Here is a 53959-nt window from a genome sequence, read left to right on the forward strand (position 1 = left end):
GTACGCGTTTTTCGTAAGGCATGCGGCGCAGTCCACCAATCAGTGCGCGCAGCATACGGTCCGCGACCCAGTCTGCGGTGGAGCCTGTCGGGACGTCTTTGTCGGTCACGCGGATTCAGGTGTTTTCGCCAAACCCGTGCCGATCATGCTGTCGCGGGTGACAAGCTTGGCCAGATCATCCTCGGCCCAGCCATCCGTACCAGCAGGACGTGCCGGGATCACGATATAGCGCATATCTGCGGTGCTGTCGTGAACGCGAACTTTAGTGGTTTCGGGCAGGTTCACGCCAAATTCTGACAATACTCTGCGTGGCTCCTTCACCGTGCGGGACCGGTAGGCGCGCGATTTGTACCAGTCAGGCGGCAGACCAAGCAGGTTTCGTGGGTAGCAGGAGCACAAGGTGCAGACGATGATATTGTGAATGTCCGCCGTATTTTCCACCGCGATCAGGTGCATCGGGCCGATATCAAAGCCCATGTCGCGGGTTGCCGCACTCGCATCCGTTAGCAGGGCCTGGTGAAAGGTCGGATTGGTCCAGGCGCGGGCAACGACTGCAGCGCCATTGGCGGGCGACCGGCTATCCATCAGGTCGATCTGCGCGGCGATCTCGGCGGGCGTTGTCACGCCCTTCTCAATCAGCAATTCGCGGATCGCGATTTCCATCTGCTGCCAATAGGTTAGCGGGTGGTCGTTGTCAGCCCGGTATGGGTGGCCGGACGGCGACAGGTGCTCATGATGATCATGGGGCATGCGGGCTCTCCACCGGTTCCAGCCAATGGCCATATATTTCCGCGTCAATTGTATCGTCAGGTTGTGCCGTGTCCGGCCCCCAGATCTCTGCCATGGTGAAGCGTACGCGTAAAAGCGGCGCGGGCTTCGCGCTGATGCCATAGGCAAGCTGTTCCGGATTCTTGAAGTCGCCCAAGCGGCGCTCGACCCAACCCGTTTTACCGCGCAAATAAGCGGGCGTCCGGACATGGCCGGGAGGCATGTCGGCGCGGACCCGCATGAATTCTCGCTCAGCCATGCGCGGCATCGCCATATGTGGCACCACGCTTTGCCACCTCGGACATGCGTGCGCCAAGTTCAGCCGTGGTATAGATCCCGGCCTCGATCAGGTTCTGGTTCACCGACGCGATCCAGCGCTCGTAATATGTCATGGTCTCAAAGGCCTCTGGCCCCATATCTTCCAGCACGCGGCGCAGCCCATCGACGGTGAAATGGCCCTTGGAAGAGCAGATGACCATCAACGCATCCACTCGTTTTTCCCATAGCGCAAAATCGTGCTGTTCTTTGTCGATGGGGCCGGCAGACTGTCCGCCCATATCGTGCCATCGACGGCCGTCGTAAGGATGCAAATCGTCGCTCATGGCCCGAACGTAACAGATGGGCCAGCACTGTCTACGCGGTTTTAACCGTCATCCTCGGCCGCGTCGGGGTCGCGGAAGACGATCTTTCCGGCGTCGGCGAGGCTGCGGATTGTCGTTGTAACCTCTGACATCGCCGCCTCTGCATCCGCCTTTTTAACGGTGCCGGCGTCTTCTGCGTCGTCGCGCATTTGCGCCGCGATCCGTTGCGATACATTCGCAAGGATGAACTCTGCTGCGGCGCGCACATCCTCTTCGCCCGCCAACGCGCCGGACATCGCCCTGCCGAGAACGTCTGCCGGTACTTCGCGAATGCAATTGGGTATATCAATCGGTTTGATGCGGTGGGCGATGTCCTTGAAGGTAAAGATTGCCTTGCGGACATGGCCCGCAAATTCCGGATCGTCGTCGTTCAACCCCTCAAGCACGTCATCGCGCCTATCCGCGCGGGTCGCGTTCAAGATGTCGCCCAACCGCTGAACCGGTGCTTTCTCAAAAGCGCCGACGGCAATCTGCCCGTATTCGTCGGCGAGCGCCGCCCCGATCGTGCGTACCGCCTCAGACGAGGTGTGTTCGGTGCGCGACATGGCCAGGCTGATCCGTCGCGCGCGCTCGCCAGGGGTCTGGGTCAGCACATCTGCTGCTTTCGCGACGGTCAGCTTTGAGAGGGTGATCGCGCAAACCTCAATGCTTTCGGCCATCATGATCGTGACGAGCTTGTCGACCGGCAAGGCAGTGATGATGGGCCAGTGATCGCCGTTGCGTACATCCGCCGTCTGTTTGCGCAGCTTGTCGGCCAATTCGGGTGAAAGATGATCGGCCAAGGCGAGGATCGCACCGTCCCGGGTGCCGGGTGCGGTGAGCCCGATGGCCTCAACCTCCCCCAAAAACTCCTCCGCCACAGCGGCGACTGTGTCGCGGTCGACAAGGCGAAGCGCGCCCAGTTCTTGCGTTAACAGTTCTTGAAGATGGACAGGCAGTTGCGACAAAGACAATTGGCTGCCATCACCCACAATCATCTGAACGATCATAGCAGCCTTGCGACGGCGCGACAACTGCGTGTGTGCATCAAGAGGAGCATGAATATTCATGCCCCATTCTTATGGTGGTTTGCGTAAATGAAGGGTTAGCCTGGACCCGTCAGGATCCTGGATGTGTCACCAGAATCGACATTTTTCTCAGCTGCGCAACAGTCTCATCCGAAAGGTGTGCTTGGCTCTGCGTCGATTCGTGTAAGGCGTTGAAACGCTTCGAGATATTTGTCACTTCGTCGTCTGTAAAGTCACGGTCACCCCGCGCGAAGCTGCCGACGCTCCTGATTCCATCCGTGACCCCGGTGGTTTCGTGTGCGCATGTTATACCGAATTTGATCCCATGCTGGTCGGCCAGATCCAGAACACCAGCCGGGTCATTGGCGCTCAGTTCGTTCCAGCGGATCGCCCCTGTGTTCTCAAAACCCCATGCCAAGGTGGGGTCGCTCATCAGAAGCCCTTTTTCCGCATAAAGGTCCAGCCATGTCTTGCTGTAGGTCTGGAACATGAACTTTGGCGTTGTGTATTCAATCTGTAAACCAATCGCATAGCCCGCAGGTGCCAGGTCGTTGAGCTCACCCAAGACCTCGCTTATCTCAATCTGGGTCGACGACATCACTACTACTCGCTTTCCGGTTGCCAAACTGGACGCTCTGCAAATAGAGTTCAGTTTAGCGTTGTCTATCGGCATAGTAGATATAAGAGTCAGGCCGAAACAAGAGCTATGTGCAGACGACGGCTCTTTGAGGGATATCAATGACGGCACTTCTTGGTCCAGATGACATCGCGCAGCTTGCGCCATCGGGCTATTACATCGCGTTGCGCATAGGTTTTGCGTTCCCGATGGAAGAGGTGAATGCTTTCCCCGAGGAGTGGATCAGCCACTATACCAAACAGCGATTTATGCTTTTTGATCCGATTGTTAGGTGGGCGTACAGTACAACAGGTACGATCCGATGGAGCGAACTTCCGCTTGACGATCCTAAGCGGATAATCGCGCAGGCCCAAACCTTCGGTATGCGTTATGGCGTCACCGTGTCACTGTTTGACAGTGGGGCGGATGCGCAGCGTTCATTCGCATCGTTCACGCGGTCTGATCGCGAGTATACCGACCTCGAAGTGAAACTTTTGAAGGCTTTTTTAACGCGACGTCATAGTGAGACGGCGCCGCCGACCAACCTCACTAAAGCCGAGCTGGAGGCTTTGGGCATGGTCAAGGATGGCAAGCGGTTGAAGGAGATCGCCTTTGAGTTGAGCGTCAGCGAGGGGGCTGTGAAACAGCGTCTCAAGAACGCCAAGCTGAAACTGGGCGCAAAAACAGGTAGTCAGGCTGCGGCACTCGCCAACCAATATGGCCTGATCTGAAACTTTACCTGATTTTTTTTCTCACATAGGAACAATTCGCGTTAATTTGTCGTTGTCTTGGTTAAGAAGACAATGAAACGGATGGACGGCGGACGCGTTTTCGTCTTTGGGTAGAAAGAAAATCGGTATGGAAAATATCACGTTTAATCTTGCGCAGCTGCACCGGTATGGCACTGCTTTTTATGAGTTTTTGGGTCTAAGAAAGCGATTCTTTGTCGATCAGTTGGGGTGGAGTATCCCACATGACGACGATGTCGAAATGGATCAATATGATAATCCGATGGCGTATTATTCGCTCGTGTTGCGCGATGGAGTTGTGGTCGGTGGCACACGTGCAATGGCGACAACGGCACAATGGGGCTCGCATACTTACATGCTGCGTGACGCGGTGGCAGGCAAGCTGATCGGCATTCCTCCTCATATCCTGCCGCGGGCGGAGGCCACCACTAATGTGTGGGAAATCACCCGCACTGTGATTTCGGATGAAGTGACAACGCATGCCGAACGGTCAGAGTGTCTGGCGCTCATGCTTGATGGTGCTGTCGATGTTGCACAAGAACAGGGCGCCACAGAACTGATGTCTTTGTCGCCGGTTGCGATGGTGCGGACGCTACGTAAACTTGGCTATGAAACACAGCGTATCGGTGAACCCTATCGCAACGCTGAGGATGGTCGGCTTTATGCTTGCATGAACATGCCGGCAAAGCGTCGTAAAGCTGCACCTGCTCTTGCCGCTGCCGCGCCAAAGCCAACCCATGCGATGGATCAGCGCGCTGTACATTCCCCATCCGCGATTTGATCGCGGTGTTCATGCCGGACTGCCCTCAAGCGTTTCGTCGATCGCTGTATTTTCGACGATGGCGAAACGCATTGCCTTGAGAGTTGCAAGTTGACGTAACGGAAAGCTGCCGTGGTGTGGGGCAAGTTTTCTGTTAGTGATCGCCAAAAACACGTGCGAATATCGTATCGACATGCTTGGTATGATAGCCGAGATCGAACTTCTCGGCGATTTCATCGGCTGACAAGGCGGCGCGGACATCCTCATCGGCCATCAACTCCGTCTGAAAGTCCGCCCCTTCTTCCCAGACCTTCATCGCGTTGCGCTGCACAAGGCGGTAGGCGTCTTCGCGGCTTACGCCCGCTTGGGTGAGCGCCAGAAGAACGCGTTGTGACATGATCAGCCCCCGGAACTTGTTCATATTCGCCAGCATGCTGTCGGGGTAGATCACCAGTTTTTCAATCACGCCAGCCAAGCGGTTCAGCGCAAAGTCCAGCGTCACAGTCGTATCCGGCCCAATCGCCCGTTCCACCGATGAATGGCTGATATCGCGCTCGTGCCAAAGCGTGACATTCTCCAATGCAGGTACGACCGACATCCGCACGAGGCGCGCCAGCCCGGTCAGGTTTTCGGTCAGGACCGGGTTGCGCTTATGCGGCATGGCCGAACTGCCCTTTTGCCCTTTGGAAAAGAACTCCTCGGCCTCAAGCACCTCGGTCCGCTGCATGTGGCGGATTTCGGTGGCGATGTTTTCGATGCTACTGGCAATCACGCCAAGCGTTGCAAAGAACATCGCATGCCGGTCGCGCGGGATGACTTGTGTGCTGATCGGTTCGGGTGTCAGGCCCATTTGCTTGCAGATATGTTCCTCAACCGACGGGTCGATGTTGGCAAATGTCCCAACCGCACCCGAGATGGCGCCGGTTGCGATCTCGGCGCGGGCATTGACCAGCCGCGCCCGGCCCCGGTCCATTTCGGCGTAGAACCGAGCAAAGGTCAGGCCCATCGTGGTTGGTTCCGCATGGATGCCATGGCTGCGCCCGATGCGGACGGTATCCTTATGCTCATAGGCACGCGTCTTGAGCGCTGCCAGCACCCGATCCATATCGGCGATGAGGATATCGGCGGCACGGACCAGTTGGACATTCAGCGTGGTGTCGAGCACATCCGAGGACGTCATGCCCTGATGGACAAAGCGGGCCTCATCATTACCAATGATCTCGGCTAGGTGGGTGAGAAAGGCGATCACATCATGCTTTGTGACGGCCTCAATCTCATCAATCCGGGCAACGTCGAATTCCACATCCTTGGCCTTCCAAACCGCTTCCGCATTTTCCTTCGGGATCACACCCAAAGCGGCCTGCGCGTCACAAGCATGCGCCTCGATCTCGTACCAGATCCGGAATTTCGTGGCGGGCTCCCAAATCGCGGTCATTTCGGGGCGGGAATAGCGTGGGATCATGAAAGGCACCTTTATCCGGGCTGGGCAGCAATTGCAGGTCGCGTCATAAGGGGGCGGGCCGGAACCCTCAAGGGAGAGATGACATGTTGGGCGCTGTCGATTTCATCGGCCAATGGCAGGTGCAGCGCGTGATCGATGATCGGTATGGCAGACAGCAAGGCGTGTTTGAGGGGATCTGTGTATTCTCTGAGAATGGCGCATCGCGGCTGGACTACGCAGAAGAGGGCCGGATCAGGATGGGGGCGGGGCCTGCGCTGACAGCGAACCGCCGCTATCTCTGGGCTTTTGGCTCCGAGAGGGTTGATGTGTTCTTCACCGATGGCGGTGCGTTTCACAGTTTCGTGCCAGCCAGGCAGGCGGATGGGACGGATCACCCCTGCGGTGACGACTATTATCGGGTCCAGTATGACTTCCGCCATTGGCCCGACTGGCAGGCGACTTGGCACGTGATGGGGCCGCGCAAGGACTATACCTCAACATCCCATTACAGCCGTGAGGCGCGATAGAACGCATCGCGGCGTTGGCGCTAACGCGCTTGCGCCGCGTTGCGGCATCGGGCAATAACCATGCAACGGAACACAACAGGGGAAGGCGACAGATGGCGCTTGCATTGAATGACAAAGTCCTGACAGAGGCATTTGGCCCATCCGAAGGCACCGCGCTTTGGATCAAGCAGGCGCTGATGGTGGCCTTCGGCATCGTGGCGCTTGCCATTCTGGCCAAAATCAAGGTTCCCGTGCCGGGAAGCCCGGTTGAGATCAGCATGGGGACCTTTGCCGTTCTTTCCATTGGGGCGGCATATGGTCCGCGGCTCGGGTTGACGACAATCCTGGGCTACATGATTATCGGCATGCTGGGCTTTGATATCTTTCAGAATTCAACGGCTGAACTGAATGGGCTGACCTACATGATGGGCAGCACCGGCGGATATCTGGTGGGTTATGTGCTTGCGACGCTGGCCCTTGGTTTTGCGGCCCGCGCGGGCTGGGACCGGTCGGTGGTGCTGATGGTTGTAGCGCTTCTGATCGCGAATGCGCTGATATACGTGCCCGGCGTGGCATGGCTGACGGTGCTGTACCCTGACAACGGCCTGACCTGGGCGGTTGATGTGGGTCTGACACCCTTCATCGTGGCAGACGCCATCAAGCTTGGATTGGTCGCACTTCTGATCCCGGCGTTCTGGAAGCTGGTTGGCAGCGCTCGTCAGTAAACGGCCACGACCTGAAGTTTCGAAAGGCGCTGCAATCCGCAGCGCCTTTTTTCATGCAAGCTGTGTGCTGACCTCTGAACTCCGCTCGAGCGTCTTGTGCACAGGGCACTTGTCGGCAATCTCCAAAAGTCGTTCCCGTTGCTCGTCGGACAGGTCACCCGTTAGGTGGATCATCCGCTGAAAGCGGTCGACCTTTGCGCCCGGATCCGCCGCGTCTGCGCCATGTTCCTTGGCGTGGGTGATGTCGACACTGACGCCTGTCAGTGGCCAGCCTTTGCGGCGGGCATACATGCGGATCGTCATCGCTGTGCAGGCACCCAACCCGGCAGAGACAAAGCCATAAGGGGTGAGCCCCCTGTTCGTCCCACCGAATTTCGCGGGCTCATCAGCGAAGACATGATGCGGGCCGGACTGGATGTCTTGCAGAAAGCCATTTGCATCAGCCTCTGTTACGCGCAGCACACCTTCGGGCACATCCGTGGGCTTGGGTGGTTCGGGCAGCTTGAGATACCGTTTCGACCAGGCGGCGATCACATCGGCGGCATATTCCGCATCTGCGGGGCGTGACACCAGATGATCGGCGTCGTCGAGTGTCACAAAGCTCTTGGGATGTTTGGCGGCTAGAAAGATGTCGGAGGCGTTTTCGACGCCCACTGTCGCATCGCGCGGCGCATGCAGGACGAGCAGAGCTGCTTTCAATTTGGCAATTGAGGATGTCAACGCCGCCTCAGACACGTCATCCACGAAACCCTTGCCGATGCGGAAGGGGCGACCGCCAAGGCTGACCTCGGCCACGCCTTTGTCGACAATCTCTGGCAGCGCTTCGGAGAAATTGTGCGTCACGTGACCGGGGTCGAAGGGGGCGCCTATGGTGACGACGGCCTTTATGCTCTCCATCATCGGTGCGGCCTTCAGAACCGCGGCACCACCCAGCGAATGACCGATGATCAGCGATGGTGCCATGCCGCGATCTTCCAGCGCCCGACACGCGGCGATGAGGTCATCCACATTGGATGTGAAGCTGGTATTTTCAAATTCGCCTTCCGAGTGTCCCAGACCGGTGAAGTCGAACCGCAGCACCGCAATACCCATGGCCGAGAGGCGCGCGGCGATGCGGCGCGCTGCGGTGATATCCTTGGAGCAGGTAAAGCAATGGGCAAAAAGTGCGGTGGCCAGATGCGGGCCGTCCGGCATGTCGAGACGCGCGGCGAGGGTGTCGCCCGCGTGGCCCTGAAATGTCAGCTTTTCTGTCGGCATGAGATCGCCTTTCGCGTTGTCTGCACAAATTCTGCGCAAGACATGGGCGAGGGTTGCAAACGAAACAACTCTTCTTGCAGGCAATCGCGGCAAGGTGAGACATGTTACTAGGATGAGATTTTTTCGGATTGGTTTGGGATTGGTGCTTGGATGCGCCGCTTTGGGCGTCTGGCTCGGCTTTGCGGGCGGGCTGCATCCGGTGGGGGACAGCGTGTCGCTTTTCCGGATCGTCCTGGGGCTTGTCTGCCTGCTGGGGTGCCTGTGGCAGATCGGTCTGATCTGGCGGGCCGCAATGGGGCTGACAGCCGCCGCGGCCTTGCTGACAACTCTGCCGCTGTTCTGGGGCAGCGGCGCTGACGGCGAGTTCACGGTCTATTCCAAGAACCTCTGGTATCGCAACGATCAGGTGGCGGCCGTCGCAGCCGATATGCGCGAGAGCGGGGCGGAGGTGATTGCCTTGCAAGAAGTATCGGGTCGCAATCTGCCTTTGCTTGACGCGCTCAGCGACACGCATCCGTATCAGCATCTTTGCCGGTTTTCGGGGTGGAGCGGGGTTGCCGTCCTATCAAAACATCCCATCACCGATCAAAACTGCTCGGATGGGCGTGGTCTTGCAGTTGCCCGCATCGACCGCGCGGGAGAGTATGTTTGGATCGGGTCGGTGCATCTGAAATGGCCGTTTCCTTACGCCAACGCGCATTCGTCGCGCGCGGTCGAAGAGGTCATCAATGGTCTTGACGGTCCGGTGGTGCTGGCCGGTGATTTCAACATTTTCCCATGGGCCAACAGCGTCCGGCAATTGCAACGGAGCGCCAATATGCAGGCCGCGCAACCGATCAGGCCGACCTTCTCGTTGCGGGGCACCCCGCTTTTTCTTGACCACGTTCATGCGCCTGGTGGCGGGTCCGCGACCTACCGTGACCTGCTTGGGTCTGACCACATGGGTGTGCTAGCGCAAGTAAGGCTCAGCCGGTAGTCGCGCTACAATCCCATCAAAGCCGGATCGTGCGGATACTTGGTGAGGTTTTCATACCCATCCTCGGTAATCAGCACCTGATCTTCCAGCTTGATTGAGAAATCACCACCTTCGGGACTGACCAGTGCCTCGACACAGAACACCATCCCGGGCTGCACTTCGTAGTCAAACGCACCTTCGACCCAGTTGTCCGGATAGGCGATCAGCGGCCATTCATCGCAAAGGCCCACGCCATGCATCAGGCAGCCATATTTCAGCTTTTGATACTTGTCGGGCAGGACATGAGTATTGTGGGTCAGGTCGTTGAACGAGACGCCGGGTTTGAGCATTTCCATATTCGCTTCGATATGTTCGACCCCGATTTTCATGGCCTCAATCATATCGGGCCGTGGTTTCTGATCCCCGATCCACCAGGTGCGGCTAATATCCACGCAGATGCCGTAAGAGCCAACAAGATCGGTATCGAAGGCCACGATCTCATTGTTCTGAACGATACGTGGCCCGCATTCCTGAAACCATGGGTTCGTGCGCGGGCCGGAGGTCAGAAGGCGGGTTTCGATCCATTCGCCGCCCCGCTTGATGTTTTCCGCGTGCAGGACGGCCCAGATATCGTTTTCCGACATATTGCCCTGTGGCACGCCGTTGCGCGCGGCATCTTCCATCGCGTAACAGGCAGCTTCGCAGGCATGCGAGGCACAGCGCATGGCGAGGATCTCGTCCGGGCCTTTGATGCTGCGTGCCTTTTCGGTCAGTTCCTCGCCGGGGAAGATCTCAAAGCCCGCAGCCTCCAACGCGCGCAGACCGTGCAGCATGGGTTTGTCGGCCCCAAGCCGCATGATCCCGCCGCCATGTTCGGTGATGAGGTCCCGCACCTCGGCTGCAAAGCGCGCCGCAGCGGCATGTAGCCCGTCGCCCCGGTCGAAATAGAAGAGGTCCGCACCCGTGCGCTGTTCATCGACCAGTGGGTTGAACTTGGTCAGGAACATGCCGTTTTTGTAATCCCAGACGACCATATAGCCGTCCGCACAGACCAGACAGGCGCGGAACGGGTTATGGGTGTTCCAAAGCTGCATATTGGTGCTGTCAGTGGCGTAGCGGATATTGAGCGGATCAAAAAGCAACACGCCCCCGTAGCCGCGTGCATTTACCGCATCCACCAGTCGCCGGTGGCGCCAGGCACGCATCGCAGGCAGGTTCGGCAGCGTCAAACCGGCCTCAGCCCATTCGCGAAAGGCAAGCTGCGTCGGCCCGATCTCGACCCGGTCCTGATTGTTCGGCGTGCCGTCCCCGAGTTCTGCACCACGGGTCGGGTCAATCTTGCGGGTGTCGCGATAATGCGTGTTCATCACTGGCTACCTTTCCCTCATGCGCATTCTGCGTGGGATGCGCCGCTGGTTCTGGCAGGAAAGCGACCTTTGCCTGTCTTGCAGGCGGCATGCGGGCAAGCCTTAGTTCGCCGTGAACAAACCACCACCGGATGTCAGAAAGTCATTGATGCCAAACGCGCCATCGAGCGCAATGACCAGAAAGTACAATCCAAACGCCGCGATGATTTGCAGCGCGATCCGCATCGGGCTATGACCACGTGCGCGTTCGCCGATCAACATCGCGCGTATCCGGTAATAGAGCGCTGCGGGGCCAAAGAGGTTGGCGGTCAAGGGTGTTTCGTTCAGCGCATCGCGTTCCGCCTCGCAGCCGATTTTTTCGCGGGCGCGCCGCTCGATTTCATCACTGTCACGGATTGGCCCTGTTTTCGCACCGGGCGGGACAGGCGGCTCGTAAGGTTGCCGCCAGGGCTTTTGGTCCGTCTTTGGGTCTGTGCGCTTGTTGGCTTTGTGCCGCGTATCGAGCGGGTGGAAATTGGCCATCAGAACAGAACCGTGCCGAGAAGGTAGATCAGCGCAATCGACCAGGCCCAGCCTAGACGGCGAAAGAGGTCCAAAACCAGCTGGAAGGGCCAGGGGACAAGCAGGCGCATTGCCAGCGGCATTTGCTGCGGCTTTCGCGGTTTGGCGTCGACCGTTTTGCGGACAAAGGCCTCAAGCTCGCTCGTGTTGTTGCCTCCCCAAGGATTTGTGGGCCTGCTGGATGCTGCGCGCTGAACGGGCGCGGGCGATTTCTTTGGCGTGGTGATGTCGGATACCGGCCTAGGCTTGCTTTTCAGCTTCTTTTTCGCAGACCCGGTATAGGCGGTCGAAGGGCCTTTGTAGCGGACGTCGATAGGATGATACTTTGGCATGCGTTTCGGCTAGGCGAGAATTGGGGCGTTTTTGCGACCGCTATGGTGGTTCGCGCAACGTAAGGGCGCAAGACGAAAAAAGGCGCCCCCGAAGGGACGCCTTTGACGATTGGTGCAGAGCCGGGTTCAGCAGCTGTAGTAAAGCTTGTATTCCATTGGGTGAGGGGTGTGCTCGTAGGCATAAACCTCTTCCCATTTCAGCTCCATGTAGCCTTCCAACTGGTCTTTGGTGAAGACGTCACCGGCCAGCAGGAATTCATGATCCGCTTCCAACGCTTCCAACGCTTCACGCAGGGATGCGCAGACCGTTGGGATTTCGGCGAGCTCTTCTGGCGGCAGATCGTAGAGGTCCTTGTCCGAAGACGCGCCCGGATCGATCTTGTTCTTGATCCCGTCAAGGCCAGCCATCAGCAGGGCCGAGAAGCAGAGATATGGGTTCGCCGCCGGATCAGGGAAGCGGGCCTCGACACGTTTCGCCTTGGGGCTTTCGGCCCATGGGATCCGGACGCAGCCCGAACGGTTACGGGCAGAGTATGCGCGCAGCACAGGTGCTTCAAAGCCTGGGATCAAACGCTTGTAGCTGTTTGTGGAGGGGTTGGTGAAGGCGTTCAGCGCCTTGGCGTGTTTCAGGACCCCGCCGATATAATACAACGCTTCCTGACTCAGGTCAGCGTATTTGTCGCCTGCGAAAAGCGGCTTGCCGTCTTTCCAGATCGACATGTTCACGTGCATGCCGGTGCCGTTATCGCCTGCGATGGGCTTGGGCATGAAAGTGGCCGATTTGCCGTAAGCCTGTGCTACATTGTGGATCACATACTTATACTTCTGCAGTTCGTCCGCTTGCGTGGTCAGCGTGTTGAAGATCAGACCCAGCTCGTGCTGGCACGACGCCACCTCGTGGTGGTGCTTGTCGACCTTCATGCCCATCCGCTTCATGGTGGAGAGCATTTCAGAGCGCATTTCCTGTGCGTCGTCGATGGGATTGACTGGGAAGTAGCCGCCTTTGACGCCGGGGCGATGGCCTGTGTTGCCCATCTCGTATTCGGTGTCGGTGTTCCAGGCACCGTCAAGCGCGTCCACTTGATAGGACACTTTGTTCATCGACACGCTGTAGCGGACGTCATCAAAGACAAAGAATTCAGCCTCGGGCCCGAAATAGGCGGTGTCGCCGATACCTGTAGACTTCAGATAGGCCTCGGCCTTAACAGCTGTACCGCGCGGGTCGCGCGCATAAGCCTCACCGGTGTCGGGCTCAACGATATTGCAGTGAATGCAGACGGTCTTTTCCGCATAGAAGGGATCGACATATGCGCTTTCAGACTGCGGCATCAGCTTCATGTCGGATTGGTCAATCGATTTCCAACCCGCGATGGACGAGCCGTCAAACATAAAGCCTTCTTCCAGAAAGTCCTCGTCAACCAGATCAGCCATCACCGTCACGTGCTGCAGCTTGCCGCGCGGATCTGTGAAACGAATGTCGACATAATCGACCTCTTCGTCCTTGATCAATTTGAGAACGTCTTTGTTGTCCATATCAGTTACCTTTCCTTCCAGAATTTTGTTGATGTGGGGCGGGGGCCGATGCCCTTGTCACATGTCAGGCGCGCCACGGTTGCGCGCCGGTGTTGGATTACAGCGCGTCGTCGCCGGTTTCGCCTGTGCGGATGCGGATCGCGTGTTCGATAGGCGAGATGAAGATCTTGCCGTCGCCGATCTTGTCGGTTTTTGCAGCACCGATAATGGCGTCAACGGCGCTGTCGACCTGATCATCGGCAAGCACAACTTCGATCTTCACCTTTGGCAGGAAGTCCACCACATATTCAGCGCCGCGATAGAGCTCGGTATGGCCTTTCTGGCGTCCAAACCCTTTCACCTCAACGACGGAGAGCCCTTGCACGCCAACCTCTTGCAGGGCCTCTTTGACCTCGTCGAGTTTGAACGGTTTGATGATCGCTTCGATTTTCTTCATGCGCCTGCGACTCCCCCTCTTTGATGTTTCGCCAGTGGTCAGACCATTTCTCTTGCAAAGGGACAATTCGTCGCCGAACCTTCCTCTGTGCCGGTCTGGGGAAAGGGTAGTGTTTGCCTAATTTTTGCGCAACACGCTTTCGGATCGGGCATTTGGCGAACTTGGGGTGCTGAAACCATGACCGAACTACTGACCGCTGCCCAAATGCGCGCCATTGAACAGGCCGCAATCGAGAGCGGAGAGGTCACCGGACTGGAGCTCATGGAGCGCGCCGGACAGGGGGTTGTGGAGGCGATTTTTGAAGAATGGCCGGAGCTTGCCGAGGGGAGCCACCGGGCAGTTGTTTTGTGCGGACCGGGGAATAATGGCGGCGACGGTTTTGTCGTGGCGCGGCTTTTGAAAGAGGCAGGGTGGGCGGTGGAGGTGTTTCTTTATGGGGATACAGAGAAACTGCCGCCGGATGCGCGGGTGAATTATGACCGGTGGTCGGAGATAGGGGGGATCAAGAAACTAGAGAAAAACTTCCGGCCAACATCCTGCGACATTGTCGTGGATGCGGTCTTTGGAACTGGCTTCTCCAGACCTTTTGACGAAAACCTAGGATTTGCCCTTGCTGGCCTGGCGAAGGTCAATCTTCCATTCAAAGTCGTGGCAATAGACGCTCCTTCCGGTATGTGCCTGGACAGTGGAAGGCCTATTGGCATGTCCTTAAGGGCTGACCTTACTGTAACTTTTCACAGGCAAAAATGCGGCCACTACTTGGGACTAGGGGCGAGAGACTGTGGGCACGTGGAGATAAGGGACATCGGGTTAAACGCCCCGCTGTTTCACAGTGTCGAGGCTTTGATTTCTGCGATTAACGATAAGACCTCGCAAGAGTATCGCGCGATGGATCGGCGAGCATCAGCAAAAGGGGCCAGCGGCAAAACCGTGCATTTGATTGAAGGCTTTGATCCTCGACGCGTTCATAAGACTACCTTTGATACGGTGAGTGCTAAGCAGCCATCGCACCATAAATACTCTCACGGCCATGCGCTCATCCTCTCCGGCGGTGTTGGCAAAGGCGGCGCCGCCCGACTTGCCGCCCAAGGCGGTCTCCGGGTCGGTGCCGGGGCAGTAACTGTAGGGGCGCCGCCCGCTGCAATGATTGAAAATGCGACACAGTTGAATGCGATTATGCTGACGGCTGTGAAAGATGCGGATGATCTGACTGGCATCTTGGAAGATGACCGCGTCAATGCGCTTTGTATCGGTCCTGGTCTGGGCCTGAGCGAAGAAAGCGCGGGCCTCGTAGAGGCGGGCTTGATGAGCGGGCGGGCGGTTGTGTTGGATGCGGATGCGTTGACGCTCATCGGACGCGATGCGTCTCTCTTCGCGGCACTTCATGAGGAATGTGTGCTGACGCCCCATGCGGGGGAGTTTGCGCGGCTGTTTCCTGATATTGCTGAGAAACTGGATGCGCTCGCGACGACAGGCCCGGCTTACTCCAAAGTGGATGCAACGCGCGAGGCGACAAAGCGTGCTGGCTGCGTGGTGCTGTTCAAAGGTCCGGATACTGTTATCGCGGACCTTTCCGGTCGCTGTTCGATTAATGCGTCAGTTTATGAGCGATCTGCGCCTTGGCTTGCCACTGCTGGATCAGGAGATGTCCTCGCCGGTTTCATCACGGGCCTACTTGCTCGCGGGTTACAGCCCATGCAAGCCGCCGAAACAGGGGCGTGGCTGCATACGGAATGCGCGCTCAGCTTCGGGCCGGGGCTGATCGCCGAGGACCTGCCCGAAGAACTCCCCAACGTCTTTCGTAAACTGGGGCTTTGAGCCGCATTTTCCGCTCGCATCGCCCAAAAACCTTTGCTAGAAGCCCCGCAACATCGGGGCAGGCGCAGGCTTGCCCCTTTTAGATCATGCGGGTGTGGCGAAATTGGTAGACGCACCAGATTTAGGTTCTGGCGCCGCGAGGCGTGGGGGTTCAAGTCCCTCCACCCGCACCAAAATAACGAAGGACGGATAGAGAGATGCAGGTCACCGAGACCCTGAACGAAGGCCTCAAGCGCGGTTACGCGATCACGGTCACTGCGGCAGAGCTTGATGCAAAGGTCGAAGAAAAGCTCAAAGAGGCGCAGCCGACTGTCGAAATGAAGGGGTTCCGCAAAGGCAAGGTGCCGATGGCATTGCTGCGCAAGCAATTCGGGCAGCGTCTGATGGGTGAATCGATGCAGGAAAGCATTGATGGCGCCGTTTCCAAGCATCTGGAAGAAAGCGGTGACCGTCCGGCGGCGCAGCCTGAAATGAAGATGACCAACGAGGATTGGAAAGAAGGCGACGACGTAAATGTCGAAGTCTCCTACGAGAAGCTGCCAGACATCGCTGAGGTCGATTTCTCCAAGATCAAGCTTGAGCGGATGGTCGTGAAGGCCGATGAGGATTCCGTAAAGGAGGCGTTGGATAACCTCGCCGAAAGCCCGCAGGCCGTCACATACGAGACCAAGAAAGGTGCCGCCAAGAAAGACGATCAGGTCGTGCTTGATTTCGTTGGCAAGGTTGATGGTGAAGCTTTTGAAGGTGGCTCGGCCGAGGACTACCCGCTTGTTCTGGGGTCAAACTCTTTCATTCCCGGTTTTGAAGATGGCCTTCTGAAGGTCAAAGCGGGCGACGAAAAGGACGTTGAGGTCACGTTCCCCGAGGATTATCAGGCCGAAAACTTGGCCGGGAAAAACGCCGTTTTCTCTTGCACGATCAAAGAGGTGAAGGGCCCCAAAAAGCCGAAGATCGATGATGATCTGGCCAAGAAGTTCGGTGCTGACGATCTTGAAGCGCTCAAAACGCAGATCACTGAGCGTTTGGAGGCCGAGTATACCGGTGCCTCACGCGCTGTCGCCAAGCGGGCGCTGCTTGATGCGCTGGATGCGGAAGTGGCCTTTGACTTGCCGCAATCACTGGTCGATGCAGAATCCAAGCAGATCGCACATCAGCTCTGGCACGAGGAAAACCCTGATGTTGAGGGCCACGATCATCCGGAGATTGAAGCAACGGATGAGCATGTGAAACTCGCCGAACGGCGTGTGAAGCTGGGGTTGCTTCTGGCGGATATCGGCCAGAAGGCGGACGTCAAAGTGACCGATCAGGAGATGACGCAGGCCATCATGAACCAGGCGCGGCAATATCCGGGGCAAGAGCGTCAGTTCTTTGAGTTCGTGCAGCAGAACGCGCAGTTCCGGCAGCAGGTGCAGGCGCCGCTCTTTGAAGACAAGGTGGTTGACCACATTTTTGAACAGGCCAATGTCGCTGAGAAAGACGTTAGCAAAGAAGATCTTGAGAAAGCTGTCGAGAAGCTTGAAGAGGAATAAAGTCACTACACAGGCGGCAACAAAGGGCACCCGGTGGGTGCCCTTTGTTTTAGGGAAGGAACGGGTATTTTAATCAGTCTTTCAAAGGCGATACCGGTTTGTCGCCCTAGGGGTGGGTCGGCCCGCCTGAATGATGGCGGGCCTTTGCCACTCTGTGGAATAATTAACTTGGTCGTCTGTCCTCGCAATATCGAGGCGCTGTGTACTAAGAATGTCCATAAGTTACCGTAAGGTTAACGAAGCCACTGTGCGGATTATCACAAACAGCCAAAAAAGTGCTTTGACTTGCCAAAGAGACCGACCGGCGTAACTCAATGCAATGAGCGATCTTCCCGATATTGCCCTGTCCGTTCGCCAGCCTTGGGCGTGGGCCATCGTTGCCGGTTACAAGAAGATCGAAAACCGGTCCGCCGGTGCGATCCGGGCGGGCGGGATGACGTGTCGGCGCATCGCGCTGCATGCGGCGACGGGCATGAAACAGGATGAGTATGATTGGGGTGCTTGGCGGCTGGACAAGCACGGTGTGCGTTGTCCGCCCCCCGATGAGCTGATCCGCAGTGCGATCATTGGTGCGGTGGATGTGGTTGATATCGTTTCAGAATCTGACAGCGAATGGTTCGGCGGAAAGATGGGTTTGGTGCTGGAGAACGCAGTGATGTGTGATCCCGTGCCAGCCAAGGGTGCGTTGGGGTACTTTGTGTGGGAGCGGGCCGAGGATTTTGCGCCTGTGAAACCCTGGATGGTGAAGTGGGGTGGTGATGCGGCGAGCCTATTTGAGGATCTGGCCCCTTCTTGGGAGAGGGCTCCAAAGCGACCCTTCTAGGCGGCGTGGCCTCCCGTGGAGCATCAGGACAAAAAAAGCCGCCCTGTGCCGGGCGGCCTTGTATTTCACACCGATGTCAGACGTTTAGTCTTCGTCGTCTGCTTGTTCAGCTGTCTCGTCCGACGGCGTTTCAACGCCAGCCGCCTCGGCCAAGTCAGCATCGTCAGAGGCGGCTGCGCCGATATCGTCAAATAGTTCTTGAATTTCGAACTCTGCAGCGGCTTCCTCTTCGGCGGCCAGTTCAGCGATGGATTTGCCGGCTTCCTGCAATTCCGCCTCTTCGACCGAGCGAGCAACGTTCAGTGTGATGGTCGCTGCGACCTCTGGGTGCAGGTTGATCGTGACGTCGTGCAGGCCCAGTTCCTTAATCGGGCCGGTCAGGACAACCTGTTTCTTGTCGATAGAAAAGCCAGCCTCTGTCGCGGCTTCGGCAGCGTCGCGTGTGGTGACAGAGCCGTAAAGCGAACCGGCGTCAGAGGCAGAGCGGATGACGATGAACTTCTGACCGTCCAGCTTTGCAGCCAAAGCGTCAGCTTCTTTCTTGGTCTCAAGATTGCGGGCTTCCATCTGGGCCTTTTCAGCCTCGAAGCGTGCCATGTTGGCCGCGTTCACGCGCAGCGCCTTGCCCTGTGGCAGAAGGTAGTTGCGTGCGTAGCCTTCCTTTACCGACACAACTTCGCCCATCTGGCCCAGCTTGGCGACGCGTTCCAGTAGAATGATATCCATGGGATGTTCCTTACTTTACGGCGTAGGGCAACAGGGCAAGGAACCGGGCACGCTTGATCGCCTGGGCGAGCTTGCGCTGGTTCTTGGCACCAACTGCGGTGATACGGGCAGGGACGATCTTGCCGCGCTCTGAGATGTAGCGCTGCAGCAGTTTCGTGTCCTTGTAGTCGATCTTGGGGGCGTTATCGCCCTCAAACGGATCGGACTTGCGACGGCGGAAAAATGGTTTTGTTGCCATGGTTTGTGGTCCTTTCCTGATCTGACTTAACGACGCTCGCGACGGCTGTCGCGGTCTTCACGTTTCTGCATCTGAATGGAAGGGCCTTCGTCATGTGCGTCGACCTTGATGGTCAGCACACGCATCACGTCTTCATGCAGACGCATCAGGCGCTCCATTTCCTGCACGGCAGGGGCAGGTGCATCGGTCCGCATAAAGGCATAGTGGCCTTTGCGGTTCTTGTTGATCTTGTAGGCCATGGTCTTCACGCCCCAATATTCGTTCTCCAGCATCTTGCCGCCGTTGTCGGCAAGAACGGTTCCGAAGTGTTCGATGAGGCCTTCAGCTTGCGTGTTGGACAGGTCCTGACGCGCAATCATGACATGCTCGTATAGCGGCATGTTAACTCCAGTTCATATATCGGCGCATTTCAAAGGATGGGCGGTTGACCCCGGGCGTCCCATCCACGAGAGACTGCGCAGTTCATCAGATTGCCCGCGGGATACGGCCTTATACATAGATGCCGCGCTCTTGCAAGCCTTGCCGTGACGTGCGCGTGAGTCCGTTTGGCAACAATCCCAGATTTCTTAACGATGCCTTGAGCTTGCCCATATATTGCCGGGTTTATTGTGCAACAAAACAGCATCGAGCAAGGAGAATGCACATGGCCGACATGCAAGCATCAGTGGTGGGGTTTCAGGATCAGCTCGCCAAACCGTCCAGTTTTTCGGTTGAAGATACCTACTGGGGTTACATTGTGCGTGCCGGTCACGGCCCATCGCTGGGTGTGGTCGTTGCGCAGGCGGTTTGCTTTTTCTTCGGTGTTTGTTTGCTGACCGCTGCGGTGGGTATTCTGATTTTGCCTGCGCTCTTTTTCGATGGTGGCATTGGCACGATGCGCCTGGGTGCCGCCGCACTCTTTGGCGGTGCTGCCGCTTACCTTTTGTGGTTTGCGAGCCGTGGCACACAGGCCGAAGTGCATGTCGATACAAGCGTCGGCGAATTGCGCGAGGTGATTTGCAACCGCGCAGGCAAGCCCACGACCGTGGGCGCCTATGGGTTCGACACGATCAGCGGGGTGTACCTTGACACCGATGAGGCCAACAACAAGGCCGTGCTGACCGTGCGGTATCGCAATACATCGCAAAGCGTGATGGTTGCTCAAGGGACCGAGGCACAATTGGTTGGATTGCGGGATCGTTTGGCAAGCGACCTGATGGTCACGCCGACAACAACAGAGCACGCGGCCTGATTTCGCCCGATCTGTGGCGTTGAACAGAATTTGTTCAGATTTGTAGAGTTGCGCAATTTGTCGCAGCGCTATTTGTGTGGGTTACGATTGCAACCCACGCAAGGAGCCCACAATGAACTACGCATGCGCCGCAGCCGTTTTGGCCGCAACAGCACTGGCAACGCCAGCATTGGCCACGGCAGAGGATTACATCCTGGACGCCAGCCATAGCCAAATCATGTTCACCTATAACCATCTTGGTTACTCGACGACTTACAACATGTTCTCCGGTTTCGAGGGTGAGATTTCCTTTGATCAGGAAGACCCTGCTGCCTCTTCCGTCAGCGTCTCTTTCCCCGTGCGCACCATGTTTACCGGCTGGGAAGCACGGTTTGACCACTTCATGGGCGACGATTTCTTTGCTGCCGCCGAAGATGAGATGGTCACGTTTCAGTCGACCTCGATTGAAGTGACGGGCGACGACACGGCGCTCATCACTGGTGATCTGACGCTGAATGGTGTGACGCAGGCTGTTGTTCTGGATACCAAGCTGAACCAGGTCGGCATGCATCCGATGGCCGAGAAACCCTGGGCGGGCTTTGATGCGACCACGACTTTGCTCCGCTCTGACTTCAATGTGGGCGCGTTTGCCCCATTCGTCAGCGACGAGGTTGAGGTGCAGATCTCCATCGAAGCGATGCAGGCCGAGTAGCCTGACAACAGGATGGTTTGAGGGGGCGGTTGCAATGGCAGCCGCCCTTTTTTTTTACTCCGTGGCGCGTGTTGCGGTCAGACTTATGCTGATCCCGACCCCAAACCCAAGATTGGATTCGTCTGTGACGCTGTTGCCAATGGCAAATTCGCGACGGTCAAGCGCCACGATGCCCGTCATGACGGCTGTGTCGCCGTCCAATGTCAGCGCGAAGGGCAGGGTGACTGGCACGGTGCTGTCCTTGATTGTCAGTGTGCCGTCCGCGACATAGTCGGTTTCACCGCGTGTGATCTCTGCGCTGAAGGTCGCGGTGGGAAAGGCCTCGACGTTGAAAAAATCTGCCCCCATGGCCTGCCCGGTGACGGAGCCAAGCTCAAGCGATCCGATGGCGATGGTTGTCGTGACATCTCCTAAAACACCTTCGGCTTCCGGGTCGAAGGTGATGGCGGATGTCCATTCATTGAAGGTGCCAGTCACCTGACTGCCAAACTGGGTCACCGTGATTTCGAGGCTGCCCTCGGCGACCTGCCAATCGGATGAAACCTCTTCCAGTGCTACTGTGGCATCCACGGTTTCATGATGTGTGTAAAGGCCAGCCATGGCGCCGCCGCCGGTGGCAAGCACATAGATCGCGACGGCGGCAGTCGGCGCAGTCAGCGACTTTGGGTTGGCAGGCACGTCCGGCGCCTCGGCATTGCCGAACCACATTCGCCGCATGGTCGCGTCTTTATCGACGATCTGGTGTTTCAGTGCGCCTGCGATATGCAGCAGGATCGCGCCCACCATGATCTTGCTCCAGACCCAATGAAGCCCGGCGAAAAGCTCGGAGACGCCTTCATCCTTAGGCACAAGCGGCAAGCCCTGACCGATGGGCAATAGGATCGGGGCAAAACCGGCAGACGCGGCATGGTGTATCCATCCGGTGAGTGGCACCGCCACCAGCGAGATGTAAAGGAGCCAATGCACCATCTCGGCAAGCTTCGTCTCTAAAGTCCGTTCGGGGTGAAGCGAGCCGGGCTTGGGCTGCCCAAGTGCCCAGAGGATCCTCGCGAGTGCCACGGCAAAAACCAGAACGCCAAGTGTTTTGTGGAAAGAGAAAAGCTGCGCCTTGAATGCGAGCTGATCATTTGTTTCATAAGGCAGCCGGTTCGCCACCACCCCCAGGATGATCGCGGTGATGATGAGAAGTGCGGTGAGCCAGTGAAAGGTTTTGGTCACCGTCCCATATGTCGTGGTGCTGTTTGTCGCTGCCATCGTCTGCTCCGATATCTGAGTTCAAGGCTAACTCTCTTGTGATACGAAGCAAGCCTCAGCTTTATTCGCAGAGGCACAGAGATTGTGCAGATATGAAAAATGCCCAGCTTGCTTGTCGCGGGCTTGCGTCCGCGTTAAGCGAGGGCAAGCAACGAAGAAGTGGGGGACAGATGCGGGCATTCGTATTTCCGGGACAGGGTGCGCAGGCAATCGGGATGGGCAAAGCCTTGGCTGACGCCTATCCAGCTGCAAAAGCTGTGTTCGATGAGGTGGATGATGCGCTGGGAGAGCCGCTGTCAAAGCTGATCTGGGAAGGCGAACTGGCCGATCTGACGCTGACAGCGAACGCGCAGCCCGCATTGATGGCGACCTCGTTGGCGGTCATGCGGGCGCTGGATGCCGAAGGGGTCAAGGTGACATCTGCATCTTTTGTTGCAGGCCATTCGTTGGGGGAATACTCCGCGCTGGCCGCTGCTGGTGCGCTGAGCATCGCAGATACTGCGCGTTTATTGCGGGCACGCGGCACCGCAATGCAAGAGGCCGTGCCTGTTGGTGTCGGAGCCATGGCGGCCCTGTTGGGGCTCGACTTTGAGACGGTGCGCAGCGTCGCCGAAGATGCCGCGCAAGGCGAGGTCTGTGAGGCCGCGAACGACAACGATCCGGCACAGGTCGTCGTTTCGGGTCATAAGGCTGCGGTTGAACGCGCGGTGGAGATCGCCAAGGCAAAGGGTGCCAAACGCGCGGTCTTGCTGCCGGTCAGCGCCCCATTCCATTGCAGCCTGATGGCACCGGCCGCAGAGGTCATGGCGACAGCACTTGAAGCGGTCGCGATTTCGGAGCCTGCGGTGCCGGTTGTGTCCAATGTCAAAGCCGAAGGCGTGACGGACCCCGATGAGATCCGCGCGCTGCTGATCCAGCAGATCACAGGCTCTGTCCGGTGGCGCGAATCCGTGGCCTTTATGGCGGCGCAAGGCGTTACGGATGTCTTCGAGATTGGAGCGGGCAAGGCGCTGTCGGGCATGGTGAAGCGTGTTGATCGTGCGTTGACGGCTACCGCTGTCAGCACGCCGGATGACGTGCAGGCGTTGGCCGCAAAGATCAAAGAAGAGACTTAAGGAAGGGCAGGGACATGTTTGATCTGACAGGAAAGAATGCGCTGATTACTGGAGCATCCGGCGGTATTGGCGGCGCAATTGCGAAGGCGGTTTATGATGCCGGGGCTTCGGTTGGCCTGTCGGGCACGCGGGTCGAACCGCTTGAGGCATTGGCCGCGAGCCTTGGTGAGCGCGCCCATGTCCTGCCATGCAACCTGAGTGATGCAGAGGCGGTGAACGCGCTGCCCAAACAGGCCGCCGAGGCGCTCGGCTCGGTCGATATCCTTGTGAACAATGCAGGCATCACGCGCGACAATATCTTCATGCGGATGTCGGACGAGGAATGGGCGAGCGTGTTGGAGGTTAATCTGACTTCCACCATGCGGCTTTGCAAAGGTGTGATCCGCGGGATGATGAAATCGCGCTGGGGTCGTATTGTGAATATCTCATCGGTTGTCGGGGCGACGGGCAACCCGGGCCAGGCGAATTACGCAGCCTCAAAGGCGGGGATGGTCGGCATGTCAAAGTCGATCGCTTATGAAGTGGCGAGCCGGGGCATCACGGTCAATTGCGTGGCACCCGGCTTTATCACCACAGCCATGACCGACAAGCTGACCGAGGATCAGAAGGCGGGAATTCTGGCGCAGGTTCCGGCTGGCCGAATGGGCGATGCGGATGAGATTGCGGCGGCGGTCTTGTACCTTTCCAGCACGGAAGCAGCTTATGTTACCGGTACCACCTTGCATGTGAATGGTGGCATGGCCATGTTCTAAAACTGCGGTGTGAAACCGTTTGCCTATGTGGAATTCTCTGTTATAGGCCACGCAGATTTGCCGGAACGCGGTTGTGACGCAGCGTCACACGCAATAAGCGCAGATTGGCAAAAGCCCCATATCAGCGGGCGTGAAGAACGGGCATGCGCCCAAGGTTAAATCGGGCCTGAGCCCAGAAAGACATGAGGAATTGATATGAGCGACGTTGCAGACCGCGTGCGCAAGATTGTTGTTGAGCATCTTGGTGTTGAAGAAGACAAAGTGACGGAAACTGCGTCTTTCATTGATGATCTGGGCGCTGACAGCCTGGATACCGTTGAACTCGTCATGGCGTTTGAAGAGGAATTTGGCATCGAGATTCCTGACGACGCCGCCGAGACCATTCAGACATTCGGTGATGCGGTCAAATTCATCGACGGCGCACAGTAAGCGTCTAGAATTTTTGACTAGGCGGCGTCCAATTGGGCGCCGCTTTGCTTTTGTCGTGTGGCGCCCTTTTTCGTGCGCACCTCCTGAACCACATCGAGGCTGACGCTGCGCTTGAATTGTACGCCAGTATAATGTGCATTCGTCCACATCACGCTGGCTGAAACCCAATCATCTCCAATCAAGACATCGAGCGCCGTGCCTTTTGACGGTGGCACATCCTGACCATGGCGCAGTTTGGTGCCGTAGCAGTTGATGTCGATCAGTCGTCCGGATCGTGTTGCATTGCCGAGCCGATAGGCCGTCTTGTACGTCACTGCATGACGTTTCGCGCGGCGTTTCCGGCGCACAGAAAAGCGGTGCCAAAGCCGGATGATGACAAGGGTGCTCAGGCCAATGCTCGTGAAGAGAAACAGGTTGGTCCAACTGATGAGTTGCTCGGCGGCTTCGCGGATGATCTCGACGGCATCATCATCAGAGGTGTCAGTGATTGCGATTGCAGCGGCATCTTCGGCTGCCGCAATCTCTTCTGCGGTGCAGCGCAGGTCGACCAGATACGAGCGGACATTGGCAAGGTTGGTGCGCACCCGCGATGTGAAATGCGGTGCAACACTGTTGGGGTCATCGAGGCTGGCCAGTTCCAGCAGTGCACGCGTGTTTTGCAGAAAGCGCGTGAAGGTGTTTCCCTTGATGGCCAGCGCATTGCTTTCGACCGCCTCAAGCGCTGCTCGGTCGCTGATATCGCTGACGGTGTTGCGCAACATGCGGATGTCATCGACAAACATCACTGAGTCTGGATTTCTGGCGAGACGGGTCTGGATGCCGTGCAAACGGTCAATGTCGGCGATGACAAGGCAACCTTGTGAAGCCGACTGCGCTTGCGCGCCGGTGGCTAGGCAAATCGCAAAGGCGCAGGCCAGCAGGCGCACTCGACATCCCTTCTTTCACTGAGACCTGATGATAAGCGCGCGCCGCTTAAGCATTCATGAAGTGGCGTCAGGTTGCCGATGACAGCGTATTGGCTGCCCTTGCTCCTTCCTGCGGGCCTGGGGTATCAGTAGTGCAAATACGCCAAGAGGTGAGGGCAGGAAATGCGTCGCGTTGTAATCACAGGCCTGGGGTTGGTCACACCCCTGGCAGATGGTGTTGAGCATAGCTGGAGCCGCATTCTGGATGGGCAGTCCGGCGCTGGGCCGATCACGGGTTTTGATCCCAGCAGATTGACGACGCAATATGCCTGCGAGGTTCCGCGCGGCGATGGCAGTGATGGCACGTTCAATGCTGACGCCTATCTGGATCCGAAAGAGCAGCGCAAAGTCGATACGTTCATTCTGTTCGGCATGGCCGCCGCGCAACAGGCGATTGAGGATGCCGGTTGGCAACCCGATGATCGCGAAGCGCAGGATCGCACAGGCGTGCTGATCGGGTCTGGGATCGGCGGTTTGAACTCAATCGCCAACACATCGATCATGATGGCCGAGAAGGGGCCGCGGCGGGTGTCGCCATTCTTTGTGCCGGGTGCATTGATCAATCTGATCTCTGGTCAGGTTTCTATCAAATACGGGTTTCGGGGGCCGAACCATTCGGTTGTCACGGCTTGTTCAACCGGTGCGCATGCGATTGGCGATGCATCCAGGCTGATCCAGTATGGCGATGCGGATGTGATGGTTGCGGGTGGTGCTGAGGCTGCGATTTGCGAGGTGGGGATTGCTGGTTTCAATGCTTGTAAGGCGTTGAGTACAAAGCATAACGATGATCCAACAAAGGCGAGCCGCCCTTGGGATGAGGACCGTGATGGCTTTGTCATGGGCGAGGGGGCAGGCATTGTCGTCTTGGAAGAATACGAACACGCCAAGGCGCGAGGCGCGAAGATCTATGCCGAGGTGCTGGGCTACGGGCTGAGCGGGGATGCGTATCATATTACCGCGCCGCCGCCGGATCACGAGGGGGCTGAGCGCGCGATGCGGGCGGCGTGCCGCAATGCGGGCATTGAGCCTTCATCCATTGACTACGTGAATGCCCATGGCACATCGACCATGGCGGACACGATTGAGCTGGGCGCTGTTGAGCGGCTGGTGGGCGACGCTGCGGCGAATTTGGCCATGTCGTCAACGAAATCTGCGACGGGGCATTTGCTGGGTGCGGCGGGGGCGATCGAGGCGATCTTTTCGATCCTGGCGATCCGCGATCAGGTGGCGCCGCCAACGATCAATCTTGATAACCCTGCAGCCGAGACCAAGGTGGATCTTTGCGCCAATGAAAAGCGTCCTAGGAAAATTGATATCGCGCTTTCGAACTCATTTGGCTTCGGTGGGACCAACGCAAGCGTCATCTTTGGGAAAACCGACTGATGTGGCGCCATATCGCCTCCAACGCAATGACGTTTCTGATCGTGGCGCTGTTTCTGATGGTCGGCGCTGTAGCTTGGGGCACGCGGGAGTACAGCGCGTCGGGGCCTTTGGAGGCGGCGATCTGTCTTGAGGTGCCAAGTGGCGGTACATTTGGCGGTTTGAGCAATGATCTGATCGAAGAAGGTGCCATTACATCAGCGTTCATTTTTGAGACCGGTGCCGACTACACCGACAAAGCTGGCGATTTGAAAGCGGGGCGTTTCCGCGTGCCGGAAAGCGCGTCGATGGAAGAAATCGTCGATATCGTGACGCGTGGCGGACGGAATACGTGCGGGACGGAAGTGATCTACCGGGTCGGCATTACGCGGACGCTGGTGGATGTGCGCGAGCTTGATCCCGCGACGAACCAGTTTCGCGAGATCGTGAGCTTTGATGTCGCGGATGAAGAAATCCCTTCAGAATATACCGAAGTGCGTGGTGATAATGGCGCGAGTTACCGGATCGTCGTCGCGGAAGGTGCCACGAGTTGGCAGGTGGCGAATGCGCTCAGTCAGCTGGACGTTTTACGCGCGGACGTGACTGATACACCGTCGGAGGGGTTCCTTGCACCCGGCGACTACGATGTGAGCGCAGGGGATGCTGTATCCGCTGTGGTTGAGCGGATGCGGGAGCGACAGGAGGAGAACCTGCGCACGGCATGGCAGAATAGGGCGGATGGATTGCCGCTGGCCTCTGCTGATGAGGCGCTGGTACTGGCCAGTATCATCGAGAAAGAGACGAGCGTTCCCGATGAGCGGCGGCAGGTGGCAAGCGTCTTTGTGAACCGCCTGAACCGGGGCATGCGGTTGCAGACGGACCCCACTGTGATTTACGGCATTACGCGGGGAGAGGGCGTTTTGGGGCGCGGCTTGCGGCAGAGTGAGCTAAGGGCAGCAACACCTTGGAATACATACGTTATTGAAGGGTTGCCTCCGACGCCAATCGCCAATCCGGGCCGCGCAAGTATCGAAGCGGCGCTGAACCCTGATACAACTGATTACATCTTTTTTGTGGCTGATGGCACTGGCGGGCACGCATTCGCGACCAATCTTGATGATCACAACCGCAATGTGGCGCGTTGGCGTGAGATCGAAGCGCAGAGGGCGAATGACGGTTAACATCTGGTCGTGGTTAACAAAGTCTTGATGTGGCGTGCGTATCGCAACCCCGGATTGATTGACTTTTTTGTGGCCGCAAACGTAGCCTTAAACCCGCTAGAAAGCAGGCATTTTTCGCCTGTTTCTCGACTGTAACGGAAGTATCCTTACAGGCTTTGTTAATCATGACTGAATTGGACGAACGGGGGCAATTGGCCCCTGATGATGCGCAGACGCGCATTGGTGAACTTGCTGATCTGTTTCGCAGTTTGCGCACGACGGTCAGGCTGGCGATTGCGCAAATGGGATCTCCCGACGCGCAAACGCCGAAAGCGACACTTTCCAAACTGAACGAATTGCAATCCGTACATTTCAAACTGCTTGAGGCAGAGGAGGCGTTTTATGCCAGACAAGAAAAAGGCGACGACACCGCAGACATCGATTTTGACGCCATCCGCGCTGAGATCGGGTGCCAACTTGATCGCCTCCGCAAAGCCCTGCCAACAGAGTGAATTTCTGGATGCGCTGACGCCCGCGCAGGCTTTGGCGCTGCCTTATCTGTTCGATTTCTGGGCCTTGCCGCATCAGGTGCCACCTGCCGGAGATTGGCGCACATGGGTGATTCTGGGCGGGCGCGGTGCGGGGAAAACCCGTGCGGGTGCGGAATGGGTGCGGACAATGGTCGAGGGGCCCACGCCCTGCGCACCAGGGCGTGCCCGGCGCTTGGCGCTGGTGGCGGAAACGATGGAGCAGGCGCGCGAGGTGATGGTCTTTGGCGAGAGCGGGATTATGGCGGTGTCGCCGCCGGATCGCAGGCCGGAGTGGATTGCGGGGCGGCGGTTGCTGGTGTGGCCGAATGGCGCGCAGGCTTATCTTTACTCTGCGCATGAGCCGGAGAGCTTGCGGGGGCCGCAATTTGACGCGCTGTGGGCCGATGAGCTTGCGAAATGGCGCAAGGGGCAGGCAGCGTGGGATATGCTGCAGTTCTGTTTGCGTTTGGGAGACGATCCGCGGGCCTGTGTGACGACGACACCGCGCTGGGCGAAAGTGCTGCGCGATCTCTTGGAGCGTGACAGCACCGTTACAACGCACGCGCCGACCCAAGCGAACCGGGCCAACTTGGCGGAGGGGTTCCTGGAAGAGATTGAGGCGCGCTATGGCGGTACTTCGCTGGGGCGGCAGGAGATTGACGGGGTGCTGCTGGCAGACATTGATGGTGCATTGTGGTCGCAGGAACAATTGCTAAGCGCGCAAGTGGATGAGGCGCCGGTTTGCGACCGTGTGGTGGTTGCGATTGATCCGCCGGGCTCGTCGCATCGCGGATCGGATGCTTGCGGGATTGTCGTGGCGGGTGTGGTCATGCAAGGGCCGGTGCAGGATTGGCGTGCTTATGTGATCGAGGATGCCTCAATTCAGGGTGCGCGCCCGACGGATTGGGCCAAGGCTGCGATTGGTGCGATGCATCGCCATGATGCGGACCGGCTGGTGGCGGAGGTCAATCAGGGTGGTGAGATGGTGGAAAGCGTGGTGCGCCAGGTTGATCCGCTGGTTCCCTATCGGTCCGTCCATGCCAGCAAAGGCAAGGTGGCGCGGGCTGAGCCGGTGGCGGCGCTTTATGAGCAGGGGCGGGTCTGGCATGCCCGTGGTCTGGGGCTGCTGGAAGATCAGATGTGTCAGATGACGACGCGTGGATTCGCAGGAACGGGTTCACCCGACCGAGTCGATGCGCTGGTCTGGGCTTTGTACGATCTGATGATTGAACCGGCCAAGACCTGGTCAAACCCCAAGATACGTGGGCTGGGATAGTGTTGCGGGGGCACCGCGCGGTGGTGTCCCGGCTTCGTAAGACCTTTGCTGCAAATTGTCTTTCGTGGATCGCAGACGGCCATCATCGGCCGGCACCGAGGAGTTTTGGATGTTTGAGTTTTTAAATCGTGCAAAGCCGGATGCGGCAGCGGTTGAGGTCAAGGCCTCGGCTGCGGGACGTGTGCGCGCGATGTCCGGTGCCGGCCGCGTGGCCTGGTCCCCCCGCGATGTGGCGTCTTTGACGCGTGCGGGGTTCACGGCGAACCCGATTGGGTTTCGCGCCGTGAAACTGATTGCGGAGGCTGCGGCTTCCTTGCCCGTGGTCGTGCAGGATGCGGAGCGTCGGTACGAGACGCATCCTGTCCGTTCTTTGCTGGCCCGGCCAAATGCGGGGCAAGGCCGTGCGGAGTTGCTGGAGGCTTTGTTCGGGCAGGTGCTGCTGACGGGCAACGGGTATCTTGAGGCAGTGGCCGATGAGGATTTGCCGGTTGAGCTGCATGTTCTGCGCTCTGACCGGATGTCGATTGTGTCGGGCGCGGATGGTTGGCCGGTTGCGTATGAGTATAATGTGAGCGGGCGCAAGCATCGCTTTGCTGTGGCTGATGGGCTGAGCCCGATTTGCCATATCAAGAATTTCCACCCGCAGGACGATCATTACGGATTCTCGGCCCTACAGGCCGCGGCTGCTGCGATTGACGTCCACAATGCGGCGTCGCGCTGGTCGAAAGCTTTGCTGGATAATGCAGCGCGGCCTTCGGGGGCGATTGTTTATCGTGGTGCGGATGGGCAGGCCTCGCTGAGTGCGGATCAGTATGATCGTTTGCTGGGTGAGATGGAGACGCAGCATCAAGGGGCGCGGAATGCGGGGCGGCCGATGTTGTTGGAGGGTGGCCTCGATTGGAAGCCGATGGGCTTTTCGCCGTCGGATATGGAGTTTCAGAAGACGAAGGAGGCGGCGGCGCGGGAGATTGCGATTGCCTTTGGGGTGCCGCCGATGCTGCTGGGGATCCCGGGCGATGCCACTTATGCGAATTATCAGGAGGCGAACCGGGCGTTTTATCGGCTGACCGTGCTGCCGCTGGCGGCGCGCGTGATGAGTGCGATTGCGGAGTGGTTGTCGGATTTCACGGGCGAGACGGTCGAATTGCGACCCGATCTGGATCAGATCCCGGCGCTATCGGCTGAGCGCGACGCGCAGTGGCGCCGGGTGAGCGAGGCCGCGTTTTTGACGGATGCGGAGAAGCGCGCGCTTCTGGGCTTGCCAGCGCTGGAGGTAGGTGATGGATAACAAGATTGTCGATATGCATGGCAATCCCCGCCAACAGACCCAGCCGCCGGTTTCCGATTTCTGGTTCGCGCAGGTGGATGTGCGGCTGGGCCGGATCGAGTTCATGGTGTCGCGATTGGAGCGGCAGATCTGGTTGATCGTCTGCGGCTGTGCCGGATTGCTGATTTTCGAAATTCTCAAAGCGCTAAGCGGGGGAGCCCAATGAACCTGGAACATAAATTTTGTGCGCTGGGCACGGATGTGACTGTGACCGATGGGACGGTGATCAGTGGGTATGCCTCGCTTTTTGGCAAGACGGATCAGGGCGGTGATGTGGTTGAGGCGGGGGCCTATGCGGCCTCGCTTTCCAAAGGGCGTGGCGTGAAGATGTTGTGGCAGCATGATCCGGCTCAGCCGATTGGTGTGTGGGACGAGGTGCGCGAGGACGACCGGGGGCTTTGGGTGAAGGGACGGCTTTTGACTGATGTGGCCAAGGGCCGCGAGGCGGCGTCGCTGATTGGGGCGGGTGCGATTGATGGGCTTTCTATCGGCTATCGCACCGTCAAGGCCCGCAAGGATGACAAGGGCAATCGCCTATTGTCGGAACTGGAACTTTGGGAAGTGTCGCTGGTCACGTTCCCGATGCTTCCTGATGCGCGTGTGGGGGCCAAAGGGGATGATCCGGCGGATGCCGCGATGCGTGATTTGGCTGCGGCATTTGTGGATGCACGCCGGGTGATGGCCCGAACCTAACCAACATCAAAGGAACGATTGATGACGATGACTGAGAGGGATTCTCGGGCCGGGGAAGATGTGTCTCCTGCCCAGGCTTTGAATGCGGCGATTGCCGGTTTCATGAGCGATTTCAAAGACTTTTCCAACGGCGTGAATGCCAAACTTCAAAAACAGGATGACCGGATGAACAAGCTGGATCGAAAGACAATGATGAATGCGCGCCCTGCCTTGGCGGCGGCAGCAAGCGAAGAGGCCCCGCATCAGAAGGCATTTGCGGCCTATCTGCGCTCGGGCGATGATGATGGCCTGCGTGGGCTGGAGCTGGAAGGCAAGGCGCTGAATACGAGCGTGGCGGCCGATGGTGGGTATCTGGTTGATCCGCAGACTGCGGCGACGATCCAGAGCACGTTGTCTTCGACGGCCTCCATCCGTTCGATTGCCAATGTGGTGAATGTGGATGCGACCTCTTACGACGTGCTGGTTGACCACACGGAGCTTGGCGCTGGCTGGGCGACAGAGGCCTCGACAATTACAGAGACGGACACGCCGCAGATTGAGCGGATCTCGATCCCGCTGCATGAACTCTCGGCCTTGCCGAAGGCGTCGCAGCGTCTGCTGGACGATTCTGCTTTTGATATCGAAGGCTGGCTGGCTGGCCGGATTGCGGACAAGTTTGCACGGTCTGAGGCGAATGCTTTTGTCGCGGGTGACGGCGTGGACAAGCCGACCGGCATCCTGAACTACACAAGTGTCGATAATGACAGCTGGAGCTGGGGCAATATCGGTTATGTGCCCTCTGGTACGGCTGGTGGCATTACGCGCGCCGATCCGATTGTGGACCTCGTCTATGCGCTGGGTGCGGAATACCGCGCGAACGGGACGTTCGTGATGAACTCCAAGACCGCCGGCACTGTGCGTAAGCTCAAGGACAATGACGGTCGCTTTGTGTGGGTCGATGGTCTGGCGGTGGGTGAGCCTGCGCGCCTGTTGGGTTACCGCGTGCTGATCGCCGAAGACATGCCGGATATTGCGGATGATGCGATGGCGATTGCCTTTGGTGATTTCTCTGCCGGTTACACCGTGGCTGAGCGCCCTGATCTGCGCGTGCTGCGCGATCCGTTCAGCGCCAAGCCGCATGTGCTGTTCTATGCGACCAAGCGTGTGGGCGGTGCCGTCAGTGATTTCGCTGCGATCAAGCTGCTGAAATTCGCGGTCAGCTAAGGCTTGGCCCGCGAAGGGGCGCGCCCTCATGCAGGGCGTGTCCTTCCCGGACGCATGCGAGACATCCTTCGTGTTGTCTAGCTGCTCCCTTCCGTCCGAGCAATGCGGAGGGTGTGCATGCGTCCGGGATCCCATCGGACGAGACGTGATTTTCGGAGTATTTCCATGATGTTAGTCGAAGAGACCACCGTGCCGCAATCGGCCTTACCGGTCGCACAATTACGAGAGCATTTGCGTCTTGGTTCGGGGTTTTCGGACGACGATTTGCAGGATGTGGTGCTGGAGAATTATCTGCGCGCCAGCATTGCCGCGATTGAAGCGCGGACCGGCAAGATCCTGATTGAGCGGGAGTTCAGCTGGACGCTGACCGCCTGGCGTGACGGACGCAGGCAACCGCTGCCCGTGGCGCCGGTGAATGCGATTTCTGGCGTCATGCTGATTGACATGAATGGTGATGAGAGTTTTGCCGATGGCGATGCCTGGTATCTGGAACCTGATAGCCAGCGCCCAAGTCTGAAGGCGGTCAGCAATTGCCTGCCTGCGGTGCCTGTGAACGGGTCCGTGCGGATTGGGTTGCTTGCGGGCTTTGGTCCCGAATGGGGCGATTTGCCAGCTGACCTGTCGCAGGCCGTGCTGATGCTGGCGGCGCATTATTATGAATATCGTCATGAGGTTTTGAATGGGGCGCCCGCGATGCCCTTTGGCGTCGCATCGCTGATTGAACGCTATCGGACGGTGCGCCTGTTAATGGGGGGGCGGGTATGAACGCCCCGCATTTGAATCGCGCACTGACTCTGGAGGCCCCGGTACGGGTGCCTGATGGTGCAGGGGGTTACACGGCAGATTGGCAGGTGCTTGGCGTCATCTGGGGTGAGGTGAAGGCCGGGGCGGGGCGGGAGCGTGCTGCTTTTGCCGTGACAGTCTCACGCGTGCCTTATCGGATTACCGTGCGTGCGGCACCTTATGGGGCACCGTCGCGCCCTGTCGCGGGGCAGCGTTTTCGCGATGGCGCACGTGTATTTCACATCAATGCCGTGGCCGAGAAGGGCCATGATGGCCGGTTCCTGACCTGCCATGTCGAGGAAGAGGTGGCGTCATGAGTTATGGTGTTGCGGCGGCCTTGCAGGGTGCTGTGTTTCAGGCCCTGTCGAACGATGCGACTCTGGACGGGCTGGTGAGCGGTGCCATCTATGACGCTTTGCCCGCCGGTGCGTTGCCCGCGCTTTACGTGATCCTCGGATCGGAGGATGTGAAGGATGCCTCTGATCAGACGGGTGGCGGGGCGCTGCATGAATTCACTGTGTCAGTCGTGACGGAGAGTGCCGGCTTTGCGTCGGCCAAGGCAGCCGCTGCGGCTGTGAGCGATGCGCTGGTTGATGCGCAGCTGACGCTGACGCGGGGCAGCCTTGTGTCGCTGAACTTCTACAAAGCGAAGGCCGCCCGCATCGGTACCGGCGATATGCGCCAGATCAACCTGATTTTTCGTGCCCGCGTGGCGGACGACACGTAACCCATTTTGTTAAAGGAGTGAGCCGATGGTGGCCCAGAACGGTAAAGACCTGCTGATCAAGATCGATATGACAGGTGGTGGATCATTTGAAACGGTGGCGGGCCTGCGTGCGACGCGGATCAGCTTCAATGCCGAAAGTGTCGAGGTGACGAGCCTGGAAAGCTCGGGCGGGTGGCGTGAATTGCTGGGCGGCGCGGGGGTGAAGACGGCTGCGATTTCCGGTTCTGGCGTCTTTAAGGATGAGGCAACGGATGAGCGTGCGCGTCAGATTTTCTTCGATGGAGAGACGCCGAATTTTCAGGTGATCATTCCGGATTTCGGGACGGTGGAAGGCGCGTTCCAGATCACGTCGATCGAATATGCGGGGTCGCATAATGGGGAGGCGACTTATGAATTGTCGCTGGCCTCGGCCGGGCCATTGACCTTTACGGCACTGATCTGATGGCGAACCCCTGGACGGGAGAGGTTAGCGTGACCATCGATGGGGTGCCCCATGTCTGCAAACTGACATTGGGTGCCTTGGTGGGGCTTGAAGAGGCATTGGGCGAAAGCTCCTTGGTGGCGCTGGCCGAGCGGTTTGAGGCGGGGCGGTTTTCCAGCCGCGATGTGATGGCAGTGATCGTCGCAGGACTGCGTGGCGGGGGCTGGCAAGGCGCGTCGGCGGATCTGATGCGGGCCGAGATTGCGGGCGGGCCCGTGGGGGCGGCGCAGGTGGCGGCCACATTGCTGGCCCGCGCTTTTGCGGTGCCGGATTGATGGATTGGACAGGTTTGTTGCAGGCGGGGCTGGGGCGGCTGCACCTGCGGCCAGCGGAGTTCTGGGCGCTGACACCGATAGAGCTGCAGCTGATGCTGGGTGTGACAGGCACCGAGGCGCCGATGGGCCGGATGCGTCTGGATGATTTGCTGAAAGCCTATCCCGACGAACTTAAGGACGAAGATGATGGATGAGATCGACCAAATCGATGGGCTGGAAAGTGATGTGCAAGCGCTCGAAGCGACCCTTGGTGACGCCCGCGCCGTCACAGCGGCCTTTGATAGCCAACTGCGTGGCGTGCAAGGCACTTTGGCCGACACGACGCGCGATCTTGGTAATCTGGAGCGGGGTTTTTCGGGCGGTTTGCGGCGCGCCTTTGACAGTTTGATCCTGGATGGGGCAAGCCTGTCAGACGCGCTGGGCGGGCTTGCGCAATCGATGGTGAACGCGGCCTATTCAGCGGCGATGAACCCGGTGACAAACCAGTTGGGCGGCGTTCTGGCCAACGGTCTGAATGCGGCGGTTGCGAGCATCATGCCCTTCGCCGATGGCGGGTCGTTCTCGCAAGGGCGGGTGACGCCCTTTGCCAAAGGCGGAGTGGTCAGCTCCCCCACGACATTTCCAATGCGGGGTGGGACGGGCCTGATGGGCGAGGCCGGGCCTGAGGCGATTATGCCATTGGCCCGTGGCGCTGATGGCCGGTTGGGCGTGCAGGCCCAGGGCGGGCGCACGGTCAACGTGACCATGCAGATCAACACACCAGATGTGCAAGGCTTCCAGCGCAGTCAAAGCCAGATTGCCACCCAGATGGCCCGCGCTTTGGGCCGTTCACAGCGCAATCGTTAAGGGGAGAACGAGATGGCATTTCATGAGGTGAGATTTCCCGCATCGTTGAGCTTTGGCTCGGTCGGGGGACCGGAGCGGCGCACCGATATCGTGACGCTCGCCAATGGGTTTGAAGAACGGAACACGCCATGGGCGCATGGGCGTCGGCGCTATGATGCGGGGCTTGGGCTGCGGTCATTGGATGACCTTGAAACTCTGATTGCGTTTTTTGAAGCGCGTCAGGGACAGCTGATCGGGTTTCGTTGGAAGGATTGGAGCGATTACCGGTCCTGCACGCCTTCGGACGACATCTCGGACAGCGACCAGTTGCTGGGCGTCGGTGATGAGCTGACCGATACTTTACAGCTGACCAAAACCTATCGCTCCGGTGTGTTTTCCTATGCGCGGCCAGTCAGCAAGCCCGTTGAGGGGTCGGTGCGCGTCTCTCTCGGGGGGGATCCGCTGCAAGAAGGGGTGGATTACACTGTTGATTATGGTAGCGGGCAGGTCAGCTTTGCGCATCCGCCTGACGTGGGTGCGGAGATCAGGGCCGGGTTCGAGTTTGATGTGCCGGTCAGGTTCGACACCGACCGCATCATGACCTCGATTTCGAACTTTCAGGCCGGTGAGGCGCCGAACATTCCGGTCGTGGAGATCCGGGTATGACAGAGCCAGCTTTGCTTGCGCATCTGGCGACAGGTGCCACCCATATATGCCACTGCTGGGCCGTGAAACGGAAAGATGGGCTCGTGCTGGGCTTTACCGATCATGATCGCGCGTTGTCGTTTGACGGAATCAATTTCCAGCCGGAAAGCGGGCTGACGGCGCGCGCGCTTGCGAGTACGACCGGTCTTTCCGTGAACAACTCCGAGGCGGTTGGTGTGCTGTCTTCCGATGCAATTTCGGACGCGGATATCGAAGCGGGGCGCTACGATGGCGCCCTGGTTGAGATGTGGCTGGTGCAATGGGATGATCCGGATGTGCATCAGTTGCAGTTTGCCGGAACGCTGGGCGAGATCACGCGGGGAAGTGGTGGTTTTGAGGCGGAACTGCGCGGGCTGTCCGAGGCGCTGAACCAACCGCGCGGGCGATCCTATCTGAAGACCTGTGGTGCGGTGCTAGGTGACAGTCGCTGTGGTGTTGATCTGAATGATCCCAACTTCATGGTGATCCGCGATTTGGCTGCCCCGACTGATGGTGTGGAATTCCGCTTTGCGGATCTGAGCGGGTTTTCGGAGGGGTGGTTTCAAGGTGGTGTGCTCACCATCGAAACAGGTGACGGTCGCGGATTGAGCGCGATGATCCGGGAAGATCTGCGAGAGGGTGACATGCGCGTGTTGCGTTTGTGGGAGTCAATCCGGTCGCCTGTCGCCGTGGGGGACTGGGTCAAGATAACGGCCGGGTGCGACAAGCGGCCTGCGACATGTCGCGAGAAATTTGCCAACTTCCTCAACTTTCAGGGGTTTCCGGATATTCCCGGCGATGATTGGCTTGTCAGCGTGCCGCGATCCGACCGGCCCAATCGTGGCGGGAGCCGAAGCCGGTGAGTGTGGCCATTGTTGAGACTGCACGGAGCTGGATGGGCACCCCATATCTGCATCAGGCGTCACGCAAGGGTGTCGGCTGCGACTGTTTGGGCTTGCTGAGAGGTGTCTGGCGCGAGGTTTTTGGAGCTGAGCCGGAGCAGGTGCCTATCTATACCGCCGATTGGTCGGAGCCGCAGGGGGATGAGCGGCTTTATCGCGCCGCGATGCGACACATGCAGCGGGTTGATGAGGCGATGCTTGCGCCGGGTCAGGTGCTGCTCTTTCGGATGCGTGACGGTGCGGTGGCCAAGCATTTGGGCATCGTTTCGGCGGCGGATCCCGCGCCGCGATTCATCCACGCCTATGCCGGGCATGGGGTCTGTGAAAGCCCGCTTTCGCAGCCGTGGCGCAAACGGATCGTCGCACGTTTCGAGATTTCACAAGGATAAATGACATGGCAACGATAGCGCTTTCTGCTGCCGGGATGGCTTTGGGCGGCTCCATTGGCGGCTCGGTTCTTGGCATTTCAATGGCCGCGATTGGTCGTGCCGCGGGGGCTGCGATTGGCCGCCGTCTGGATCAGCAACTGCTAGGGGGCGGCAGCGAGCCGGTGGAGAGCGGGCGAGTTGACCGTTTTCGCCTCACAAGTGCTGCGGAAGGTGCGGATGTGCAGCAGGTCTTTGGCCGGATGCGCGTGCCGGGGCAGGTGATTTGGGCGTCGTCCTTTAAGGAGGAACGCAGCACGTCCGGTGGCGGCAAAGGCGGGCCGCCGGAGCCGGAAGTAACCACTTATACGTATAGCGTGAGCCTTGCGATTGCGCTGTGCGAAGGGGAAATCAACCGGGTGGGCCGGATCTGGGCTGATGGTGAAGAACTCTCAAGAGAGGATCTGAACCTCCGGGTTTACCATGGCGCGACCGATCAGATGCCCGATCCGAAGATTGCGGCGGTTGAGGGGCTCGAGAATACGCCGGCCTACCGGGGGACGGCGTATGTCGTTTTTGAGGACCTTGCCCTTGGGCAGTTCGGCAATCGCATTCCGCAGTTTACCTTTGAGGTGATGCGTGCTGGCGTTGATGATCTGTCCGATCAAGTGACCGGCGTCGCGCTGATCCCCGGCACGGGCGAATATAGCTTGGCGACGTCGCGGGTGTACTTGTCACCCTCGTTCGGTCAGCAGGTTGCGATTAACGCGAACTCTCCGTCAGGGCGAAGCGACTTTTCCACCGCGATGGACGCGCTGGAAGGCGAGTTGCCGCAATGCAAGTCGGTGGTGCTGGTCGTGTCCTGGTTCGGGGATGATTTGCGCTGTGGCGATTGCCTGATCAAACCGAAGGTCGAGCAGAAAGATGTTGATGCATCGCGGATGCCGTGGACGGTGTCCGGACAGGATCGCGATGCTGCAGAGCGTGTGCCGTTTCGTGAAGGTGCGCCGGTTTATGGTGGCACGCCGGCTGACGCGTCGGTCGTGCAGGCGATTTCATCCATGCGCGCGCGCGGGCTTAAGCCTGTCTTTTATCCCTTCATTCTGATGGAACAGCTTGAGGGGAATACGCTGATCAACCCCTATACGGGCTCGCCGGGCCAGCCGGTCTTGCCATGGCGGGGTCGGATCACAAGCGCGCTGGCATCCGGCGTGGAGGGCAGCCCGGATGGCACAGCGCTCGCGGCAGCTGAGGTTGCGGCTTTTATGGGCAACGCGGACCCGTCGGATTTTGCGGTGTCCGGCACATCAGTGCGGTACACGGGCGCGCCGGATTGGGGTTATCGCCGGTTTATCCTGCACTATGCCCATCTTTGTCAGGCAGCAGGCGGGGTTGATGCGTTCTGCATTGGCTCGGAAATGCGCGGCCTGACGCAGATTAGGGGGGCTGGGAATTCCTTCCCGGCAGTTGCGGCTCTGCAGGCGCTCGCTGCGGATGTGCGCAGCATTCTGGGGCCGGATTGCAAGATCAGCTATGCTGCCGATTGGTCAGAATATCATGGCTATCAGCCGGTGGGCACGAGTAACAAATTCTTTCACCTCGACCCGCTTTGGGCCGATGAGAATATCGATTTCATTGGCATCGACAATTACATGCCGTTGTCTGATTGGCGGGATGCTGAGGGCCACGCCGACGTGGAGGCGGGCAGTATCTACAACCTCGACTATCTGCGCGCCAATGTGGCGGGCGGCGAAGGCTATGACTGGTTCTATTCCACGCCCGAAGCGCGGGATGCGCAGCGGCGGACGCCCATCACTGACGGCGATGGTGAGCCATGGGTCTGGCGCTACAAGGATTTTGCAGGTTGGTGGTCAAACCCGCACCACGACCGGATAGATGGCGTGCGGCAGAGCACCTCGACTGCCTGGATTCCTGAAAGCAAGCCATTTTGGTTCACGGAATTTGGTTGTGCGGCGATCGATAAGGGGACCAATCAGCCCAACAAGTTTCTTGATCCAAAATCCTCGGAATCGCGATTGCCCTATTATTCGAACGGGCGGCGGGATGATTTCATGCAGATGCAGTATCTTAAGGCGGTCTATGCCCATTTCGCTGATCCGGCGAATAATCCCTCATCCTCTGAATTTGACGGGCGGATGGTGGACACCGCGCGCATGCATGCCTGGGCATGGGATGCGCGGCCCTATCCGTTCTTCCCGGCAAATCAGGCCTTATGGTCGGATGGGGACAATTACGCGCGGGGTCATTGGCTGAATGGCCGGGCGACCAGTAGGTCGCTGGCCTCGGTCATGGCGGAGATTTGTGAAAGATGGGATGTCACGCGCTATGACGTTTCGCGGCTCTATGGTGTTGTGCGCGGCTATGCGATCAGCGATGTCAGCTCCGCGCGTGCAGCAGTGCAGCCCTTGATGCTGGCCTATGGGATTGAGGTGCTGGAACGTGGTGGTGTGCTGGTCTTCCGCAATCGCGATGGGCAGGCGACGGCAACACTGGACGAAAGCGCGCTGGCGTTGAACCCGGAGACCGATCAGTCTGTGATGTTGACGCGGTCGCCTGCCGCGGAAACCCCCGCGCGTGTGCAGATCAGCTATCTGGATGTGGATGCGGACTATGATCCGATTGCCTCAGAGGCGATCCATCCCGACCCGATTAGCCCGAATGTGACGCGCAGTGAGTTCCCATTGGCGCTGACCCGTGCAGAGGGGCAGGGCGTTGCGAACCGCTGGCTGCAAGAGGCGCGGCTGGCCGAAGAAAGCGCCCGCTTTGCCCTGCCGCCGTCGCGCATGGATATCGAGGCGGGTGATGTCGTGGCGCTGCAGACCGATACCCATCATGGCCGGTACCGTATCGACCGGATCGAAGATGCCGGCTTGCGCCTGATTGAGGCGACGCGGGTAGCGTCCAGCGTCTACACATCGCAGGAGCTTCCGGCAGACGGCCCGGTTTTGCCCCCTGTGGTCACTCCCGTCCCGGTGACGCTGCAATTCCTGGACCTGCCGCTGCTGACCGGGGATGAGGTGCCGCATGCACCTTTTGCCGCGGCGACAGCAATGCCTTGGCCAGGGGAAGTTGCACTTTACAGCGCGCCGCAGGATAGCGGCTATGCGCTGCAGGATGTGCTGACCAGCCCCGCCACGATGGGCCTTTCGGAAACGCCACTTGCCGCGGGGCCGGTTGGGATCTGGGATCGGCAGGCACCGCTTGAGGTGACACTGGTTGATGGAGCGCTGGGCTCTGTCGATGCGACGGCGTTGTTTGCCGGGGCGAATACGCTTGCGATTGGCGACGGGACGCCGGATTTCTGGGAGATCATTCAGTTCCAATATGCTGAACCTGTGGGGCAAAACCGTTTTGCGTTGCATGGGCTGCTGCGGGGGCAGGCGGGCAGTCGCGGGCTCATGCCGGATGTCTGGCCGGTCGGGTCACGTGTTGTGCTGTTGGACGGCGTGCCTGCGCAGATCACGCTACCCTCAGCCGCACGTGGTATCACGCGGCATTTCAGGTATGGCCCGGCCAAACGCCCTATGTCAGACGAGAGCTTTCTTTACGCAAGTTTCGCATTTCAAGGGAACGGATTGCGGCCTTATCCAGTTGCGCATCTGCGCGCAAAGGACGGCGTTGCTGGATTGGACGTCTCGTGGATCAGATGTGGCCGGATCGACGGCGATGTGTGGACTGATGGTGAGATTCCGCTCGGCGAAGACGAGGAACTCTATCGCGTGCGGATCATTCAGGACGGCGTGACGCGGCGCAGCGAGACCGTCACTATGCCCGGTTGGACCTATGCAGCGGGAGATCTGGCGGCGGAGGTCGGGTCTGCGCCTTACCGGCTGGAGGTGGCGCAGGTTTCGGCCCGCTTTGGTGAAGGGTTATGGTCGGCGTTGGTGATGCAGGCGTAACGCTGTGCGGCCCGTGAACATAGCGGATATTGAGGTCGGCGTGATGGCGTTGCTGGCTGTGCCCAAAAGCGAACGTGCCGGACTGGCCCGCCGCTTGTGTGACCATGCGCGTACTGCTGATCGCCATCGCGCGCGCACTCAAAAGCTCCATCCTCGCTATGGAACGGGGACTCTGATGTCGGCAGCGCAAGGCTATCAGAAGGTTGCGCGCAACGCCATCAATCCAACTGAGTTCTTGTTTTCACTGCAAATTCTCGTCGATACACTCTGCGCGTGCCAGCGCGATCAATCCTCGTGATGGGCCAGATCGCGGCTTTATTCTTGGCGCAACGGGGAAAAGTGCACTAAGTAAGGGCTAGACCGAGAGGGAGCCGAGCTATGGCGCATTTGAAACCATCGATCAGTGAAGTTGACCCGATCTGGCATCGGATCTGTGACGAAGCCGAGGAAGCGATCACAGCCGAACCGCTGATGGGCGGTTTGATCCATTCGGGCATCCTGCATCATCAGACTTTCGAAGGGGCGCTGGCCTATCGTTTGTCGATGAAACTCGCCTCATCGGAGATGTCAGAGCAGATCCTGCGCGAAATCGCCGATGCGGCCTACATGGCTGATCCGAGCCTCGCCGCTGCCGCACGGGCCGATCTGGTTGCGATCTATGATCGTGACCCGGCCTGCCATCGCTTCATGCAGCCCATCCTGTTTTTCAAAGGGTTTCAGGCGGTGCAGTCCTACCGGCTTGGGCATTGGCTGTGGCAAAATGGTCGCCGTGATCTCGCCTATTTCGTGCAAATGCGTGTGAGCGAGATGTTCGGCGTTGATATCCACCCGGCTGCAAAGATCGGCAAAGGGATCATGATTGATCACGCCCATTCCGTTGTTGTCGGCGAGACGGCGGTTGTTGGCGACAATGTTTCAATGCTGCATTCAGTGACGCTGGGCGGGACCGGTAAGGAAGACGACGACCGGCATCCCAAAATTGGTGACGGGGTACTGATCGGCGCGGGGGCGAAAGTGCTTGGCAATATCAAGGTTGGCCATTGCAGCCGGATTGCCGCAGGTTCGGTCGTGCTGGAAGAGGTGCCGCCGATGAAAACCGTCGCTGGCGTTCCCGCGAGGATCGTGGGTGAGGCAGGGTGTTCGCAGCCTTCTATAACAATGGATCAGTTGCTGAATCCGGTTTGATGGTGACCGACCCCCGTGCCAGGGTCGGTTGATCCTTTAGGCCAGCATGGTCATGGGGCTTTCAAGATTGTCCTTGATTGCCTGTAGCAGATTGGCCCCGAGTGCGCCGTCGATCACACGGTGATCAACCGACAGCGTGACGGACATCACCGTGCCCACCGTCAGTTCTCCATCTTCGCCGACAATCGGCTTTTTCACGCCGGCACCAACGGCAAGGATTGCGGCGTGCGGCGGGTTGATGATGGCGTCGAAATTGTCGATGCCGAACATGCCGAGGTTGGAGATCGCGAAGCTGCCGCCCTGATATTCATGGGGGGCGAGTTTGCGTTCGCGCGCACGGGCGGCGAGGTCTTTCATTTCTGTTGAGAGTGCGGACAGCGATTTCATGTCCGCGTCTTGCAGCACGGGCGTGAAGAGCCCACCCTCAATGGCCACGGCGACCGCCACATCGGATTTCTCAAACTTCAGCGTCCGATCACCAGCCCAGACGGCGTTGGCGTCGGGCACTTGTTGCAAAGCCAGGGCACAAGCCTTGATGATGAAGTCGTTCACCGAGAGTTTCACGCCACGCGGCTCAAGCTGTTTGTTGAGCTGGCTGCGGAACTTCAGAAGCGCATCAAGACTGATGTCGCGCCGTAGGTAGAAATGCGGCACCGATTGTTTGGCCTCGGTCAGGCGTGCGGCAATCGTCTTCCGCATGCCGTCCAGCGGGACCTCTTCATGCGGACGATCTGCATAGGTTTTCAGAACGACATCAGTGGATGGTCCTGCGGCCAATGCAGTGGGCCCGGCTGCCGCCGCTTTTGGCGCTGCAGTTGCTGCTTTTGGCGCGGCGGTGGCGTTCTCAACATCGGACTTTACGATCCGGCCGTGCGGGCCAGAACCAGTGACTTGCGCAAGGTCGAGGCCTTTGTCAGCGGCGATACGCCGTGCCAGCGGTGTTGCAAAGATACGATTGCCGTCTTTTGCAGGTGCTGCCGGCGCAGGCTTCCCGGCCGCCGGCGCGGCACTCGGCGCTGGCTCTGGTGAAGACGGCGCGGCAGCGGCGGATGAACCGCCCGCTGAGACCGAGCCGATATCGTCAGCGCTTTCCCCGTCTTCAAGCAGGACGGCGATGACGTCGTTGACTTTCACACCCTCACTGCCTTCCGGCACGATGATCTTGCCAATGACACCTTCATCGACGGCCTCAAACTCCATCGTTGCCTTGTCGGTTTCGATCTCGGCCATCACATCGCCGGATGACACGGTGTCACCTTCTTTGACGAGCCATTTGGCCAGCGTGCCTTCCTCCATCGTCGGGGACAGGGCGGGCATCAGGATTTCTGTTGGCATCACGCTGTCTCCTTAGCGGTAAGTCACTTGTTTGACAGCGGCGATCACTTCGTCGGCGGTCACAAGGGCATGTTTTTCAAGGTTCGCGGCATAAGGCATCGGGACGTCTTTTCCGGTGCAGGTGATGACCGGCGCATCGAGATAGTCGAACGCTTGTTGCATGATTTCGGAAGCGATCCAGGACCCCACCGACCCTTGCGGCCAACCTTCTTCAACAGTCACGCAGCGATTTGTTTTTTGCACGGAGGCCAGAACCGTTGGCAGGTCCAGCGGACGCAAGCTGCGCAGGTTGATCACCTCGGCATTGACCCCCTCTTCCGCAAGTCTCTCGGCCGCCTCCAATGCATAGGTCATGCCGATGCCGAAGCTGACGATGGTGACATCGTCGCCAGCGCGTTCGATCTTGGCCTTGCCGAATGGGATGGTGAAATCGTCCATCAACGGAACATCAAAGCTTTTGCCGTAGAGGATTTCATTCTCAAGGAAAATCACCGGGTTGGGATCGCGGATCGCGGTCTTGAGCAGCCCTTTCGCGTCGGCTGCCGAGTAGGGCATCGCCACTTTCAGACCCGGGATCTGCATGTACCACGCCGCATAATCCTGGCTGTGCTGCGCGCCAACGCGCGCGGCGGCGCCGTTGGGGCCGCGGAAGACCATGGGCGCGCCCATCTGGCCACCAGACATATAGAGCGTCTTCGCAGCAGAGTTGATAATTTGGTCAATGGCTTGCATGGCGAAGTTGAACGTCATGAACTCCACGATCGGCTTCAGGCCGCCAAAGGCCGCCCCAACGCCGATCCCCGCAAAGCCATGTTCGGTGATAGGCGTGTCAATCACCCGCTTTGAGCCGAATTCATCCAGCAGGCCTTGTGAGATCTTGTAGGCGCCTTGATATTCGGCGACCTCTTCGCCCATCAGAAACACCTCTTCGTCGCGGCGCATTTCTTCGGCCATCGCATCGCGTAGCGCCTCGCGGACCGTAGTCTGCTTGACCTCAACGTCGGCATCCCAGTCAGGCGTTGCTTCGGCCACCGCAGGGGCGGGGGCTGCGGCTACGGGTTCAGCTGGTGCAGCCGCGGGGGCCTCGGCGGCTGGGGCAGGGGCGGGTGCGGCGCCCGCAGCGGGGGCATCCTCGCCATCTTCGACGAGGATCGCGATCACATCGTTGACCTTCACACCTTCGGTGCCCTCAGCAATCAGAATCTTGCCGACGATACCTTCATCAACCGCTTCGAACTCCATTGTGGCCTTGTCGGTTTCAATCTCGGCCATAATGTCGCCCGAAGAGACTGTATCGCCTTCCTTGACCAGCCATTTGGCCAATGTGCCCTCTTCCATGGTCGGCGACAGGGCGGGCATGAGGATTTCAGTGGCCATGAGTTACGCCTCCACTTCTTCGTAAATATCGGTCCAAAGTTCGTCCAGGTGGGGCTCCGGGCTTTCTTTTGAAAACTCTGCCGCTTCGTTGACGATCGCCTTGATCTCTTTGTCGATGGCTTTCAGATCGTCGTCGGTGGCATGCTTGCCAGTAATCAGCATGTCGCGGATCTGTTCGATCGGGTCACGCTCATCGCGCATTTTCTGCACTTCCTCGCGGGTCCGGTACTTGGCCGGGTCGGACATGGAGTGGCCGCGATATCGATAGGTCTTCACCTCCAGAATGTATGGCCCTTTGCCCGCACGGCAGTGCGCAACGGCCCTTTCACCCGCTTCTTTGACGGCGAGCACATTCATACCGTCCACCTCTTCGCCCGGAATGCCATACGCCGCGCCACGCTCCCAGAGCGATGGTGACTTAGTCGAGCGTTTGACCGACGTGCCCATCGCATATTGGTTATTCTCGATCACGAACACGACGGGCAGGTCCCAAAGCTCAGCCATGTTGTAAGTCTCATAGACCTGACCTTGGTTGGCGGCGCCATCGCCGAAATAGGTGAAGGTGACGCGGTCATTGCCCTTGTATTTGTCAGCAAAGGCGAGGCCCGCACCCAATGGCACCTGTGCCGCAACGATGCCGTGACCGCCATAGAAGTGCTTTTCCTTGGAGAACATGTGCATGGAGCCGCCCTTGCCCTTGGAAAAGCCGCCCTCGCGCCCGGTCAGTTCTGCCATGATGCCTTTTGGGTCCATCCCGCAGGCCAGCATATGGCCGTGATCACGGTAGGAGGTGACGCGTTTGTCGCCTTCATCCGCCGCGGCCTCTAACCCGACCACAACAGCCTCCTGCCCGATATAGAGGTGGCAGAACCCGCCGATCAGCCCCATCCCGTAAAGTTGGCCTGCCTTTTCTTCAAATCGCCGGATCAGCAGCATCTCACGGTAATGCCCCAGCAGCTCTTCAGCCGAGACGTTGGGTTTCGCGGCGGCCTTTTTTCTCGGCGGCATGTGCAATCCTCCAGCGCAGATATATAGTTTAGCGTTAAACTATTCTCTAAACGATGCGCGGAAAAATTGCGAGGGCCAAAGTGACGTCCCGTCACGCGTCATAGACATAGCGGCGTTGCGTTTAGCGGATGACGATCTCATCCGCACGGATCAGGCCCAACACGTCGCGGGCTTGTTCGTCCAGCAGATCGAGGTCCAGAAAATCATCTGACAAGCGCGTGGTGAGGTTCTCCATATGCGCGACCTCGGCTTGCAGTGCCGCGAGCTCTGCCCGCAACACGTCGCCTTCGGCCTGCACCTCAATCCGTTTGAAAAGGCCGTAATCGCCCTGCACGGCCGCAAAGGTGAAATAGAGCCCCAGCATCAAAGCACCGAGAACATAGAAAATCGCACCAAGATGAGGAGTACTGCGCCGCATGTTTATTGCCTCTCGCGCCACCTCTTTGCGGGCGGCTGAAGCAAGAATCGCATATTTGATTCGCCTTGTGAATCCCTAAAACGCCCTTGCGGCGGGATTATCCGGCGACAGACGCGTCGTAGACTTCATCAATCGTGGTGCTGATTGTGTCGTTGAACGTGGCATCGTCCTGATCGGCCGATAGCCCTTCGGTCAGCGCACGGGAAAAGCTGGCGATGACCCCCTTGTTCTGTGCCAGACGCGCATTCGCCTCGGCCCGCGTATAGCCGCCTGAGAGAGCGACAACGCGCATCACGTTCGGGTGGTCCACAAGCGGCTGATAGATATTGGCCTCTTCCGGCAGCGTGAGTTTCAGCATGACCTTTTCATCAGGCGCAAGCGCTTCCAAGTGGCTCAGGACAGCATCGCGTAGCAGCACCTCGGCCCTGGCCTTGTCAGCCATCTTGATGTTGATCTCAGGCTCAAGGATCGGAACAAGGCCATGGGCGATCACCCTTTTGCCTTCGTCGAATTGCTGGGCAATGATGGCAGCGATTCCGTCGGCATTGGCCTGATTGATGACGGAACGTGCCTTGGTGCCAAAAACGCCATACGACACCGCGCGGGGCAGCACGGTATCAAGATGATCCATCGGTTTCATCAATTGGACGCCGTCCGCTTCTTCCTTGAGCCCTTTATCGATCTTCAGGAAAGGGACCACTTTCCGGTCTTCCCAAAGAAACTGGGCCGAGGGTTTGTCGTTGATCTCACCATCCATGGTCATTTCGAACAGGATGGCCCCGACGATCTTGTCGCCGGTAAAAGCAGGCGCGTTCACGATGCGGCTGCGCATCGCGTGGATCATGTCAAACATCTCGTCGTCATTGGCATAGGCATCGGCGGGCACGCCATAAGCGGCGAGCGCCTTTGGTGTGGAGCCGCCGCTTTGGTCCAATGCAGCGATAAAGCCCGCCCCGTCGCGCACTTGTTTAGCCATCTCTTCGTTTGCCATGAAATCCACCTTCGTCACTTCAAATCGTCCGGGGCGTGCCCGTCAGGACAGGGTTGTAGGCAAGGGGGATGCACCTGACAATTATGGTCGCGCTAACAGGTGGTTAGAAAATGTCGGGGCGGGCTGTCGTTCAATTCGTGGTCAGGTAGACAGCGGGCAGATCGGCGTTGATCCAGTCTGTAATGGCCAATTGCTGCATGTCTGCCGCGATGGCGTTCCAGACCTGTGCGACGTCCGGACCCCTTGCGCCAAACCGGGCAGCGATCTCTTCACGCAGGGTTGTCGCGGCGATGTCACCCGCCGCCTCTGCCAGAAGGGCGTAGTAATAGGCCCGCGCATAAGAACGGGTTTCGCCAACACCCGCGAAATGCGCGAGTGCCAACCGGCGCAAATCACGTGGATCACTGCTAGAGATGCGGCTGATCGGGGCGGGTGCGCCCGTTTGTGTCAGATAGCTATCCTGAGCGGCAAGCACAGCCTGTGTCGTCATCTGCAACTCCAGACGATCAAGCTGGGCCGTGGCGTTTGGCATGTCTGCGGCGGCGGCAATCAGTGCATAGCCGTAAGCCGCCGGGACATCCCGGTCTTGGGTGGCTTGCGCCAATAGTGCTGCGGCCTCACCCGCCACTTCTGGATCGTCCAGCAGCGACATCAGCAAATCAGGCACGAGGGCGGCTCCGCGCGGTACACCGTTCCCTTCTAAAAGGGCCGTCGCGAGAGCGATCCGTTGTGTTGGGGACAGATTGTCGGGGTTCTGAATTTCAGCGAGATCTGCGACGCTCAGAATCTCAGTTCGCACCAGCGGTGTGCTGCGCGCCTGCAGCCCGAGGGCGGCAATCAGCGTTTGCGGTGTTTCGTACATATCCGGTTCAATGACCACACCAGATGGGGGCAAATCAGCCTCGATCGTGATCTCGCCAGTCTCCGTCACAAAATCTTCGACCTCGTCCATGAGGTCCCTGATAAAGTTGCGCTCGACCGCGCCAAGAGGGCGCAGGCCGCCGTCGCTCAGGTATTGCGAAATCGCCTCTGTCCCCAATTCACGAATTGTAAGCGGGTCGCGCAGGTTTTCTGGCAGGACCTGCGATATCGCGGCCCAACCGCCATCATCCTTCAGCGTTACAACTGCGCGGCTTACACGGACGGCCGGATCGCCGGGATAACCGAATTCGCCCAAGCGTGGCAGAATGGTGCCGCTGCCGGAATAGTCCAGCGCTCCAAAACCGTTCACCGCTATGCTCCCATCCAGTGTGGTTTCGCCGGTCGTGTAGGCGTAGTTGGCGCTGACCTTGAACTGATCCAGCGACAATTCTCGCAGGCCTGCCGTACGCAGGGGCAGGGCGATCTCACGCTCTAGGCAGGCGAGGTTTATCTGGGTGCCGATCAGATTCAGGTTCAGTTCCGCCACTGCTTCAAACGGCGTGGCAAGATCGCTGGACAACGTCGCGCGCTCAATCGTGATCTCGCATTGACGGGCCTGATCGTATGGCAAGAGAGGCCGTGCGACGATGCCAGAGACCGACACGACCCCACGCATCGGATCGGCAGAGAGATGATCGTATTGCAGCTCCATCCGGGTTCTGAGGGCCGTGATGGCGCTATTGGCGATGGCCGTGGCAATCCGGTCCGGGCTGAAGAATTCACCCAAAGTCGGTTGCGGGTCACGTTCCTGCGCGAGGATCGGCGTCGCAACGACGCATGCAATGGCGGTGGCTGAAGTCAATTTGGTAAAATGGGTCATTGTGTTGCTCCTTTGTCTAGAATTGACATAAGTGAACAATGTTCAAATTTCAACAAAAAAGTAGATATTGCTTCCGCCGGGAGACTGGCGTCGAAGCTTTATGCGCTATCCGAGCGCTGCAACTCCCGGCAATTCCTTGCCTTCCATCCATTCCAGAAATGCGCCGCCGGCGGTTGAGATATAGGTGAAATCATCAGCCGCACCCGCCTGATTGAGGGCGGCGACTGTATCGCCACCGCCCCCGACCGACACGAGCTGGCCTGCCTTTGACAATGCCGCAGCTTTGGTCGCGGCGGCGTTCGTCGCGGCGTCAAACGGCGTGATCTCAAACGCGCCAAGGGGGCCGTTCCAGACAAGGGTTTTGGCCTTGTCGAGAACCTCACCGATATAGGCAACTGTTGCGGGACCGGCATCGAGGATCATCGTATCGGCAGGGCAGGCGTTGGGAGCCACGGTTTCATGCGCAGCACCTGCCTTGAATTCCCGCGCCACAACGACATCCCGGGGCAGGATGATCTCACAACCTGCGGCCTCGGCCTTGCCCAGAATCTCGCGCGCGGTCTCGGCCAGGTCATGCTCGCAAAGCGACTTGCCCACATCCACGCCTTGCGCGGCGAGAAACGTATTCGCCATACCGCCGCCGATCACCAGATGATCGACCTTCGCCACAAGGTTCCCCAAGAGATCGAGCTTGGTTGAAACCTTGGCTCCACCCACAACCGCAACGACAGGACGGTCGGGCGTGCCCAGGGCCTTTTCCAGCGCACCCAGTTCCTCCGCCATCAACCGCCCGGCGCAGGCGGGGAGAAGATGCGCGATGGCCTCGGTACTGGCATGGGCGCGGTGGGCCGCTGAGAAGGCGTCATTGACGTAGATGTCTCCAAGACCAGCCAGCCGTTTCGCAAAGCCCTCATCATTCGCTTCTTCACCCGGATTGAAGCGCAGGTTCTCCAAAAGCAGAACCTCGTCCCCTTCCATCTCTGCCACAGCGGCCCCGAAATCGGAATTGACCCAAGTGACAGGCACGCCCAGCACATCCGCCACTGTCGGGGCAATAATCTCAAGCGACATCTCGGGCACAACCTTCCCCTTGGGCCGCCCGAAATGCGCCATCAGGATCACCTTACCGCCCTTGGCCTGAATATCCTCGACCGTGGGAACAATGCGTTCGATCCGCGTTGCATCCGTCACAACGCCATCCTCGACCGGCACATTGATGTCCACGCGGACAAGGGCCCGCTTGCCCGCAAAGTCAAAGTCATCAAGGGTTTTCCAGGCCATCTGCCGCTCCTGTCATCGAGGTTCTGTCCGCTTTGTTGCGGCAATGTGCTGCGCGCGTCAACCTGACCTGCTTGGCAATCCGGCGCGTGGGCCATATGACGGTCCCCAACCAACGAATAAGGAGCATCCCATGGCCGATATCAAAGACCCCGAGAACACCATCATCATGACCCTCAAGGATGGGGATGTGGTGATTGAACTGCTGCCAGACGTGGCCCCGGCCCATACCGCGCGGATGAAGGAACTGGCGCGCGCGGGTGCATATGACAATGTCTGCTTTCACCGGGTGATTGACGGGTTCATGGCGCAGACCGGGGACGTGGCCAACGGCAATATGGAAAAGGATTTCAATCTGGGCCGCGCAGGCACAGGTGGGTCTGACATGCCGGACCTGCCTGCCGAGTTTTCCAAAGTCCCCCATGCGCGCGGCTCACTGGGTGCGGCGCGGTCGCAAAACCCGAACTCTGCCAACAGCCAGTTCTTCATCAACTTCAAGGACAACGATTTCCTGAACGGCCAATACACCGTTTACGGTCAGGTGATTTCGGGCATGGAGCATGTGGATGCCATTACCCGTGGTGAGCCGCCGATGAACCCCGACCGGATGATCAGCGTGAAGGTAGCCGCTGATGTTTAGGCTGGCGGCACTACTGTCCGTTCTCACGGCACCGGTCTTGGCAGATGGGCTTGAGATCGATGTGGAAGGTGAGGCGAATGGCACCATCGTCATCGATCTTTTTGAAGAGACCGCTCCACTCCATGTCACGCAGATCACAACGATTGCTGAGGCTGGCGATTACAACGGTGTGGTGTTCCACCGGGTGATCGACGGTTTCATGGCGCAGACCGGCGACGTGCAGAACGGCGTGATGGGCGGCAACCTGTCTCGCGCGGGCATGGGCGGCTCTGACCTGCCGGACATTCCAGCGGAATTCTCCGATATCCCGTTTGAACGCGGCGTTGTGGGGATGGCCCGCGCGCAGAACCCGAACTCTGCCAACAGCCAGTTCTTCATCATGTTTGAGCCGGGCTACTTCCTGAACGGTCAATACACCGTCGTCGGTGAGGTGACCGAAGGGATGGAGATCGTGGATGCCATCAAACGCGGCACCGGTGCCAATGGCTCGGTCATCGGTCAGCCTGATATGATGAGCGAAGTGCGCGTCATCGAATAGCGGCTAACGGCCCCCTCACTTTGCTGCGAGGGGGCTGTCGTAAGCTAAAAGCATCGGCCACTCTGCGCGGAACGCGAGGAGGAACATGATGCGATTGATCCCCATATTGGCCGCACTTTGCACTAGTGCCAGCATGGCATGGGCGAGCCCTGAATTCTGGGTGAATGAATGGCCGCGGACGAATTTCGAAGAAACCAGCGTTGAAAGCTGGGTTGAGATTCTGTCGGGCGGCCCGCCCAAGGACGGGATACCGGCGCTCGACAATCCGAGTTTCAAGCCTGTGGCTGAGGAAGCCTCGCTCAGCGACCGCGAGCCGGTGATAACGGTCGAGATCGACGATGCCGTGCCGCGCGCCTATCCGATCCGATATCTCACCTGGCATGAGATCGTGAATGATGAGGTGGGAGAGATCCCCGTTGCCGTCACCTTCTGCCCGCTCTGCAATTCCGGCATCACCTTTGATCGGCGCACCGAGGCTGGCGTGCTGAGCTTTGGTGTGTCCGGCAAACTGCGCAATTCCGACATGATCATGTATGACCGCGAGACCGAAAGCTGGTGGCAACAGGCGGTGGGGGAGGCCATTGTGGGCGACCTAACGGGCACGGAACTGGCCGGTCTGCCCAGTTGGATGGAAAGCTGGGAAGTGTTTCGCAGCCGCAATCCCGATGGTCTGGTGATGGCGCAACCTGATTTTGCACGCAGTTATGGCGCGAACCCTTATGTCCGCTATGACAGTTCGCACCGCCCGTTTCTTTATTCCGGTGAAATGCCACCGCATGACATCCCTGCACTCGCGCGGGTCGTGCGGGTGGGGGAGCGGGCGTGGCCGCTGACCCGGCTTTCCGAGGTTGGCGAGTTGACCGAAGACGGACTGACTTTCAGTTGGGCTGTTGGGCAGGCATCAGCGCTCGACACCCGCAATATCGGCGCAGGAAAGGATGTGGGCAATGTCCGCGTGCGCGACGCGGACGGTGGCGATGTGGTTCATGACGTGATGTTCGCCTTTGCCTTCCATTCCTTTTGGCCGGATGGTGAATGGATGCTGGGGGAGTAAGCGGCCCGCAGCGCCTTGACACTTCCATGGGCGCAGCATGATCTGCGCCCATGGAAAAGAAGTCTCAGATCGATCTGTTCGGCGCTGTGGCGCTGACCGGGTTTGCCCTACTCCTCGCGTTCAATCAGGTTGTAATAAAGGTCACGAATGGTGGGCTGCAGCCGGTGTTTTTTGCCGGTGTTCGCTCTGCCGGGGCGATCTTGTGCATCTGGCTCTGGCTCCGCTGGCGCGGCATTCCCTTGCGATTTGACCCCGGAACCCGCGTTGCGGGTTTTTTGATCGGCTGCGTCTTTGCCTTTGAATTCTTATGCCTTTTCATCGCGCTTGATCTGACGGCGGTGAGCCGCGCGAGTGTGATTTTCTATTCCATGCCAGTCTGGCTGGCGCTGATGGCGCATTTCATCATGCCAGACGACAAGATCACTCCGCTGAAAGCCTTGGGGCTTGGGTTTGCGCTGGCGGGTGTCGCGCTCGCAATCCTTACTCGCGATGACGGGGCAGGGAGCTTATGGGGAGACATCGCCGCTCTGGGCGCTGCCATTGGCTGGGCCTTGACGGCCATGCTCGCCAAAGCCTCGCCCTTGGCGCGGGTGCGGCCAGAGATCCAGCTTTTCTGGCAGGTCAGCGTGTCCGCCCCGATCCTGCTGATTGCAGCCCTT

63 protein-coding genes and 1 tRNA gene (2 of these 64 cut by a window edge) are annotated in these 53959 nt (G+C 58.8%); 39 read left to right on the plus strand and 25 right to left on the minus strand.

Annotated elements, in window-relative coordinates; genetic code table 11:
- The 6 genes from SLH49_RS16665 to SLH49_RS16690 all read right to left on the minus strand — a co-directional run.
- On the minus strand, positions 1–109 hold the 5' end (the start) of the coding sequence (locus SLH49_RS16665; protein WP_413785303.1) for a lysophospholipid acyltransferase family protein. Its footprint begins 779 nt before the window's first position; the window shows 109 of its 888 coding nt (coding positions 1–109); its start codon is at positions 107–109; the stop codon falls past the left edge of the window.
- Positions 106–750: a nitrile hydratase subunit alpha gene (nthA, locus tag SLH49_RS16670; RefSeq protein WP_320270287.1), complete on the minus strand. Its 645-nt coding sequence runs from the start codon at positions 748–750 to the stop codon at positions 106–108. The genes SLH49_RS16665 and nthA overlap by 4 nt, the downstream gene beginning before the upstream one ends.
- Positions 740–1027, minus strand: coding sequence for an SH3-like domain-containing protein (locus SLH49_RS16675; RefSeq protein ID WP_320270288.1), 288 nt, complete (start codon positions 1025–1027; stop codon positions 740–742). The genes nthA and SLH49_RS16675 overlap by 11 nt, the downstream gene beginning before the upstream one ends.
- On the minus strand, positions 1020–1325 hold the full coding sequence (locus SLH49_RS16680; protein ID WP_413785305.1) for a ScnB-like protein: 306 nt from the start codon (positions 1323–1325) through the stop codon (positions 1020–1022). The genes SLH49_RS16675 and SLH49_RS16680 overlap by 8 nt, the downstream gene beginning before the upstream one ends.
- A gap of 86 nt (positions 1326–1411) precedes the next feature.
- Positions 1412–2458 carry a FliG C-terminal domain-containing protein gene (locus SLH49_RS16685; RefSeq protein WP_320270290.1) on the minus strand — a complete coding sequence of 349 codons (1047 nt, stop codon included), beginning with the start codon at positions 2456–2458 and terminating at the stop codon, positions 1412–1414.
- A 49-nt stretch (positions 2459–2507) separates the two neighbouring features.
- A complete protein-coding gene (locus SLH49_RS16690; protein WP_320270291.1) occupies positions 2508–3041 on the minus strand; it encodes an autoinducer binding domain-containing protein in 534 nt (177 codons plus the stop codon).
- A 113-nt stretch (positions 3042–3154) separates the two neighbouring features.
- Here SLH49_RS16690 and SLH49_RS16695 point away from each other — a divergent pair, with 113 nt between their 5' ends.
- Together SLH49_RS16695 and SLH49_RS16700 are read left to right on the plus strand one after the other, a co-directional pair.
- Positions 3155–3763 carry a helix-turn-helix transcriptional regulator gene (locus SLH49_RS16695; RefSeq protein WP_320270292.1) on the plus strand — a complete coding sequence of 203 codons (609 nt, stop codon included), beginning with the start codon at positions 3155–3157 and terminating at the stop codon, positions 3761–3763.
- Between the two features lie 127 nt (positions 3764–3890).
- A complete protein-coding gene (locus SLH49_RS16700) occupies positions 3891–4562 on the plus strand; it encodes an acyl-homoserine-lactone synthase (RefSeq protein WP_320270293.1) in 672 nt (223 codons plus the stop codon).
- A 133-nt stretch (positions 4563–4695) separates the two neighbouring features.
- On the opposite strand, the gene purB is transcribed toward SLH49_RS16700, so the two are convergent.
- On the minus strand, positions 4696–6003 hold the full coding sequence (gene purB / locus SLH49_RS16705) for an adenylosuccinate lyase (RefSeq protein WP_320270294.1): 1308 nt from the start codon (positions 6001–6003) through the stop codon (positions 4696–4698).
- A gap of 83 nt (positions 6004–6086) precedes the next feature.
- Here purB and SLH49_RS16710 point away from each other — a divergent pair, with 83 nt between their 5' ends.
- Together SLH49_RS16710 and SLH49_RS16715 are read left to right on the plus strand one after the other, a co-directional pair.
- Positions 6087–6509: a DUF6314 family protein gene (locus SLH49_RS16710; protein ID WP_320270295.1), complete on the plus strand. Its 423-nt coding sequence runs from the start codon at positions 6087–6089 to the stop codon at positions 6507–6509.
- 92 nt (positions 6510–6601) lie between these two features.
- Complete coding sequence (locus tag SLH49_RS16715) at positions 6602–7213, plus strand: biotin transporter BioY (protein WP_320270296.1); 612 nt, start codon at positions 6602–6604, stop codon at positions 7211–7213.
- A gap of 51 nt (positions 7214–7264) precedes the next feature.
- Here the strand turns inward: SLH49_RS16715 and SLH49_RS16720 are convergent, their stop codons facing one another.
- A complete protein-coding gene (locus tag SLH49_RS16720; RefSeq protein ID WP_320270297.1) occupies positions 7265–8470 on the minus strand; it encodes a bifunctional alpha/beta hydrolase/OsmC family protein in 1206 nt (401 codons plus the stop codon).
- 112 nt (positions 8471–8582) lie between these two features.
- Between SLH49_RS16720 and SLH49_RS16725 the strand changes: the two genes are divergently transcribed.
- On the plus strand, positions 8583–9446 hold the full coding sequence (locus SLH49_RS16725; RefSeq protein WP_320270298.1) for an endonuclease/exonuclease/phosphatase family protein: 864 nt from the start codon (positions 8583–8585) through the stop codon (positions 9444–9446).
- A 5-nt stretch (positions 9447–9451) separates the two neighbouring features.
- On the opposite strand, the gene dddP is transcribed toward SLH49_RS16725, so the two are convergent.
- The 5 genes from dddP to SLH49_RS16750 form a co-directional block, all read right to left on the minus strand.
- The gene (dddP, locus tag SLH49_RS16730; RefSeq protein WP_320270299.1) at positions 9452–10792 is read right to left on the minus strand and encodes a dimethylsulfonioproprionate lyase DddP; all 1341 of its coding nucleotides are present in this window, start codon (positions 10790–10792) and stop codon (positions 9452–9454) included.
- A 102-nt stretch (positions 10793–10894) separates the two neighbouring features.
- A complete protein-coding gene (locus SLH49_RS16735) occupies positions 10895–11314 on the minus strand; it encodes a hypothetical protein (protein WP_320270300.1) in 420 nt (139 codons plus the stop codon).
- Entirely contained in the window at positions 11314–11685 is a 372-nt protein-coding gene (locus SLH49_RS16740; protein WP_320270301.1) for a hypothetical protein, read from the minus strand. The genes SLH49_RS16735 and SLH49_RS16740 overlap by 1 nt, the downstream gene beginning before the upstream one ends.
- Before the next feature lie 126 nt (positions 11686–11811).
- Positions 11812–13218 carry a type I glutamate--ammonia ligase gene (gene glnA / locus SLH49_RS16745; protein WP_320270302.1) on the minus strand — a complete coding sequence of 469 codons (1407 nt, stop codon included), beginning with the start codon at positions 13216–13218 and terminating at the stop codon, positions 11812–11814.
- 97 nt (positions 13219–13315) lie between these two features.
- The gene (locus SLH49_RS16750) at positions 13316–13654 is read right to left on the minus strand and encodes a P-II family nitrogen regulator (protein ID WP_320270303.1); all 339 of its coding nucleotides are present in this window, start codon (positions 13652–13654) and stop codon (positions 13316–13318) included.
- Positions 13655–13831: 177 nt separating this feature from the next.
- Here SLH49_RS16750 and SLH49_RS16755 point away from each other — a divergent pair, with 177 nt between their 5' ends.
- The 4 genes from SLH49_RS16755 (at position 13832) to SLH49_RS16770 (ending at position 17824) form a co-directional block, all read left to right on the plus strand.
- Positions 13832–15472, plus strand: coding sequence for an NAD(P)H-hydrate dehydratase (locus SLH49_RS16755; protein ID WP_320270304.1), 1641 nt, complete (start codon positions 13832–13834; stop codon positions 15470–15472).
- Between the two features lie 88 nt (positions 15473–15560).
- Positions 15561–15645 (plus strand) — tRNA-Leu (locus SLH49_RS16760).
- A 24-nt stretch (positions 15646–15669) separates the two neighbouring features.
- Complete coding sequence (gene tig / locus SLH49_RS16765; protein ID WP_320270305.1) at positions 15670–17001, plus strand: trigger factor; 1332 nt, start codon at positions 15670–15672, stop codon at positions 16999–17001.
- Positions 17002–17320: 319 nt separating this feature from the next.
- A complete protein-coding gene (locus SLH49_RS16770) occupies positions 17321–17824 on the plus strand; it encodes a hypothetical protein (RefSeq protein ID WP_320270306.1) in 504 nt (167 codons plus the stop codon).
- A gap of 84 nt (positions 17825–17908) precedes the next feature.
- On the opposite strand, the gene rplI is transcribed toward SLH49_RS16770, so the two are convergent.
- From rplI to rpsF, 3 genes are read right to left on the minus strand one after another with little or no spacing between them, the layout of a single operon-like run.
- Positions 17909–18550 carry a 50S ribosomal protein L9 gene (gene rplI, locus SLH49_RS16775; protein ID WP_320270307.1) on the minus strand — a complete coding sequence of 214 codons (642 nt, stop codon included), beginning with the start codon at positions 18548–18550 and terminating at the stop codon, positions 17909–17911.
- 10 nt (positions 18551–18560) lie between these two features.
- A complete protein-coding gene (gene rpsR / locus SLH49_RS16780) occupies positions 18561–18788 on the minus strand; it encodes a 30S ribosomal protein S18 (protein WP_320238886.1) in 228 nt (75 codons plus the stop codon).
- A gap of 26 nt (positions 18789–18814) precedes the next feature.
- Positions 18815–19168: a 30S ribosomal protein S6 gene (rpsF, locus tag SLH49_RS16785; protein ID WP_320270308.1), complete on the minus strand. Its 354-nt coding sequence runs from the start codon at positions 19166–19168 to the stop codon at positions 18815–18817.
- A gap of 263 nt (positions 19169–19431) precedes the next feature.
- On the opposite strand from rpsF, the gene SLH49_RS16790 reads away from it, so the two are divergent.
- Entirely contained in the window at positions 19432–20019 is a 588-nt protein-coding gene (locus SLH49_RS16790) for a hypothetical protein (protein WP_320270309.1), read from the plus strand.
- Positions 20020–20131: 112 nt separating this feature from the next.
- Positions 20132–20710 carry a YceI family protein gene (locus SLH49_RS16795; protein WP_320270310.1) on the plus strand — a complete coding sequence of 193 codons (579 nt, stop codon included), beginning with the start codon at positions 20132–20134 and terminating at the stop codon, positions 20708–20710.
- Between the two features lie 54 nt (positions 20711–20764).
- On the opposite strand, the gene SLH49_RS16800 is transcribed toward SLH49_RS16795, so the two are convergent.
- Complete coding sequence (locus SLH49_RS16800) at positions 20765–21964, minus strand: cytochrome b/b6 domain-containing protein (RefSeq protein ID WP_320270311.1); 1200 nt, start codon at positions 21962–21964, stop codon at positions 20765–20767.
- Between the two features lie 170 nt (positions 21965–22134).
- Between SLH49_RS16800 and fabD the strand changes: the two genes are divergently transcribed.
- From fabD to SLH49_RS16815, 3 genes are all read left to right on the plus strand, one after another.
- Positions 22135–23079 (plus strand): ACP S-malonyltransferase, encoded by a 945-nt coding sequence (fabD, locus tag SLH49_RS16805; RefSeq protein WP_320270312.1) that lies wholly within the window; start codon positions 22135–22137, stop codon positions 23077–23079.
- A gap of 14 nt (positions 23080–23093) precedes the next feature.
- Positions 23094–23831 (plus strand): 3-oxoacyl-[acyl-carrier-protein] reductase, encoded by a 738-nt coding sequence (fabG, locus tag SLH49_RS16810; protein ID WP_320270313.1) that lies wholly within the window; start codon positions 23094–23096, stop codon positions 23829–23831.
- 195 nt (positions 23832–24026) lie between these two features.
- Positions 24027–24260: an acyl carrier protein gene (locus tag SLH49_RS16815; RefSeq protein ID WP_320270314.1), complete on the plus strand. Its 234-nt coding sequence runs from the start codon at positions 24027–24029 to the stop codon at positions 24258–24260.
- A gap of 17 nt (positions 24261–24277) precedes the next feature.
- Here the strand turns inward: SLH49_RS16815 and SLH49_RS16820 are convergent, their stop codons facing one another.
- Entirely contained in the window at positions 24278–25186 is a 909-nt protein-coding gene (locus SLH49_RS16820) for a hypothetical protein (RefSeq protein ID WP_320270315.1), read from the minus strand.
- Positions 25187–25348: 162 nt separating this feature from the next.
- Between SLH49_RS16820 and fabF the strand changes: the two genes are divergently transcribed.
- From fabF to cysE, 21 genes are all read left to right on the plus strand, one after another.
- Positions 25349–26608, plus strand: a complete 1260-nt coding sequence (gene fabF, locus SLH49_RS16825; protein ID WP_320270316.1) for a beta-ketoacyl-ACP synthase II — start codon at positions 25349–25351, stop codon at positions 26606–26608.
- A complete protein-coding gene (gene mltG, locus SLH49_RS16830) occupies positions 26608–27765 on the plus strand; it encodes an endolytic transglycosylase MltG (protein WP_320270317.1) in 1158 nt (385 codons plus the stop codon). The genes fabF and mltG overlap by 1 nt, the downstream gene beginning before the upstream one ends.
- A gap of 164 nt (positions 27766–27929) precedes the next feature.
- Positions 27930–28256 (plus strand): hypothetical protein, encoded by a 327-nt coding sequence (locus SLH49_RS16835; RefSeq protein ID WP_320270318.1) that lies wholly within the window; start codon positions 27930–27932, stop codon positions 28254–28256.
- Positions 28147–29550, plus strand: coding sequence for a DNA-packaging protein (locus SLH49_RS16840; protein WP_320270319.1), 1404 nt, complete (start codon positions 28147–28149; stop codon positions 29548–29550). The genes SLH49_RS16835 and SLH49_RS16840 overlap by 110 nt, the downstream gene beginning before the upstream one ends.
- A gap of 109 nt (positions 29551–29659) precedes the next feature.
- Complete coding sequence (locus tag SLH49_RS16845) at positions 29660–30838, plus strand: phage portal protein (RefSeq protein WP_320270320.1); 1179 nt, start codon at positions 29660–29662, stop codon at positions 30836–30838.
- Complete coding sequence (locus SLH49_RS16850; protein ID WP_320270321.1) at positions 30831–31043, plus strand: hypothetical protein; 213 nt, start codon at positions 30831–30833, stop codon at positions 31041–31043. The genes SLH49_RS16845 and SLH49_RS16850 overlap by 8 nt, the downstream gene beginning before the upstream one ends.
- Complete coding sequence (locus SLH49_RS16855; RefSeq protein WP_320270322.1) at positions 31040–31570, plus strand: HK97 family phage prohead protease; 531 nt, start codon at positions 31040–31042, stop codon at positions 31568–31570. The genes SLH49_RS16850 and SLH49_RS16855 overlap by 4 nt, the downstream gene beginning before the upstream one ends.
- A gap of 21 nt (positions 31571–31591) precedes the next feature.
- Entirely contained in the window at positions 31592–32773 is a 1182-nt protein-coding gene (locus SLH49_RS16860; RefSeq protein ID WP_320270323.1) for a phage major capsid protein, read from the plus strand.
- A gap of 165 nt (positions 32774–32938) precedes the next feature.
- Entirely contained in the window at positions 32939–33538 is a 600-nt protein-coding gene (locus tag SLH49_RS16865) for a head-tail connector protein (protein WP_320270324.1), read from the plus strand.
- Positions 33535–33873, plus strand: coding sequence for a head-tail adaptor protein (locus tag SLH49_RS16870; protein ID WP_320270325.1), 339 nt, complete (start codon positions 33535–33537; stop codon positions 33871–33873). The genes SLH49_RS16865 and SLH49_RS16870 overlap by 4 nt, the downstream gene beginning before the upstream one ends.
- Complete coding sequence (locus SLH49_RS16875) at positions 33870–34283, plus strand: DUF3168 domain-containing protein (protein ID WP_320270326.1); 414 nt, start codon at positions 33870–33872, stop codon at positions 34281–34283. Before SLH49_RS16870 ends, SLH49_RS16875 begins: the two co-directional genes overlap by 4 nt.
- 25 nt (positions 34284–34308) lie before the next feature.
- Entirely contained in the window at positions 34309–34725 is a 417-nt protein-coding gene (locus SLH49_RS16880; protein WP_320238867.1) for a phage major tail protein, TP901-1 family, read from the plus strand.
- Positions 34725–35039 carry a gene transfer agent family protein gene (locus SLH49_RS16885; RefSeq protein ID WP_320270327.1) on the plus strand — a complete coding sequence of 105 codons (315 nt, stop codon included), beginning with the start codon at positions 34725–34727 and terminating at the stop codon, positions 35037–35039. Before SLH49_RS16880 ends, SLH49_RS16885 begins: the two co-directional genes overlap by 1 nt.
- Positions 35039–35233: a rcc01693 family protein gene (locus tag SLH49_RS16890; protein WP_320270328.1), complete on the plus strand. Its 195-nt coding sequence runs from the start codon at positions 35039–35041 to the stop codon at positions 35231–35233. Before SLH49_RS16885 ends, SLH49_RS16890 begins: the two co-directional genes overlap by 1 nt.
- Positions 35226–35885 (plus strand): phage tail tape measure protein, encoded by a 660-nt coding sequence (locus SLH49_RS16895; RefSeq protein WP_320270458.1) that lies wholly within the window; start codon positions 35226–35228, stop codon positions 35883–35885. The genes SLH49_RS16890 and SLH49_RS16895 overlap by 8 nt, the downstream gene beginning before the upstream one ends.
- Before the next feature lie 12 nt (positions 35886–35897).
- The gene (locus SLH49_RS16900; protein WP_320270329.1) at positions 35898–36530 is read left to right on the plus strand and encodes a DUF2460 domain-containing protein; all 633 of its coding nucleotides are present in this window, start codon (positions 35898–35900) and stop codon (positions 36528–36530) included.
- Positions 36527–37411 (plus strand): DUF2163 domain-containing protein, encoded by an 885-nt coding sequence (locus tag SLH49_RS16905; RefSeq protein ID WP_320270330.1) that lies wholly within the window; start codon positions 36527–36529, stop codon positions 37409–37411. Before SLH49_RS16900 ends, SLH49_RS16905 begins: the two co-directional genes overlap by 4 nt.
- Entirely contained in the window at positions 37408–37839 is a 432-nt protein-coding gene (locus tag SLH49_RS16910) for an NlpC/P60 family protein (RefSeq protein ID WP_320270331.1), read from the plus strand. The genes SLH49_RS16905 and SLH49_RS16910 overlap by 4 nt, the downstream gene beginning before the upstream one ends.
- Before the next feature lie 5 nt (positions 37840–37844).
- Complete coding sequence (locus SLH49_RS16915) at positions 37845–41735, plus strand: baseplate megatron protein TIM-barrel domain-containing protein (protein ID WP_320270332.1); 3891 nt, start codon at positions 37845–37847, stop codon at positions 41733–41735.
- A gap of 43 nt (positions 41736–41778) precedes the next feature.
- Positions 41779–42033 carry a hypothetical protein gene (locus tag SLH49_RS16920; protein ID WP_320270333.1) on the plus strand — a complete coding sequence of 85 codons (255 nt, stop codon included), beginning with the start codon at positions 41779–41781 and terminating at the stop codon, positions 42031–42033.
- 80 nt (positions 42034–42113) lie between these two features.
- The gene (cysE, locus tag SLH49_RS16925) at positions 42114–42920 is read left to right on the plus strand and encodes a serine O-acetyltransferase (RefSeq protein WP_320270334.1); all 807 of its coding nucleotides are present in this window, start codon (positions 42114–42116) and stop codon (positions 42918–42920) included.
- A 36-nt stretch (positions 42921–42956) separates the two neighbouring features.
- Here cysE and SLH49_RS16930 read toward each other — a convergent pair whose 3' ends face one another.
- From SLH49_RS16930 to SLH49_RS16960, 7 genes are all read right to left on the minus strand, one after another.
- Positions 42957–44255, minus strand: a complete 1299-nt coding sequence (locus SLH49_RS16930) for a pyruvate dehydrogenase complex dihydrolipoamide acetyltransferase (RefSeq protein ID WP_320270335.1) — start codon at positions 44253–44255, stop codon at positions 42957–42959.
- Between the two features lie 12 nt (positions 44256–44267).
- Positions 44268–45632 carry a pyruvate dehydrogenase complex E1 component subunit beta gene (locus tag SLH49_RS16935; protein WP_320270336.1) on the minus strand — a complete coding sequence of 455 codons (1365 nt, stop codon included), beginning with the start codon at positions 45630–45632 and terminating at the stop codon, positions 44268–44270.
- Between the two features lie 3 nt (positions 45633–45635).
- Entirely contained in the window at positions 45636–46640 is a 1005-nt protein-coding gene (pdhA, locus tag SLH49_RS16940; RefSeq protein WP_320270337.1) for a pyruvate dehydrogenase (acetyl-transferring) E1 component subunit alpha, read from the minus strand.
- A 121-nt stretch (positions 46641–46761) separates the two neighbouring features.
- Positions 46762–47058: an FtsB family cell division protein gene (locus SLH49_RS16945; protein ID WP_320238852.1), complete on the minus strand. Its 297-nt coding sequence runs from the start codon at positions 47056–47058 to the stop codon at positions 46762–46764.
- Between the two features lie 97 nt (positions 47059–47155).
- On the minus strand, positions 47156–48049 hold the full coding sequence (locus tag SLH49_RS16950) for a fructose bisphosphate aldolase (RefSeq protein WP_320270338.1): 894 nt from the start codon (positions 48047–48049) through the stop codon (positions 47156–47158).
- Positions 48050–48179: 130 nt separating this feature from the next.
- Positions 48180–49790, minus strand: coding sequence for a hypothetical protein (locus tag SLH49_RS16955; RefSeq protein ID WP_320270339.1), 1611 nt, complete (start codon positions 49788–49790; stop codon positions 48180–48182).
- A gap of 105 nt (positions 49791–49895) precedes the next feature.
- Positions 49896–51071: a phosphoglycerate kinase gene (locus SLH49_RS16960; protein WP_320270340.1), complete on the minus strand. Its 1176-nt coding sequence runs from the start codon at positions 51069–51071 to the stop codon at positions 49896–49898.
- A 130-nt stretch (positions 51072–51201) separates the two neighbouring features.
- Between SLH49_RS16960 and SLH49_RS16965 the strand changes: the two genes are divergently transcribed.
- From SLH49_RS16965 to SLH49_RS16980, 4 genes are all read left to right on the plus strand, one after another.
- Positions 51202–51708: a peptidylprolyl isomerase gene (locus tag SLH49_RS16965; protein ID WP_320270341.1), complete on the plus strand. Its 507-nt coding sequence runs from the start codon at positions 51202–51204 to the stop codon at positions 51706–51708.
- Positions 51701–52246, plus strand: coding sequence for a peptidylprolyl isomerase (locus tag SLH49_RS16970; protein ID WP_320270342.1), 546 nt, complete (start codon positions 51701–51703; stop codon positions 52244–52246). Before SLH49_RS16965 ends, SLH49_RS16970 begins: the two co-directional genes overlap by 8 nt.
- 88 nt (positions 52247–52334) lie before the next feature.
- Entirely contained in the window at positions 52335–53300 is a 966-nt protein-coding gene (locus SLH49_RS16975) for a DUF3179 domain-containing protein (protein ID WP_320270459.1), read from the plus strand.
- Positions 53301–53350: 50 nt separating this feature from the next.
- Positions 53351–53959, plus strand: the 5' portion of a protein-coding gene (locus SLH49_RS16980) for a DMT family transporter (protein ID WP_320270343.1). The gene runs 291 nt beyond the window's last position; only the first 609 of its 900 coding nucleotides appear in the window; it begins with the start codon at positions 53351–53353; its stop codon lies beyond the right edge, outside the window.

Source organism: Cognatiyoonia sp. IB215446 (genome assembly GCF_033963825.1).
Lineage (GTDB): Bacteria > Pseudomonadota > Alphaproteobacteria > Rhodobacterales > Rhodobacteraceae > Yoonia.

Excerpts from the sequence above, each read along its gene's own strand:
- SLH49_RS16755 (WP_320270304.1), top strand. The coding sequence starts at position 13,832 with ATGACCGAACTACTGACCGCTGCCCAAATGCGCGCCATTGAACAGGCC.
- purB (WP_320270294.1), bottom strand. The coding sequence starts at position 6,003 with ATGATCCCACGCTATTCCCGCCCCGAAATGACCGCGATTTGGGAGCCC.
- SLH49_RS16770 (WP_320270306.1), top strand. The coding sequence starts at position 17,321 with ATGAGCGATCTTCCCGATATTGCCCTGTCCGTTCGCCAGCCTTGGGCG.
- rpsF (WP_320270308.1), bottom strand. The coding sequence starts at position 19,168 with ATGCCGCTATACGAGCATGTCATGATTGCGCGTCAGGACCTGTCCAAC.
- SLH49_RS16905 (WP_320270330.1), top strand. The coding sequence starts at position 36,527 with ATGACAGAGCCAGCTTTGCTTGCGCATCTGGCGACAGGTGCCACCCAT.
- SLH49_RS16835 (WP_320270318.1), top strand. The coding sequence starts at position 27,930 with ATGACTGAATTGGACGAACGGGGGCAATTGGCCCCTGATGATGCGCAG.
- fabF (WP_320270316.1), top strand. The coding sequence starts at position 25,349 with ATGCGTCGCGTTGTAATCACAGGCCTGGGGTTGGTCACACCCCTGGCA.
- SLH49_RS16975 (WP_320270459.1), top strand. The coding sequence starts at position 52,335 with ATGCGATTGATCCCCATATTGGCCGCACTTTGCACTAGTGCCAGCATG.
- SLH49_RS16685 (WP_320270290.1), bottom strand. The coding sequence starts at position 2,458 with ATGAATATTCATGCTCCTCTTGATGCACACACGCAGTTGTCGCGCCGT.
- SLH49_RS16750 (WP_320270303.1), bottom strand. The coding sequence starts at position 13,654 with ATGAAGAAAATCGAAGCGATCATCAAACCGTTCAAACTCGACGAGGTC.
- SLH49_RS16865 (WP_320270324.1), top strand. The coding sequence starts at position 32,939 with ATGATGTTAGTCGAAGAGACCACCGTGCCGCAATCGGCCTTACCGGTC.
- SLH49_RS16710 (WP_320270295.1), top strand. The coding sequence starts at position 6,087 with ATGTTGGGCGCTGTCGATTTCATCGGCCAATGGCAGGTGCAGCGCGTG.
- SLH49_RS16960 (WP_320270340.1), bottom strand. The coding sequence starts at position 51,071 with ATGGCCTGGAAAACCCTTGATGACTTTGACTTTGCGGGCAAGCGGGCC.
- SLH49_RS16900 (WP_320270329.1), top strand. The coding sequence starts at position 35,898 with ATGGCATTTCATGAGGTGAGATTTCCCGCATCGTTGAGCTTTGGCTCG.
- SLH49_RS16930 (WP_320270335.1), bottom strand. The coding sequence starts at position 44,255 with ATGCCAACAGAAATCCTGATGCCCGCCCTGTCCCCGACGATGGAGGAA.
- SLH49_RS16870 (WP_320270325.1), top strand. The coding sequence starts at position 33,535 with ATGAACGCCCCGCATTTGAATCGCGCACTGACTCTGGAGGCCCCGGTA.
- SLH49_RS16915 (WP_320270332.1), top strand. The coding sequence starts at position 37,845 with ATGGCAACGATAGCGCTTTCTGCTGCCGGGATGGCTTTGGGCGGCTCC.
- SLH49_RS16860 (WP_320270323.1), top strand. The coding sequence starts at position 31,592 with ATGACGATGACTGAGAGGGATTCTCGGGCCGGGGAAGATGTGTCTCCT.
- SLH49_RS16955 (WP_320270339.1), bottom strand. The coding sequence starts at position 49,790 with ATGACCCATTTTACCAAATTGACTTCAGCCACCGCCATTGCATGCGTC.
- SLH49_RS16970 (WP_320270342.1), top strand. The coding sequence starts at position 51,701 with ATGTTTAGGCTGGCGGCACTACTGTCCGTTCTCACGGCACCGGTCTTG.
- nthA (WP_320270287.1), bottom strand. The coding sequence starts at position 750 with ATGCCCCATGATCATCATGAGCACCTGTCGCCGTCCGGCCACCCATAC.
- SLH49_RS16880 (WP_320238867.1), top strand. The coding sequence starts at position 34,309 with ATGGTGGCCCAGAACGGTAAAGACCTGCTGATCAAGATCGATATGACA.
- SLH49_RS16720 (WP_320270297.1), bottom strand. The coding sequence starts at position 8,470 with ATGCCGACAGAAAAGCTGACATTTCAGGGCCACGCGGGCGACACCCTC.
- SLH49_RS16920 (WP_320270333.1), top strand. The coding sequence starts at position 41,779 with ATGGCGTTGCTGGCTGTGCCCAAAAGCGAACGTGCCGGACTGGCCCGC.
- SLH49_RS16840 (WP_320270319.1), top strand. The coding sequence starts at position 28,147 with ATGCCAGACAAGAAAAAGGCGACGACACCGCAGACATCGATTTTGACG.
- SLH49_RS16790 (WP_320270309.1), top strand. The coding sequence starts at position 19,432 with ATGGCCGACATGCAAGCATCAGTGGTGGGGTTTCAGGATCAGCTCGCC.
- SLH49_RS16950 (WP_320270338.1), bottom strand. The coding sequence starts at position 48,049 with ATGGCAAACGAAGAGATGGCTAAACAAGTGCGCGACGGGGCGGGCTTT.
- SLH49_RS16695 (WP_320270292.1), top strand. The coding sequence starts at position 3,155 with ATGACGGCACTTCTTGGTCCAGATGACATCGCGCAGCTTGCGCCATCG.
- mltG (WP_320270317.1), top strand. The coding sequence starts at position 26,608 with ATGTGGCGCCATATCGCCTCCAACGCAATGACGTTTCTGATCGTGGCG.
- SLH49_RS16855 (WP_320270322.1), top strand. The coding sequence starts at position 31,040 with ATGAACCTGGAACATAAATTTTGTGCGCTGGGCACGGATGTGACTGTG.
- SLH49_RS16715 (WP_320270296.1), top strand. The coding sequence starts at position 6,602 with ATGGCGCTTGCATTGAATGACAAAGTCCTGACAGAGGCATTTGGCCCA.
- SLH49_RS16680 (WP_413785305.1), bottom strand. The coding sequence starts at position 1,325 with ATGGGCGGACAGTCTGCCGGCCCCATCGACAAAGAACAGCACGATTTT.
- tig (WP_320270305.1), top strand. The coding sequence starts at position 15,670 with ATGCAGGTCACCGAGACCCTGAACGAAGGCCTCAAGCGCGGTTACGCG.
- SLH49_RS16945 (WP_320238852.1), bottom strand. The coding sequence starts at position 47,058 with ATGCGGCGCAGTACTCCTCATCTTGGTGCGATTTTCTATGTTCTCGGT.
- glnA (WP_320270302.1), bottom strand. The coding sequence starts at position 13,218 with ATGGACAACAAAGACGTTCTCAAATTGATCAAGGACGAAGAGGTCGAT.
- fabD (WP_320270312.1), top strand. The coding sequence starts at position 22,135 with ATGCGGGCATTCGTATTTCCGGGACAGGGTGCGCAGGCAATCGGGATG.
- SLH49_RS16735 (WP_320270300.1), bottom strand. The coding sequence starts at position 11,314 with ATGGCCAATTTCCACCCGCTCGATACGCGGCACAAAGCCAACAAGCGC.
- SLH49_RS16845 (WP_320270320.1), top strand. The coding sequence starts at position 29,660 with ATGTTTGAGTTTTTAAATCGTGCAAAGCCGGATGCGGCAGCGGTTGAG.
- SLH49_RS16890 (WP_320270328.1), top strand. The coding sequence starts at position 35,039 with ATGGATTGGACAGGTTTGTTGCAGGCGGGGCTGGGGCGGCTGCACCTG.
- rplI (WP_320270307.1), bottom strand. The coding sequence starts at position 18,550 with ATGGATATCATTCTACTGGAACGCGTCGCCAAGCTGGGCCAGATGGGC.
- SLH49_RS16935 (WP_320270336.1), bottom strand. The coding sequence starts at position 45,632 with ATGGCCACTGAAATCCTCATGCCCGCCCTGTCGCCGACCATGGAAGAG.
- SLH49_RS16700 (WP_320270293.1), top strand. The coding sequence starts at position 3,891 with ATGGAAAATATCACGTTTAATCTTGCGCAGCTGCACCGGTATGGCACT.
- SLH49_RS16885 (WP_320270327.1), top strand. The coding sequence starts at position 34,725 with ATGGCGAACCCCTGGACGGGAGAGGTTAGCGTGACCATCGATGGGGTG.
- SLH49_RS16675 (WP_320270288.1), bottom strand. The coding sequence starts at position 1,027 with ATGGCTGAGCGAGAATTCATGCGGGTCCGCGCCGACATGCCTCCCGGC.
- cysE (WP_320270334.1), top strand. The coding sequence starts at position 42,114 with ATGGCGCATTTGAAACCATCGATCAGTGAAGTTGACCCGATCTGGCAT.
- SLH49_RS16850 (WP_320270321.1), top strand. The coding sequence starts at position 30,831 with ATGGATAACAAGATTGTCGATATGCATGGCAATCCCCGCCAACAGACC.
- SLH49_RS16965 (WP_320270341.1), top strand. The coding sequence starts at position 51,202 with ATGGCCGATATCAAAGACCCCGAGAACACCATCATCATGACCCTCAAG.
- SLH49_RS16800 (WP_320270311.1), bottom strand. The coding sequence starts at position 21,964 with ATGGCAGCGACAAACAGCACCACGACATATGGGACGGTGACCAAAACC.
- SLH49_RS16725 (WP_320270298.1), top strand. The coding sequence starts at position 8,583 with ATGAGATTTTTTCGGATTGGTTTGGGATTGGTGCTTGGATGCGCCGCT.
- SLH49_RS16795 (WP_320270310.1), top strand. The coding sequence starts at position 20,132 with ATGAACTACGCATGCGCCGCAGCCGTTTTGGCCGCAACAGCACTGGCA.
- rpsR (WP_320238886.1), bottom strand. The coding sequence starts at position 18,788 with ATGGCAACAAAACCATTTTTCCGCCGTCGCAAGTCCGATCCGTTTGAG.
- SLH49_RS16875 (WP_320270326.1), top strand. The coding sequence starts at position 33,870 with ATGAGTTATGGTGTTGCGGCGGCCTTGCAGGGTGCTGTGTTTCAGGCC.
- pdhA (WP_320270337.1), bottom strand. The coding sequence starts at position 46,640 with ATGCCGCCGAGAAAAAAGGCCGCCGCGAAACCCAACGTCTCGGCTGAA.
- SLH49_RS16815 (WP_320270314.1), top strand. The coding sequence starts at position 24,027 with ATGAGCGACGTTGCAGACCGCGTGCGCAAGATTGTTGTTGAGCATCTT.
- fabG (WP_320270313.1), top strand. The coding sequence starts at position 23,094 with ATGTTTGATCTGACAGGAAAGAATGCGCTGATTACTGGAGCATCCGGC.
- dddP (WP_320270299.1), bottom strand. The coding sequence starts at position 10,792 with ATGAACACGCATTATCGCGACACCCGCAAGATTGACCCGACCCGTGGT.
- SLH49_RS16740 (WP_320270301.1), bottom strand. The coding sequence starts at position 11,685 with ATGCCAAAGTATCATCCTATCGACGTCCGCTACAAAGGCCCTTCGACC.
- SLH49_RS16895 (WP_320270458.1), top strand. The coding sequence starts at position 35,226 with ATGGATGAGATCGACCAAATCGATGGGCTGGAAAGTGATGTGCAAGCG.